This window comes from Streptomyces parvus (assembly GCF_032121415.1).
GTDB lineage: Bacteria > Actinomycetota > Actinomycetes > Streptomycetales > Streptomycetaceae > Streptomyces > Streptomyces globisporus_A.
On record NZ_CP135079.1, the window covers coordinates 168,910 to 226,580 of the forward strand.

At 72.4% G+C, this 57,671-nt stretch carries 42 protein-coding genes (2 of these 42 only partly in view); 16 read left to right on the top strand and 26 right to left on the bottom strand.

Going from position 1 to position 57,671, the window contains the following annotated elements; genetic code table 11:
- On the top strand, positions 1–367 hold the 3' portion of the coding sequence (locus tag RNL97_RS01710; RefSeq protein ID WP_030586818.1) for a hypothetical protein. 215 nt of this gene lie to the left of the window's left edge; only the last 367 of its 582 coding nucleotides appear in the window; the start codon falls outside the window, past its left edge; it ends in the stop codon at positions 365–367.
- Positions 364–891 carry a hypothetical protein gene (locus tag RNL97_RS01715; RefSeq protein WP_030586819.1) on the top strand — a complete coding sequence of 176 codons (528 nt, stop codon included), beginning with the start codon at positions 364–366 and terminating at the stop codon, positions 889–891. The genes RNL97_RS01710 and RNL97_RS01715 overlap by 4 nt, the downstream gene beginning before the upstream one ends.
- 100 nt (positions 892–991) lie before the next feature.
- Here RNL97_RS01715 and RNL97_RS01720 read toward each other — a convergent pair whose 3' ends face one another.
- Both RNL97_RS01720 and RNL97_RS01725 read right to left on the bottom strand, forming a co-directional pair.
- Positions 992–1,789, bottom strand: a complete 798-nt coding sequence (locus RNL97_RS01720) for a tyrosine-protein phosphatase (RefSeq protein WP_030586821.1) — start codon at positions 1,787–1,789, stop codon at positions 992–994.
- 64 nt (positions 1,790–1,853) lie between these two features.
- Positions 1,854–2,372 (bottom strand): SHOCT domain-containing protein, encoded by a 519-nt coding sequence (locus RNL97_RS01725; protein WP_030586824.1) that lies wholly within the window; start codon positions 2,370–2,372, stop codon positions 1,854–1,856.
- Positions 2,373–2,642: 270 nt separating this feature from the next.
- Between RNL97_RS01725 and RNL97_RS01730 the strand changes: the two genes are divergently transcribed.
- The 4 genes from RNL97_RS01730 to RNL97_RS01745 all read left to right on the top strand — a co-directional run bounded on the left by RNL97_RS01730 (position 2,643) and on the right by RNL97_RS01745 (position 9,215).
- Positions 2,643–4,505: a methylmalonyl-CoA mutase family protein gene (locus RNL97_RS01730; RefSeq protein WP_313750282.1), complete on the top strand. Its 1,863-nt coding sequence runs from the start codon at positions 2,643–2,645 to the stop codon at positions 4,503–4,505.
- Positions 4,505–6,727: a methylmalonyl-CoA mutase gene (scpA, locus tag RNL97_RS01735; protein WP_030586827.1), complete on the top strand. Its 2,223-nt coding sequence runs from the start codon at positions 4,505–4,507 to the stop codon at positions 6,725–6,727. The genes RNL97_RS01730 and scpA overlap by 1 nt, the downstream gene beginning before the upstream one ends.
- A 12-nt stretch (positions 6,728–6,739) precedes the next feature.
- On the top strand, positions 6,740–7,780 hold the full coding sequence (gene meaB, locus RNL97_RS01740) for a methylmalonyl Co-A mutase-associated GTPase MeaB (protein WP_030586829.1): 1,041 nt from the start codon (positions 6,740–6,742) through the stop codon (positions 7,778–7,780).
- A gap of 157 nt (positions 7,781–7,937) precedes the next feature.
- Positions 7,938–9,215, top strand: a complete 1,278-nt coding sequence (locus tag RNL97_RS01745) for a DUF6357 family protein (RefSeq protein WP_030586831.1) — start codon at positions 7,938–7,940, stop codon at positions 9,213–9,215.
- Here the strand turns inward: RNL97_RS01745 and pgm are convergent.
- The 3 genes from pgm to RNL97_RS01760 all read right to left on the bottom strand — a co-directional run bounded on the left by pgm (position 9,212) and on the right by RNL97_RS01760 (position 12,838).
- Positions 9,212–10,855: a phosphoglucomutase (alpha-D-glucose-1,6-bisphosphate-dependent) gene (gene pgm / locus RNL97_RS01750; protein ID WP_313750283.1), complete on the bottom strand. Its 1,644-nt coding sequence runs from the start codon at positions 10,853–10,855 to the stop codon at positions 9,212–9,214. The genes RNL97_RS01745 and pgm overlap by 4 nt on opposite strands.
- A 214-nt stretch (positions 10,856–11,069) precedes the next feature.
- Positions 11,070–12,137: a chitinase gene (locus RNL97_RS01755; protein ID WP_313750284.1), complete on the bottom strand. Its 1,068-nt coding sequence runs from the start codon at positions 12,135–12,137 to the stop codon at positions 11,070–11,072.
- A 257-nt stretch (positions 12,138–12,394) separates the two neighbouring features.
- Positions 12,395–12,838 (bottom strand): hypothetical protein, encoded by a 444-nt coding sequence (locus RNL97_RS01760; RefSeq protein WP_030586838.1) that lies wholly within the window; start codon positions 12,836–12,838, stop codon positions 12,395–12,397.
- Positions 12,839–13,103: 265 nt separating this feature from the next.
- On the opposite strand from RNL97_RS01760, the gene RNL97_RS01765 reads away from it, so the two are divergent.
- A complete protein-coding gene (locus RNL97_RS01765) occupies positions 13,104–14,054 on the top strand; it encodes a DUF3048 domain-containing protein (RefSeq protein ID WP_313750285.1) in 951 nt (316 codons plus the stop codon).
- A 67-nt stretch (positions 14,055–14,121) separates the two neighbouring features.
- On the opposite strand, the gene RNL97_RS01770 is transcribed toward RNL97_RS01765, so the two are convergent.
- Positions 14,122–15,855, bottom strand: a complete 1,734-nt coding sequence (locus RNL97_RS01770; protein WP_030586842.1) for a discoidin domain-containing protein — start codon at positions 15,853–15,855, stop codon at positions 14,122–14,124.
- Positions 15,856–16,206: 351 nt separating this feature from the next.
- On the opposite strand from RNL97_RS01770, the gene RNL97_RS01775 reads away from it, so the two are divergent.
- The gene (locus tag RNL97_RS01775) at positions 16,207–18,399 is read left to right on the top strand and encodes a discoidin domain-containing protein (RefSeq protein ID WP_243313048.1); all 2,193 of its coding nucleotides are present in this window, start codon (positions 16,207–16,209) and stop codon (positions 18,397–18,399) included.
- Positions 18,400–18,582: 183 nt separating this feature from the next.
- Here RNL97_RS01775 and eno read toward each other — a convergent pair whose 3' ends face one another.
- Positions 18,583–19,884, bottom strand: a complete 1,302-nt coding sequence (gene eno / locus RNL97_RS01780) for a phosphopyruvate hydratase (RefSeq protein ID WP_030586847.1) — start codon at positions 19,882–19,884, stop codon at positions 18,583–18,585.
- A 208-nt stretch (positions 19,885–20,092) separates the two neighbouring features.
- Here eno and RNL97_RS01785 point away from each other — a divergent pair, with 208 nt between their 5' ends.
- Both RNL97_RS01785 and RNL97_RS01790 read left to right on the top strand, forming a co-directional pair.
- A complete protein-coding gene (locus RNL97_RS01785) occupies positions 20,093–20,515 on the top strand; it encodes a MarR family winged helix-turn-helix transcriptional regulator (RefSeq protein WP_030586850.1) in 423 nt (140 codons plus the stop codon).
- Between the two features lie 176 nt (positions 20,516–20,691).
- Complete coding sequence (locus tag RNL97_RS01790) at positions 20,692–21,783, top strand: alpha/beta hydrolase-fold protein (RefSeq protein WP_030586853.1); 1,092 nt, start codon at positions 20,692–20,694, stop codon at positions 21,781–21,783.
- 51 nt (positions 21,784–21,834) lie between these two features.
- Here the strand turns inward: RNL97_RS01790 and RNL97_RS01795 are convergent, their stop codons facing one another.
- The 8 genes from RNL97_RS01795 to RNL97_RS01830 form a co-directional block, all read right to left on the bottom strand.
- Positions 21,835–23,535 carry an ABC transporter ATP-binding protein gene (locus RNL97_RS01795; protein WP_313750286.1) on the bottom strand — a complete coding sequence of 567 codons (1,701 nt, stop codon included), beginning with the start codon at positions 23,533–23,535 and terminating at the stop codon, positions 21,835–21,837.
- A gap of 5 nt (positions 23,536–23,540) precedes the next feature.
- Positions 23,541–34,469 (bottom strand): non-ribosomal peptide synthetase, encoded by a 10,929-nt coding sequence (locus tag RNL97_RS01800; RefSeq protein ID WP_313750287.1) that lies wholly within the window; start codon positions 34,467–34,469, stop codon positions 23,541–23,543.
- A 59-nt stretch (positions 34,470–34,528) separates the two neighbouring features.
- On the bottom strand, positions 34,529–36,316 hold the full coding sequence (locus RNL97_RS01805) for an ABC transporter ATP-binding protein (protein WP_030586863.1): 1,788 nt from the start codon (positions 36,314–36,316) through the stop codon (positions 34,529–34,531).
- A gap of 46 nt (positions 36,317–36,362) precedes the next feature.
- Positions 36,363–37,412 (bottom strand): iron-siderophore ABC transporter substrate-binding protein, encoded by a 1,050-nt coding sequence (locus RNL97_RS01810; RefSeq protein ID WP_313750288.1) that lies wholly within the window; start codon positions 37,410–37,412, stop codon positions 36,363–36,365.
- 175 nt (positions 37,413–37,587) lie between these two features.
- Positions 37,588–38,430 carry an ABC transporter ATP-binding protein gene (locus tag RNL97_RS01815; protein WP_030586869.1) on the bottom strand — a complete coding sequence of 281 codons (843 nt, stop codon included), beginning with the start codon at positions 38,428–38,430 and terminating at the stop codon, positions 37,588–37,590.
- Between the two features lie 37 nt (positions 38,431–38,467).
- Positions 38,468–39,547: a FecCD family ABC transporter permease gene (locus tag RNL97_RS01820; RefSeq protein ID WP_030586872.1), complete on the bottom strand. Its 1,080-nt coding sequence runs from the start codon at positions 39,545–39,547 to the stop codon at positions 38,468–38,470.
- 17 nt (positions 39,548–39,564) lie between these two features.
- Complete coding sequence (locus RNL97_RS01825; RefSeq protein WP_313750289.1) at positions 39,565–40,623, bottom strand: FecCD family ABC transporter permease; 1,059 nt, start codon at positions 40,621–40,623, stop codon at positions 39,565–39,567.
- A gap of 112 nt (positions 40,624–40,735) precedes the next feature.
- A complete protein-coding gene (locus RNL97_RS01830; protein WP_030586877.1) occupies positions 40,736–42,091 on the bottom strand; it encodes a lysine N(6)-hydroxylase/L-ornithine N(5)-oxygenase family protein in 1,356 nt (451 codons plus the stop codon).
- A gap of 372 nt (positions 42,092–42,463) precedes the next feature.
- On the opposite strand from RNL97_RS01830, the gene RNL97_RS01835 reads away from it, so the two are divergent.
- Positions 42,464–43,582 carry an NAD-dependent epimerase/dehydratase family protein gene (locus RNL97_RS01835; RefSeq protein ID WP_030586880.1) on the top strand — a complete coding sequence of 373 codons (1,119 nt, stop codon included), beginning with the start codon at positions 42,464–42,466 and terminating at the stop codon, positions 43,580–43,582.
- Here RNL97_RS01835 and RNL97_RS01840 read toward each other — a convergent pair.
- On the bottom strand, positions 43,563–44,669 hold the full coding sequence (locus RNL97_RS01840) for a sensor histidine kinase (protein ID WP_313750290.1): 1,107 nt from the start codon (positions 44,667–44,669) through the stop codon (positions 43,563–43,565). The genes RNL97_RS01835 and RNL97_RS01840 overlap by 20 nt on opposite strands.
- Positions 44,666–45,505: a response regulator transcription factor gene (locus RNL97_RS01845; protein ID WP_078652096.1), complete on the bottom strand. Its 840-nt coding sequence runs from the start codon at positions 45,503–45,505 to the stop codon at positions 44,666–44,668. The genes RNL97_RS01840 and RNL97_RS01845 overlap by 4 nt, the downstream gene beginning before the upstream one ends.
- A 124-nt stretch (positions 45,506–45,629) precedes the next feature.
- Here RNL97_RS01845 and RNL97_RS01850 point away from each other — a divergent pair, with 124 nt between their 5' ends.
- From RNL97_RS01850 to RNL97_RS01860, 3 genes are read left to right on the top strand one after another with little or no spacing between them, the layout of a single operon-like run.
- Positions 45,630–46,391 (top strand): glycosyltransferase family 2 protein, encoded by a 762-nt coding sequence (locus RNL97_RS01850; protein WP_050500116.1) that lies wholly within the window; start codon positions 45,630–45,632, stop codon positions 46,389–46,391.
- A complete protein-coding gene (locus tag RNL97_RS01855; RefSeq protein ID WP_030586892.1) occupies positions 46,388–47,044 on the top strand; it encodes a TIGR04282 family arsenosugar biosynthesis glycosyltransferase in 657 nt (218 codons plus the stop codon). The genes RNL97_RS01850 and RNL97_RS01855 overlap by 4 nt, the downstream gene beginning before the upstream one ends.
- Positions 47,041–47,895 carry a class I SAM-dependent methyltransferase gene (locus tag RNL97_RS01860; protein ID WP_030586894.1) on the top strand — a complete coding sequence of 285 codons (855 nt, stop codon included), beginning with the start codon at positions 47,041–47,043 and terminating at the stop codon, positions 47,893–47,895. The genes RNL97_RS01855 and RNL97_RS01860 overlap by 4 nt, the downstream gene beginning before the upstream one ends.
- A gap of 394 nt (positions 47,896–48,289) precedes the next feature.
- Here the strand turns inward: RNL97_RS01860 and RNL97_RS01865 are convergent, their stop codons facing one another.
- On the bottom strand, positions 48,290–49,561 hold the full coding sequence (locus RNL97_RS01865; RefSeq protein ID WP_243313062.1) for a molybdopterin-dependent oxidoreductase: 1,272 nt from the start codon (positions 49,559–49,561) through the stop codon (positions 48,290–48,292).
- A gap of 185 nt (positions 49,562–49,746) precedes the next feature.
- Here RNL97_RS01865 and RNL97_RS01870 point away from each other — a divergent pair, with 185 nt between their 5' ends.
- Complete coding sequence (locus tag RNL97_RS01870) at positions 49,747–51,186, top strand: hypothetical protein (protein ID WP_243313064.1); 1,440 nt, start codon at positions 49,747–49,749, stop codon at positions 51,184–51,186.
- A gap of 24 nt (positions 51,187–51,210) precedes the next feature.
- On the opposite strand, the gene RNL97_RS01875 is transcribed toward RNL97_RS01870, so the two are convergent.
- Together RNL97_RS01875 and RNL97_RS01880 are read right to left on the bottom strand one after the other, a co-directional pair.
- A complete protein-coding gene (locus tag RNL97_RS01875) occupies positions 51,211–52,872 on the bottom strand; it encodes an ABC transporter permease (protein WP_030586903.1) in 1,662 nt (553 codons plus the stop codon).
- Positions 52,869–53,786, bottom strand: coding sequence for an ABC transporter ATP-binding protein (locus tag RNL97_RS01880; protein WP_030586906.1), 918 nt, complete (start codon positions 53,784–53,786; stop codon positions 52,869–52,871). Before RNL97_RS01880 ends, RNL97_RS01875 begins: the two co-directional genes overlap by 4 nt.
- A 123-nt stretch (positions 53,787–53,909) precedes the next feature.
- On the opposite strand from RNL97_RS01880, the gene RNL97_RS01885 reads away from it, so the two are divergent.
- Positions 53,910–54,419, top strand: coding sequence for a GbsR/MarR family transcriptional regulator (locus RNL97_RS01885; RefSeq protein WP_030586908.1), 510 nt, complete (start codon positions 53,910–53,912; stop codon positions 54,417–54,419).
- A 228-nt stretch (positions 54,420–54,647) separates the two neighbouring features.
- On the opposite strand, the gene RNL97_RS01890 is transcribed toward RNL97_RS01885, so the two are convergent.
- The 6 genes in view from RNL97_RS01890 to RNL97_RS01915 are tightly spaced (at most 55 nt apart) and all read right to left on the bottom strand, a layout consistent with a single transcriptional unit that may run on beyond the window.
- On the bottom strand, positions 54,648–55,127 hold the full coding sequence (locus RNL97_RS01890; protein ID WP_243313066.1) for a hypothetical protein: 480 nt from the start codon (positions 55,125–55,127) through the stop codon (positions 54,648–54,650).
- 49 nt (positions 55,128–55,176) lie between these two features.
- Positions 55,177–55,587 carry a gas vesicle protein K gene (locus RNL97_RS01895; RefSeq protein ID WP_030586912.1) on the bottom strand — a complete coding sequence of 137 codons (411 nt, stop codon included), beginning with the start codon at positions 55,585–55,587 and terminating at the stop codon, positions 55,177–55,179.
- A 55-nt stretch (positions 55,588–55,642) separates the two neighbouring features.
- Positions 55,643–55,855, bottom strand: coding sequence for a gas vesicle protein (locus tag RNL97_RS01900; protein ID WP_030586915.1), 213 nt, complete (start codon positions 55,853–55,855; stop codon positions 55,643–55,645).
- A complete protein-coding gene (locus tag RNL97_RS01905) occupies positions 55,852–56,700 on the bottom strand; it encodes a GvpL/GvpF family gas vesicle protein (RefSeq protein ID WP_030586918.1) in 849 nt (282 codons plus the stop codon). The genes RNL97_RS01900 and RNL97_RS01905 overlap by 4 nt, the downstream gene beginning before the upstream one ends.
- Positions 56,697–57,152: a gas vesicle protein gene (locus RNL97_RS01910; RefSeq protein WP_030586922.1), complete on the bottom strand. Its 456-nt coding sequence runs from the start codon at positions 57,150–57,152 to the stop codon at positions 56,697–56,699. The genes RNL97_RS01905 and RNL97_RS01910 overlap by 4 nt, the downstream gene beginning before the upstream one ends.
- Before the next feature lie 53 nt (positions 57,153–57,205).
- A protein-coding gene (locus RNL97_RS01915; RefSeq protein WP_030586923.1) for an SRPBCC family protein crosses the window boundary here: on the bottom strand, positions 57,206–57,671 show its final stretch. 740 nt of this gene lie beyond the right edge of the window; only the last 466 of its 1,206 coding nucleotides appear in the window; its start codon lies off the right edge, out of view — the gene reads right to left on this strand; it ends in the stop codon at positions 57,206–57,208.

The window sequence follows — 57,671 nt, forward strand, 5'->3', positions numbered from 1 at the left end:
CCCGCTGACCGAGGAGGCCCGCGCGCGGTACGCCGCCCGCTGGGCGGGCGCCCAGGAAATGTTCGTCGAATCGCCGGAGCGCTCCCTCACCGAGGCCGACGCGCTGCTGTCCGATCTGTCGCGCGAGCGCGGCTTCCCGGACGGCGACGACTTCGAGGACCGTACGGACGCGCTCTCCGTCCACCACGCCGCGCACGTCGACGGCTACCGCCGGGTGCACACCGCGCGACGCGGGGACGCGGGCACCGAGGAGATGCGTGAGGCCCTCATCGAGGCCCGCAGGCTCTTCGACTCCCTCCTCGCGGGCGGTCCGTCGGGGCGTGAACACAGCAACCGGCATCTGGTGAAGGGACGCGGCACATCATGACGCGGATACCGAACGACAGGACGAACCCGACCCCCGGCGCCGGGCTTCCGGAGGGTGCCGGCCCCATCGACACGGGTACGCCCGTCCGACGCCCGGGCACGCCCGACCAGGCCACGAGGACGGTCACGGGCAAGGAGGCGGAAGCGGTCGGGCAGCCCGCCGACCCTCGCGCCACTTCCGGCCGTACGGTCCCCGAAGCCGGTCCGGCCACCGCGGGGACGCCGGTCGAGGACGGCCCGCACCCCGGGAGCCCGCTCTTCGCCCCGGCGCAACAGGATGCCTTCGCCGCCCGGATCCAGCAGGCGGTGACCGGATTCGTGGAGGACCCGCACCGGGCGGTTCGGGACGCCGACGCCACGTTCGAGGAGGTCGTCGCGGAGCTCGGAGCCGCCTTGGCGGAACGCGGGCGACGGCTGCGGTCCGGGAAGGACGGTAGCGGCGCGGCCGCCGGTGCGGACACCGAGGATCTCAGGATCGCCCTTCAGCACTACCGCGATCTGACGGAGCGGCTCGTACGCCTGTGACGGGGCCTGGTACGACCGTGTGAAATGGGGCCGGTCCGGCCGAGAAGCTCTCGGCCGGACCGGCCCCATTTCACACGTGGCGACGCCCCGGTCGTCCGCTTCAGCCTCGGACCACCAGGCCGTCGCGCAGCCGTTCCAGTACGGCCTCGGGCACGCGCAGACCGTTGCGGACGTAGCCGTCGAGGCCGCCCCACCGCTCGTCCATGGCGTCGAGCGCCGTGTCGAGATAGCGGGGGCGGACCTCGATGATCGCCGCGGCGACGTCGGGGTCGCCGCCGCCGTCGAGGAACTTCGTCACCTGCGGGGCGAAGGCGGCCCGTACGGCGGGGTTGACCGCGAGGAAGTCCGAGCGCACCGTCGCCCGGGGCGCTCCGAGGATCATCAGCAGGACGGCCGCCGCCCAGCCGGTACGGTCCTTGCCCGCCGTGCAGTGGAAGAGCACCGGGCGTGCGGCGGGGTCGGCCGCCGTCTCCAGGAAGGCCCGGTAGGCGGCCGCGGCGCCCGGTGAGAGGACCATCTTGCGGTAGGTCTCGGCGAAGAGTTCCTCGGCCCGCCCGCCCCCGAGTGTCCGCTCGGCCTCGGCCGGGTCGGCGAGCAGGGAGCGCAGCCGGGCGGGCGCCACGCCCGGATGGTCGCCCAGCACGTCGGCGACGAAGAGCCGGGCCCGGTCCGGCAGGCGGTCCGGGGCCCATAGGCGCTCGTCGGCGGTGCGCAGATCCACGACGGTGCGGACGCCGAGCGCGGCCACCGCGCGGTCGCGTGCCGGGTCGAGTTCGCTCAACTGACCCGAGCGGAACAGGACACCCTGCCGCACCCGGCGGTCACGCCCGAGGGCGATGCCCCCCAGGTCGCGCAGATTGACGACGGTGGCGGCCGGAACGGTCCGGGCGGTCTGCACGATGAACTGCCTCTTTCCCCGCTGAATTCCAAGAATGCGCCGTACAAGAGCGACGTCGTACGCGTCAGTCCGACAGGAGCCGGGTCTTCTGCTCCACGAACTCGGCGTCGGTGAGGATCTCGCGCTTCCGGAGGTCGGCGAGGCGCTCCAGCCGGTTGATGATGTCGTCGCCCGCGGCCTCGTCCGTCCCCGCCCCCTCGGCACCGAGGCGCTCGTGCGCGACGAACGTACCGCCCGCCTCACGGGCCGTACGGGCGAGCTCCGTGGTCCACAGGTCCTCCCGGACGACGATCGCGACGACATCTCCCGCCGGTAGGCCCTGGTGGAGCCGGTCGATGTCCTCTGCCCTCAGCACCGGCGCCGCCCCGCCCTCCGCCGTATCGGCGGGAACCACTCCCTCGGGGTCCAGCTCCCGCAGGTCCACGGGGGCCGGCGCACCGCCTTCGGTCCGCCGGACGAAGGCCAGGTCACCGGCGCGCACGGCGCCGGACGACACGGCGTGGGCGAGGGCGGGGGCGACCGCCCCGGTGAAGCGACTGCCGGGGAAGGCGATGACGAGGTATTCCACAGGTCCGACGGCCACGGTCGCGTCCTCTCCGTATCCCGGCGGCCGCAGGGGCACCGGGATGGATACGGCATTCCAGGGATGACATAAGAGATCAGGGAACTTCGCACATAATATGCATCAGTGCCCCGATTCATCCCGATGTCGGGGACCGTCGTGTTGCCCCGGCCGCAGGTCCGCCGAGCCGGTTACGCGACCGTATGCACTGGATCAAGTGCATACCTGAGAGGGCAAGGTCACAGCACGTTCCCCTGCTCCTCGTTCCGCGCGCTGGCCTAGCATCTGACCATGACGGTCCAGCCTGCTGACGGGCTCTCTCCAACCGCCGCGTTCCCCGACCCTTCCCATGACCAGTGGCAGAGCCTCGTCGAAGGCGTACTGCGCAAGTCGGGCAAGGAAGTCTCGGGCTCGGCCGCCGAGGAAGCGCTGTCCACCACTTTGGAGGACGGGCTCACCACCCGCCCCCTCTACACCGCGAACGACGAGTCGCCGGACACCGGCTTCCCCGGTTTCGCCCCCTTCACCCGGGGCAGCAGGGCCGAGGGGAACGCGGCGGGCGGCTGGGACGTACGCCAGCGCCACGCCCTGACCGACCCCGCCCGGCTCAACGAGGCGCTGCTCGGCGATCTGGAGAACGGGGTCACCTCGCTCTGGCTCACGGTGGGCGGCCCGGCGGGCGTCCCCGTCGACGGGCTCGCGCGGGCGCTGGAGGGCGTGTACCTCGACCTCGCGCCCGTCGCGCTCGACGCCCCGGCCGACCTGGACGCCGCCGCGACGGAGCTGCTGCGCCTGTACGAGGAGCGCGGCGTCGCCAGGAGCGAGGCGCGCGGCACGCTGGGCGCCGATCCGTTCGGCCACGAGGCCCGGACGGGCGTCGAGGCGGATCTCGCCCCCGCCGTGCGCTGGGCCGGGCGGTGCGACGCCGAGTACCCGGGGCTGCGCGCGATCGTCGTGGACGGATTGCCGTACCACGAGGCGGGCGGTTCGGCCGGCGAGGAGCTGGGGCTCTCCCTGGCCACCGGCGTCGCCTATCTGCGGGCCCTGACCGCTGCCGGGATGAGCGTGGAGGCGGCCTGCGGGCAGCTGGAGTTCCGGTACGCCGCCACCGCCGACCAGTTCCTGACCATCGCCAAGCTGCGCGCTGCGCGCCGGCTGTGGGCGCGGGTCGCCGAGGCGTCCGGCGCTCCCGCCGCCGGCGCGCAGCGGCAGCACGCCGTCACCTCGCCGGTGATGATGACGCGCCGCGACCCGTGGGTGAACATGCTGCGCACCACGCTCGCCACACTGGGCGCGGGGGTGGGCGGCGCGGACTCCGTGACCGTGCTGCCGTTCGATCACGCGCTGGGCCTGCCCGACGCGTTCGCGCGGCGGATCGCCCGCAACACCTCGACGATCCTGATGGAGGAGTCGCACCTGGCGCGGGTCATCGACCCGGCGGGCGGCTCCTGGTACGTGGAGCGGCTCACCGAGGAACTCGCCTCGGCCGCCTGGGCGTTCTTCCAGGAGACCGAGCGGGCGGGCGGCCTGCCCGCCGCCCTGCGCTCGGGGACGGTCGCGGAGCGGCTGGCCGCCACGTGGGCGGCGCGGAGCGCGAAGCTGGCGCGTCGCAAGGAGCCGATCACCGGCGTCAGTGAGTTCCCGATGCCCGGCGAGCGCCCGGTGGAGCGCGAGCCCGCCCCCGACGCCTACGCCGGTGCTCCGGGCGGTCTGCCCCGGGTCCGGCGCGACGAGGCGTTCGAGGCGCTGCGTGCCCGGTCGGACGCGCACCTCGCGGCGACCGGAAGCCGGCCGAAGGTGTTCGTCGCGGCGCTCGGCCCGGCCGCCGCGCACACCGCGCGGGTGTCCTTCGCCGTCAACCTCTTCGGGGCGGGCGGGATCGAGGCGGTGCACGACCCGGTGTCGGTCGACGCGGATACGGCCGCCGGTGCGCTGGCCGCCTCCGGCGCTTCGGTCGCCGTGCTGTGCTCCTCGGACGCGCTCTACGCCGAGCAGGCGAAGCAGGTCGCCGGTGCGCTGAGGTCGGCGGGCGCGGCACAGGTGTTCCTCGCGGGGCGCCCCGGCGAGCACGCCGATGTCGACGCCCATGTCTTCGCGGGCTGCGACGCGGTCGCCGTTCTCACCTCCGTTCTCGACCGCATGGGAGTGGCGTGATGCCCACCTCGCCCACGGACCGCAAAGCCTCCGTTCCCGACTTCTCCGACGTCCCGCTCACATCCACCCAGCCCGCCGCCTCGGCCGGGGAGTGGCAGGCGGCCGTCGCCAAGGCGGCCGACGGCGCCGAGGCCCCGCTCTGGGAGACGCCCGAGGGGATCGCGGTCAAGCCGCTCTACACCGGTGAGGACCTGGAGGGCCTGGACGCGCTGCACAGCTACCCGGGCATCGCCCCGTATCTGCGCGGCCCCTACCCGACGATGTACGTCAACCAGCCCTGGACGATCCGTCAGTACGCCGGGTTCTCCACGGCGGAGGAGTCCAACGCCTTCTACCGGCGCAACCTCGCGGCCGGGCAGAAGGGGCTGTCGGTCGCCTTCGACCTGCCGACCCACCGGGGTTACGACAGCGACCATCCCCGGGTGACGGGTGACGTCGGCATGGCCGGGGTGGCGATCGACTCGATCTACGACATGCGCCAGTTGTTCGACGGAATTCCGCTGGACCGGATGTCGGTGTCGATGACGATGAACGGCGCGGTGCTTCCCGTGCTGGCGCTGTACATCGTGGCCGCCGAGGAGCAGGGCGTACCGCCGGAGAAGTTGGCCGGGACCATTCAGAACGACATTCTGAAGGAGTTCATGGTCCGCAACACCTACATCTATCCGCCGTCGCCGTCGATGCGGATCATCTCCGACATCTTCGCGTTCACCTCCCAGAAGATGCCGCGCTACAACTCCATCTCGATCTCCGGCTATCACATCCAGGAGGCCGGGGCGACGGCCGATCTGGAGCTGGCGTACACGCTCGCCGACGGCGTGGAGTACCTGCGCGCCGGGCAGGAAGCGGGCCTGGACGTCGACGCGTTCGCGCCGCGCCTGTCGTTCTTCTGGGCGATCGGGATGAACTTCTTCATGGAGGTCGCCAAGTTGCGGGCGGCCCGGCTCCTGTGGGCGCGCCTGGTGAAGCAGTTCGACCCGAAGAATCCCAAGTCGCTTTCGCTGCGCACCCATTCGCAGACCTCGGGGTGGTCGCTGACCGCGCAGGACGTGTTCAACAATGTGACGCGTACGTGCGTGGAGGCGATGGCCGCGACGCAGGGGCACACCCAGTCGCTGCACACCAACGCTCTCGACGAGGCATTGGCTCTGCCCACCGACTTCTCGGCGCGGATCGCCCGCAACACGCAACTCCTGCTCCAGCAGGAGTCCGGCACCTGCCGGGTCATCGACCCGTGGGGCGGCAGCGCGTACGTGGAGAAGCTGACGCGGGACCTCGCGGAGAGGGCCTGGCAGCACATCGAGGAGGTCGAGGCGGCCGGCGGGATGGCGAAGGCCATCGACGCGGGCATCCCCAAGCTCCGGGTGGAGGAGGCGGCCGCGCGGACGCAGGCGCGGATCGACTCCGGGCGGCAGCCGGTGATCGGCGTGAACAAGTACCGGGTGGAGACCGACGAGCAGATCGACGTGCTCAAGGTCGACAACTCCTCGGTGCGCACCCAGCAGATCGAGAAGCTGCGCCGGCTGCGCGAGGAGCGCGACGAGGCGGCGTGCCAGAAGGCGCTGCGGGCGCTGACGGCCGCGGCCGAGCGCGACCCGGGTCCGGCCCTTGAGGGCAATCTGCTGGCGCTGGCGGTCGACGCGGCGCGCGCGATGGCCACGGTCGGGGAGATCTCGGACGCGCTGGAGAAGGTGTACGGCAGGCACGCCGGGCAGATCCGTACGATCTCCGGTGTGTACCGCAAAGAGGCAGGAGAGTCCCCTTCCGTGGACCGGACCCGTGCGCTGGTCGACGCGTTCGAGGAGGCGGAGGGCCGTCGGCCGCGCATCCTGGTCGCCAAGATGGGCCAGGACGGCCACGACCGGGGGCAGAAGGTGATCGCCACGGCCTTCGCCGACCTGGGCTTCGACGTGGACGTCGGTCCGCTGTTCCAGACGCCGGGCGAGGTGGCGCGGCAGGCCGTCGAGGCCGACGTGCACATCGTGGGCGTCTCCTCGCTGGCGGCGGGGCACCTGACTCTGGTGCCCGCGCTGCGCGAGGAGCTGGCCGCCGAGGGCCGCGAGGACATCATGATCGTGGTGGGCGGGGTCATTCCGCCGCAGGACGTGGAGGCCCTGCACGAGGCGGGCGCGGCCTCGGTCTTCCCGCCGGGGACGGTGATCCCGGACGCGGCCCACGACCTGGTGACGCGGCTCGGCGCCGCGCTCGGCCACGAGCTGTGAGCCGCTGACCGGATGGCTGCGAAGATCGACATCGACGGATATGTGCAGGGAGTGCTCGACGGGAAGCGGGCGTTCGTGGCGCGCGCGATCACGCTCGTCGAGTCGACGCGGGCCGAACACCGGGTGCTGGCCCAGGAGTTGCTGAGCCGACTGCTGCCGCACGCGGGGGCGGCCCGGCGGATCGGGATCAGCGGGGTGCCGGGCGTGGGCAAGTCCACGTTCATCGACGCGCTCGGCACGATGCTCACCGGGCTCGGCCACCGGGTGGCGGTGCTCGCGGTCGACCCGTCCTCCAGCCGTACGGGCGGTTCCATCCTGGGCGACAAGACCAGGATGGAGCGGCTCGCGGTGGACCCGGCCGCTTTCGTCCGCCCCTCCCCCACGGCGGGCACGCTGGGCGGGGTGGCCAAGGCGACCCGCGAGTCCATCGTGGTGATGGAGGCGGCCGGGTACGACGTGGTGCTGGTGGAGACGGTGGGGGTCGGGCAGTCGGAGACGGCGGTGGCCAACATGGTCGACACGTTCCTGCTGCTGACCCTGGCCCGTACCGGCGACCAGTTGCAGGGCATCAAGAAGGGCGTCCTGGAGCTGGCGGACGCCATCGCGGTGAACAAGGCCGACGGCCCGCACGAGCGTGACGCCCGCTCGGCGGCGCGCGAACTGGCGGGCGCGCTCCGGCTGATGCATCCGGCGGACGCGGCCTGGACTCCCCCGGTGCTCACGTGCAGCGCGCGCGAGTCGACCGGGCTCGACACGCTGTGGGACCGGCTGGAGCAGCACCGTACGGTCCTGGAGTCCACCGGCAGGCTGGCGGCGAAGCGCCGCGACCAGCAGGTGGACTGGACCTGGGCCATGGTCCGCGACGAGCTGCTGGGCAGCCTGTACGGCCATCCGGCGGTGCGGAGGATCGCACCGGAGCTCGAACAGCGGGTCCGGGAGGGCACGTTGACGGCGACGCTGGCGGCGGAGGAGATCCTCGGCGCGTTCCGCGGCGGCGCGTTCCCCGGGAGCGGGTCGTCGCCTCGCGAGGGCGAGACGGGAACATCTGGCTGAACGTGTCGGTGCAGGACGCGGTGCGGGCCGAGGGACCCCCGGGCGGAGGGGCCCGGCGGGGGGCTCCTGGGCGAGGGCCCAGGCGAGCCGGCGGCGTTTGGCGCCGGCCGCCGGGGGCCCGGGCCGGCGGTTCCGTCCGATGGGAAAGACTGGAACCATGAGAGACATCGTTTTCACGCGCGCGAGCGGCTGGATCCCGAACGTGATCCGCGAGGACGGCGAGCTGAAACTGATGCTCGGTGCGGGGGCGGACGCCAACCACTCGCCCCGTGAGTTCACGTTCCCGATCGGGGAAGCCCATCTCGCGGTGGTCCGGGAGGACCTGGGCCGGCACCTGCTGCTGTGGAGCGCGGTCCTTCCCCTGTGCGATGCCGCCGGAACGCGGGGACGCCTCGACGAGGACGCCGCCGTCGCGCTCCTGGATCCGGTTCTCCTCGGCACGCCCGCCGACGTCGACGCGCTCCTGCGACGCGTCCCGTGGGACAGGGGCCGGCTCATCGCCCACGGAGCCGACATCGATCTGCTGGAGCGCGGTCAGGTCTGCGCGGCGATGCGCGGGGCGACGGAGACGTCTGACGGAAGGCGGGCCCAGGAGTACCGCGCGAACCGGCGGCGGGCCGAGCGCGGCGTGATCCTGGGTCCGCTCGATACCGCGCTTCTGAAGTACACGGGACAGTTCGTGCACGGCGCGACGATTCCGAGGCGGGTACCGGACGCCGTCGACCCCGCGCTGCTGCCCGAGGTCATGCGGGTGCTCGCCACCGCTGAGCAGGCGTGCGCCGGAATGCGGATCGGCCGCGACCCACGACGGGGCAGGCGCGCCACCGACAAGCGCGACTGGAAACGGATGGAGACGGCCGTGGACGCCGCCGTGCGCCGCGCGCACCCGGATCTCGCCGACGACGCCGTGCGCACCGTGAGCTTCCTGATGTGCTCGGAGGCCGCCGCCCGCTCCAGGAACAAGCCTCTGGAGGATGACGAGGAGACCACCGGCGACCGCCTCGGCCTCGGCGAGGACCCGAGGAAGAGGAAGAAGGCTCTGTCCTTCACCGACGACAAGGGCGTCGAGAAGAAGTGGCGCGCGGACAGCGGCCGGACCGCCTCGGCGGAGTTCTGGGAGTTCGTCGGCGATCGCTCCGCCGCGGACAACGAGGTCTTCACCGTCGAGGACGAGGAGCTGGGCGAGGGGATCCAGCTCCACTTCTACGCCGACTCCGCCGCGCGGGTCATGACGGTGCGGAAGGGCCGGGGCGGGTCGGATCCGGAGTACCGGGTCGAGTACAGCCTGATCGACGGGATCGGCGGCTACCGGACCTTGGTGAGCGCCTACGTCCGCGGAGGCTGGGCCGGACTGGACCGGCACGGCTCCTGGCTGCCGGACGCCGCCGGGCTGGAACACGCCCGGCGGCGGCGCGACACCCGCCCAGCCCCCTAGGCTCCGCCCAGCGCTTCGGACACCAGCGCCCGGGCCTCCTCCTGGACCTGGGCGAGATGGCCGGGGCCCTGGAAGCTCTCCGCGTACACCTTGTAGACGTCCTCGGTGCCCGAGGGGCGGGCGGCGAACCATGCGCTGTCGGTGCAGACCTTGAGGCCGCCGATCGGGGCCCCGTTGCCGGGGGCCTCGGTGAGGACTGCGGTGACGGGCTCCCCGGCCAGGGTGTCGGCCTCGACCTGCTGCGGGGAGAGCTTCGCCAGGACGGCCTTCTCCTCGCGGGTGGCGGGTGCGTCGATACGGGCGTACGCCGGGTCGCCGAAGCGGTCGGTGAGGCGGGCGTAGTGCTCGGAGGGGGTGGAGCCGGTGACGGCGGTGATCTCGGAGGCGAGGAGGGCCAGCAGGATGCCGTCCTTGTCCGTCGTCCAGACCCGGCCGTCGCGGCGCAGGAAGGAGGCCCCGGCGGACTCCTCGCCGCCGAAGCCGAGGGTGCCGTCGTAGAGGCCGTCGACGAACCACTTGAAGCCGACCGGGACCTCCACCAGGGTCCGGCCGAGGTCGTGGGCGACCCGGTCGATCATGGAGGATGAGACCAGGGTCTTGCCGATGCCGGTCCCGGCGGCCCAGTTCTCGCGGTGGGTGTAGAGGTAGTCGATGGCGACGGCCAGGTAGTGGTTGGGGTTCATCAGCCCGCCGTCGGGGGTGACGATGCCGTGCCGGTCGGCGTCCGCGTCGTTTCCGGTGGCGATGGCGTACGCGTCGCGCTGCTCGATGAGCGAGGCCATGGCGTGCGGGGACGAGCAGTCCATGCGGATCTTGCCGTCCCAGTCCAGCGTCATGAACCGCCAGGTGGGATCGGCCAGCGGGTTGACGACCGTGAGGTCGATCCGGTGGCGCTCGGCGATCCGCCCCCAGTAGGCGACGGACGCGCCGCCGAGCGGGTCGGCACCGATCCGGATGCCCGCGTCCCGTACGGCGTCGAGGTCGAGGACGGACGGCAGGTCGTCGACGTACGCGGTCAGGAAGTCGTGGCGGCGGGTGGTGCCGGCGGCCAGGGCGCGGGCGTACGGGATCCGGCGGACCTCCCCGAGTCCGGCCTCGATCAGGGCGTTCGCCCGGTCCTGGATCCAGGAGGTGGCGTCGGAGGCGGCCGGTCCCCCGTTCGGCGGGTTGTACTTGAAGCCGCCGTCCGCGGGCGGGTTGTGCGACGGGGTGACCACGATGCCGTCGGCCAGGTGCCCGGTGCGCCCCTGGTTGTACGTGAGGATGGCGTGCGAGACGGCCGGGGTCGGGGTGTAGCCGTCCTCGCTGTCGATGAGGACGGTGGCCCCGTTGGCCGCGAGCACCTCCAGGGCGGTCACCCGGGCGGGTTCGGAGAGCGCGTGGGTGTCCGCGCCGAGGAACAGGGGGCCGTCGGTGCCCTGCCGGGTGCGGTAGTCGCAGATCGCCTGGGTGGTGGCGGCGATGTGGTCCTCGTTGAACGCGGCGGCGAACGCGGAGCCCCGGTGGCCCGAGGTTCCGAAGGCGACGCGCTGCGCGGGTTCGGCCGGGTCGGGGTGGAGGGCGTAGTAGGCCGTCACCAGCCGTGCCACGTCGACCAGGTCTGCGGACTGTGCCGGGTGACCGGCCCGTTCGTGCACCATCGGGTCTCCTCGTACGTCTTCGTCGTCGGCCGGCCCGCGGGGAGACGGGCCCGTCGCACCGGGAAACGATCACCCCGGTCCGTACCCGATTCTGCTCTCTCGACCGCCCCGGCGTGCGACCGGTTCACGCCTTCCTCGTGTCGCCCCTGCCCGGAGCAGTGCCGCGCCCCCGGTCATCGGCGGACCGGGGGCGCGGAGGTTGTACGGGCAGGGGTCAACGGCGCTGGAGAGCCTTCACGTTGTCGCCGAAGGTCCAGCCCTTCGAGCCGTCCCAGTTCAGCGACCAGGTCATCAGCCCCTTGAGTGAGCCGTTGTAGTGGTTCCAGGCCTGCGAGACGAGTCCGGTGGACATGTGGCCGCCGCCGGCGCCGGGCTGCGCGGGCAGTCCGGGGACCTGCTTGTCGTAGGGCACCTTGATGGTGGTGCCCTGGATGACGAGTCCCCTGTTCAGGCAGTCGGTCTGGGCGGTGAAGCCCGCGACGGTGCCGGCCGAGTAGGAGTCGCCGGAGCAGCCGTACATGCTGCCGTTGTAGTACTGCATGTTCAGCCACCACAGGCGGCCGTTGTCGGCGTACTTCTTGATGACCGGGAGGTACGCGCCCCAGACCGAGCCGTAGACGACGCTGCCGCCGGTGACGTACGCCGTCTCGGGGGCCATGGTGAGGCCGAAGTTCGGCGGCATGGCGGCGAGGACGCCGTCGATGATGCGGATGAGGTTGGTCTGCGAGGGGGACGGCTGGTTGATGTTTCCGCTGCCCACGAGACCGGTCTCGATGTCGATGTCGATGCCGTCGAAGTTGTACTTCTTCAGGATCGGGACGATCGTCTCGACGAACCGGTCGGCCACCGGGCGGGAGCTGAGGTCGATCCCGGCCGTGGCTCCGCCGATCGACATGAGGACGGTCAGGCCGGATGCCTTGGCCTGGCACATCTCGGCGGGGGTGGCGACCTTGACGGTGCTGTCCATGCCGTCCTCCCAGAGGACGGTGCCGTCGGAGCGGATGACGGGGAAGGCCGCGTTGACGACGTTGTAGCCGTGCTGGGTGATGCGGGCGTCGGTGATCGGGATCCAGCCGAGCGGCGGATGCACGCCGTTGGCCGCGCCGTCCCAGTTCTCCCAGTACCCCTGGAGCACCTTGCCCGCGGGCTTCGACTTGACCGCACAGGTCTCGGCGGCCGCCCCGGTCGTCGCCGCGGACTTCGGCGGTGCGGCTCCGACCAGCATCGGTACGACGAGCGCCGCGGCCAGGCCGATGCCCAGCAGTCGTGATGTACGCCCCATGGTCCGGATGTCCTTCCTGCCCGGGTCGGCCGCCGTCGGCGCGAAGGGTTCGCCCCGACCCGCCCTGTGTCGTGACCCCGTCAAAACTTAGAATGGTCCAGACCTTCGGTCAAGAGGTCTGGACCAGGCCTCCGCCAGGACCCGCCCGTCCGGAGCCGTGCGGCCGGAGTGGGGCCCGGGACGGCGGGAGCGGTGTCCGGTGTGCCGGGACGGGCTCACGACGGGAGCGTGAGGGCCCTCGCCCCGGCTCCGGGGGCCTACGCGGTGCCCGGCCCCCGCGGGGCCGTGGAGGGCGCCCCGTCGTTGACCCACTGGGCCATGATCACCGGGGCGTTGTAGTGGCCGCCGCTGATGGTGTTGTGGTTGATCGCCACGGCGGGGCCCGCCGCCCGCTGCGGCGCCAGCTCGTCGAGAATGGCCCGCAGCTCCTGCTCGGCCCCGGGGTTGTCGCGCAGAGCCCGGCGGATCCTGATCCGCCACTCGGCCGCGACGTCCGCGGCACCGTCCTCGTCGCCGTTGCGGCGTGCGGCGATCAGCTCCTCGCGGGACTCCTCCAACTCGGCGTCGATCACCTCGTCGTCCTCGCCCCTGCCCAGGAACCGGGCCAGCCGCCCCCGCACCTGCGTCCACGCCTCCGTCGCCATCAGCCCCACGAAGGTCGTCGCACCCGATGCCGCCAGTGCCGTCAACTCGGCTTCCACCGAACCCCCTCTGTCTCGCCTGCCGCCTCGTGCGGTACGCGAACCCGTCACTGGTGCAACCGTAGAGAGCGAACAGCGCCTCCGGAAGGCGCATCGGGGCGCGGCGCAGAGCAGTTCCGGCCATGTCGGGAGCGTCCTGGCCGGGCGCGGCCCCCCGGGCGAGCACGGGCGCACCGGACAGGTGATGGTGGATGATGGACGAGGGGCCGCGACAGGGCGACGTTCAGCGGATGTCGTCGGCCGGCGCCCGGGAAAGGCGGTCGTCATGTCCGCAGCCGGAGTGAAGAACCGGGCCGCGGTGCTGTTCGCCGTGCTCGTGCTGGCCGTGACCGCCGCGTGCACGGGCGGCGACGGTTCGTCGCCCTCCCCCAGCACTTCCCCCTCCCGTGCGGGCGGGGCCTCCGACGTACTCGCCGTGAAGATCGACAATGTGGCGCCCGCACGCCCCCACACCGGGCTGGAACAGGCCGACATCGTCTACGTCGAGCAGGTGGAGGCGGGCCTGAGCCGGATCCTCGCCGTGTACTCCTCCGAGCTGCCGCCGGTCATCGGCCCGGTGCGCAGCGCCCGGGAGACCGATCTGGAGCTGCTGCGGCAGTTCGACCGGCCGACGCTGGCCTTCTCTGGGGCCCAGAGCAGGCTGCTGCCGGCCATCGACCGCGCGCCGCTGGCCCCCGTACCGCCCTCGAAGGCGCCCCAGGCGTACTTCCGGGGCCCGGACCGGCCCGCGCCGCACAACCTGTACCTGCGGCCGGAGCGGATCCCGTTCACGGCCTCCGGTGCGGATGCCGTGGCGGAGCTCGGGCTCCGGGTCGGCGCACCGCCGTCCGGCGGGGAGCCGGAGGACAGCCGTACGGTCCGCTATCCGTCCGCGTCGGTGACGTTCACCTGGTCCGCCGAGGGCGAGCGGTGGCTCGTCTCGCTGGACGGCGCCCCTGCCCGTACGTCCGAAGGCGAGCGGATCGGGGCCGGTACGGTCGTCGTCCAGGACGTTGACGTACGGGAGTCGGACTTCCGCGACCGGTCGGGGAACAACACGCCGTTCACCGAGACCGTGGGTGCGGGAAACGCGGTCGTCCTGCGGGACGGCCGGGCGTACGGCGCCCGGTGGGCCCGGAGCTCCGCCGACGCGGACACGGTGTTCAGCACCCCTGACGGGCGCCGCGTCGATCTCGCCGAGGGACCGCTGTGGATCCTGTACACGCCGCGCGGCTGAAGCCCGGAAAGGGTGCCCGGACGGTGGGAGGACCACACCGCCCGGACACCCGGGACCTGCGGGTTTCCTACTGCCAGACCTTGATGTAGTCGATGCTCATCTTCTGCGGGAAGCGGGTGGTGGCGTCGGGCGGGCCGGGCCAGTCACCGCCGACCGCGTTGTTGAGGATGAGGAAGAAGTCGTGGTCGAACACCCAGGGCCCGCGGGTGCTCTCCAGCTCCTCCTTGTCGACCGTGTGCGTGACGTTGCCGTCGACCCGGAACGTCATGCCCTCGCTGTTCCAGTCCACGGCGAAGGTGTGGAAGCCGTCGGCGAAGTTCGCGCCGCCCGGCAGGGAGTACGGGGCTCCGTAGCCGGCAGCACCGTTGTACGCGGGTGCGTGCAGGGTGGAGTACGTGGTGTTCGGCTCCTTGCCGACGTGCTCCATGATGTCGATCTCACCGGTGTAGGGCCACGGGCGCCCCTTGTCGAAGTAGTCCGCGCCCAGCATCCAGAACGCGGGCCAGAGCCCCTGCGTACCGGAGACCTTGATGCGGGCCTCGACCCGGCCGTAGGTGAACCGGAACTTCCCGTAGGTGTTGAGCCGCGCCGAGGTGTACTGGCAGGTGGTGCTGCCGCTCAGCGGGTCGGGCGGGCAGGCGGAACCGGGGGTCGCCTCGCGGCGGGCCTCCAGGACGAGACTGCCGTTGCCGTCCTGGGCGGCGTTCTTGTTGTTGGTGTAGTACTCCAGCTCGTTGTTGGGACCGGTGCCGGTCTCCGGGACCCACTTGGCCGGGTCGGGCGCGGCGCCGGCGGGGCCGTTGAACTCGTCGCTGAACACCAGCCGGTCGTACGTGGGGTCCGCGGGCAGCGGCGGCGCGGGGATCGGCGCCCCGCCGGTGCCCCAGACCTGGAACTCCCAGAGCGAGTAGCCGTATTCACCGCTGCGCCGGGTGGCGTACAGGCGTACGTGCCGACCGGTGCCGCTGACGTCGAGCGTCTCCTTGAAGCCGGTGCCGGTGGTGGTGGAGTGGATCGTCCTCCAGTCGGTCCCGTTGTCGGAGACCTCGATGCGGTAGGCCCTCGCGTACGCCGGGTCCCACTGGAGGACCACCCGGTCGATCTCCGCGCGGGCGCCGAGATCGACCGCGATCCAGCCCGGGTCGGTCCAGCCGCCCTCGGGGCTGGTGGCCCAGCGGCTGGCGGGGTCGCGGTCGAACGCCTTGTCCGGGGAGCACTCCCAGCAGGTGCCGTCGTGCTGGGAGGTCGAGGCCGATCCGGTCTTGCCGTAGGAGAGCAGGACACCGTCGCCGGGGGCGGTGGAGCCGGTGGTGGAGTAGACCTGGAACTCGTGGAGGGAGTAGCCCCAGGGGGTGGCGCGCTCGGTGCCGTGCATCCGTATGTAGCGGCCGGCCCCGGAGACCGTCAGGGTCTCGACGCCCCCGGTGCCGGTGGTGGTGGAGTGGATCGTCGTCCAGGCGCTTCCGTCGCCGGAGACCTCCAGGCGGTAGCCCTTGGCGTACGCGGTCTCCCAGTTGAGGACGACCTGTCCGATCGAGGTGCTCGCGCCGAGGTCGATACGGATCCACTCGTCGTCGGTGAAGGCACTGGACCAGCGGGTGGAGGTGTCGCCGTCGACGGCGGACGGGGCAGTGAAGGGGGCTTCCGTGCTGGAGGCCGTGGCCGGCTTTCCCTGGGAGACGAGAACGGCCGCGGCGGCGGCGCGTTCCGGGGCGACGGCCACCGAGAGGGTGAACAGGAGGGCCACGGCGGCCATGACCGCCGAAGCACCGCGCAACCGTGGTGTTCCACGGGCTTCCATGCGAACTCCTTGCTCTGTGAGGGGATGGGGCCGAGAGAGCGCTCCCCCGCAGAGGGGAGCGTGGCCGGAGCGGAGTGAACCGTCAAGGGTCTCGGCCGAGTTGATTCCGGTTACCGCGGAATTGGCGTCCGAAGTGCCGTGCTGATGCCCGGTCAACCGGCCTTGAGCTTTCAGGAGATGAAACATCGGCTCTGCCGGAGGAGCCGAAGCGTCAATCCTGTGCACAACTCTTGACGCGACGGAAACACGGGAGAATCATTCGGCTACCGAGAGAGCGCTCTCTCTCCCTCTGGGGAGCACGCGCCCGCAGCTGAACCACCCCCGCCCACCTGACCTTTCAGGAGATCAGACATGTCCGTTGCCCTCGTCAGACCCCCGCGGCCTCCCGCGGCCGCATCCCGTCGACGGCGCACGCTGGCCCTCGCGGTCATCACCACCCTGGTCGCCACGCTGCTCGCGGCCGTGCAGGCGGCTCCGGCACAGGCCGCGCCGGTGCTGCTCTCCCAGGGCAGCACGGTGACCGCCTCCAGCCAGGAGAACGGCGGCACCGCGGCGGGCAACGCCGTCGACGGCGACGGCGGGACCCGCTGGTCCAGCGCGTTCGCCGACCCCCAGTGGATCCGCATCGACCTCGGTACGCCGGCCGCGCTCAGCCGGGTCGAACTCGCCTGGGAAGCCGCGCACGCCAAGAGCTACCGCATCGAGCTCTCGGCCAACGGCAACGACTGGACGACGGCCTACAGCACCACCACGTCGGCGGGCGGCAACGAGACCCTGAACGTCTCCGGCGACGCCCGTTACGTGCGGCTGACCGGCACCGAGCGGGCCACCGGCTACGGCTACTCGCTCTGGGAGTTCAAGGTCTTCGGTACGCGTGACGGCGGTGGCGGACCGGAGATCCCGGGCGGCGGGGACCTCGGTCCGAACGTCCATGTCTTCGACCCCTCCACGCCGAACATCCAGGGCAAGGTCGACGAGATCTTCAGGAAGCAGGAGTCCGCGCAGTTCGGCAGCGGCCGGCACGCGCTCCTCTTCAAGCCGGGCACGTACGACAACATCAACGCGCAGATCGGCTTCTACACGCAGATCGCGGGTCTCGGCCTCCACCCGAACGCCACCACGTTCAACGGCGATGTGACCGTGGACGCGGGCTGGTTCAACGGGAACGCGACGCAGAACTTCTGGCGTTCGGCCGAGAACCTGACCCTCAACCCGGTCAACGGGACCAACCGCTGGGCGGTCTCCCAAGCAGCCCCGTTCCGCCGGATGCACGTCAAGGGCGGGCTGAACCTCGCCCCCGACGGTTACGGCTGGGCCAGCGGCGGCTACATCGCCGACTCCAAGATCGACGGCACGGTCGGCCCCTACTCCCAGCAGCAGTGGTACACCCGGGACAGCTCCGTCGGCGGCTGGACCAACGCCGTGTGGAACATGACGTTCTCCGGTGTCCAGGGCGCCCCCGCGGCGAGCTACCCGACCCCGCCGTACACCACGCTGGACACCACTCCGATCTCGCGCGAGAAGCCCTTCCTCTACCTCGACGGCAACGAGTACAAGGTCTTCGTCCCCGCGAAGCGCGTCAACGCGCGCGGCGTCTCGTGGGGCGGCGGAAGCCAGCCGGGCGAGTCCATCCCGCTGAACCGCTTCTACGTCGTCAAGCAGGGCGCCACCGCCGCGACGATCAACGCCGCGCTCGCGCAGGGCCTCCACCTGCTGTTCACGCCCGGGGTCTACCACATCGACCAGACCGTCAACGTGAACCGGGCGAACACCGTCGTCCTCGGGCTCGGCCTGGCCACCATCATCCCGGACAACGGGGTGACGGCCATGAAGGTCGCCGATGTCGACGGAGTGAAGCTGGCGGGCTTCCTCATCGACGCGGGCCCGGTCAACTCGCAGACGCTGCTGGAGGTCGGGCCGCAGGGCGCGTCCGCCGACCACTCGGCGAACCCGACGTCGCTGCAGGACGTGTTCGTGCGGATCGGCGGCGCCGGTCCCGGCAAGGCGACCACGAGCATCGTCGTCAACAGCGACGACACGATCATCGACCACACCTGGGTGTGGCGGGCGGACCACGGGGAGGGCTGGGGCTGGGAGACCAACCGGGCCGACTACGGGGTCCGCGTGAACGGCGACGACGTCCTGGCGACCGGGCTGTTCGTGGAGCACTTCAACAAGTACGACGTGGAGTGGTACGGCGAGCGCGGCCGCACGATCTTCTTCCAGAACGAGAAGGCGTACGACGCACCCAACCAGGCCGCCATCCAGAACGGGAACACGAAGGGCTACGCGGCCTACCGGGTCGACGACTCGGTCCAGCAGCACGAGGGCTGGGGCATGGGCAGCTACTGCTACTACAACGTCGACCCGACCATCGTCCAGGAACACGGCTTCAAGGCACCGGTGAAGCCCGGCGTCAAGTTCCACAACCTGCTCGTCGTCTCGCTCGGCGGCAACGGCCAGTACCAGCACGTCATCAACAACATCGGCTCCCCGACATCGGGAACGTCGACGATTCCGTCGACCGTCACCAACTTCCCCTAGACCCGGGCCTCTTCCGCCCGGACCCGGTGACCCGGGAGCGGTGAGCAGGTCCGGTGTCCGGCGGCCCGGACCGGCCCGCCGCGAACGGGGGGCGGCCTCCGGTGGGCGTTACCGTCCGCCGGGGGCCGCCCGTTCGAGCATTGCCAGGGCCGGGCGCACCCGGAGGGGGTGCCCGGCCCGCGGTCAGGAGCGGGACAGCAGCGCCCCGCCGGCGTACTGCGCCGACTCGCCCAACTCCTCCTCGATCCGGATCAGCTGGTTGTACTTGGCCGTGCGGTCGGAGCGGGACAGCGAGCCGGTCTTGATCTGGCCACAGCCCGTCGCCACCGCCAGGTCGGCGATCGTGGTGTCCTCCGTCTCGCCGGAGCGGTGGGACATCACGGCGCTCCAGCCCGCACGCCGGGCCGTGGCGACCGTGGCGAGGGCTTCGGTCAGGGTGCCGATCTGGTTGACCTTGACCAGGACCGAGTTGCCGACGCCGGTCCGGATGCCCTCACGCACCTGCGCTTCGTCGGTGCAGAAGACGTCGTCGCCGGTGAGCTGGCAGCGGTGGCCGACGCGGGCGGTCAGCTCGCGCCAGCCGTCCAGGTCGTCCTCGGCCATCGGGTCCTCGATGGAGACGACCGGGTACGCGTCGATCAGCTTGGCCAGGTAGTCCGCCTGTTCGGAGGGCGTGCGGCGGACCCCCTCGCCCGCGTACACGTACGCGCCGTCGCGGAAGAACTCCGACGACGCCGGGTCCATGATGAGGCCGATGTCCTCGCCGGGACGGTATCCGGTGCGTTCGACGGCGCTGAGGACGAAGTCGAGGGCCTCCTCGGCGGTGCGCAGCGCGGGGGCGAACCCGCCTTCGTCGCCGACGCCCGTGGCGTGACCGGCCGCCAGCAGGTCGCGGCGCAGGGTGTGGAAGATCTCGGAGCCCATGCGGACGGCTTCCGCGAAGGTCTGCGCGCCCACCGGGGCGATCATGAACTCCTGGAAGTCCAGCGGATTGTCGGCGTGGGCCCCGCCGTTGATGATGTTCATCATCGGCAGCGGGAGCAGTCGGGCGTCGGCGCCGCCGAGATAGCGGTAGAGCGGCTGGCGGTGGGCCGCCGCCGCGGCCTTCGCGGCGGCGAGCGAGACCCCGAGGACGGCGTTCGCCCCGAGCCGGGACTTGCCGGGAGTGCCGTCGAGCGCGACGAGCGCGGCGTCCAGGCCCGCCTGGTCGTCCGCGTCGCGGTCCACGACCGCGGCCGCGATCTCCCCGTTGACGTGGCCGACCGCACGGTCGACCCCCTTGCCGTGCCACTGCCCGGCGTCCCCGTCACGCAGTTCCACGGCCTCCCGCGCACCGGTGGAGGCGCCGGACGGGACGGCGGCGCGCCCGAGGGATCCGTCGGCGAGGCGGACGTCGACCTCGACGGTGGGGTTGCCCCGGCTGTCGATGATCCGGCGGGCGGTGACGGACCGGATGGCGGTGGGCTCAGCTGTCGTGCGGGACATGCGAGGTCCTTCCGTAGGTGCTTGTCGCGGCACTGGTGCGACAGCGCCGGCGCGAGCCGCGACAGCAAAACTCTACAGCAATGCTGTTCAGATTGGCTGTTTAGCTTGGCTGTACAGTTGTGCTGTGCAGTTGTGTGCCGGTCCTCCGCGCACCCCGTACGCCGACCACCTGGGCGGACGCGCCCACACCCGCGGGTTAAAGTGCCCTATGCCCTCCCCGGAACCCGCCACCGTCGCCGCCGATCTGCGCACCGCCATGGGCAAACTCGCGCGGCGGGTGAAGCATGAGGACCGGATTCCGCACGGCCAGGTCGCCGTGCTGGGCGTCCTGGACCGGGACGGGGCCATGACCACCAGCGACCTCGCCGCGGACCAGCGCGTACGCCCCCAGTCGATGGCCCGCGCGGTCGGCCTCCTGATGGAGCAGGGCCTCGTGGTCCGCCGGGCGCACCCGACGGACGGCCGCAAGTCGCTCGTCGATCTCTCCGAGGTCGGCCGGGCGGCGCTGAAGGCGGAGCGCGACCGGCGGGCCGACTGGCTGGCCCGGGCCATCGACCTCGAACTCAGCGCCGAGGAGCAGCAGCAGCTCGCGCACAGCGTGGTCCTGATGGAGCGGCTCGCCGCGTACTGAGCCCGGACGGGCCTGCCCCGGACGCCCAAGGCCGCGCCCCCGACGGACCCGGCCCGGGTCGCCTTGCAACGTCGCACCCCCAACAGCCGTCCAGGACCCTTGGGTTAGGCTCGCCTTACACAGGTGGAGCCCGCCTCGGCCTGCCTCTGCTCTTCCCTTCTCACGAGGAGACGTTCATGCCTCCGGTGGACGCCGAGAGCCCCTTCGCCGCCTTCGGTCTGCCCGGCCGCCCCGGCACCGACGCGTTCTGGGCGGCGGCGCGCACGCCCGCGCCGGTCCCCGCCGACGGCGGCTGGCAAACCCTCTTCCTGTGGCGCGGCTCCGACGCCGTGCTCGACTTCGAGAGCTGGTCGCCGCCCGTGCCGTTGCGGCGTTGGGAGGACACCGACTGCTGGTACGCGGAGGTGGCCATGCCCGCGCGGCTGCGGGTGACCTACCGCGTCCTCGTGGCGGGCGAGGCCCATGCCGATCCGTTCAATCCGGTCGGCGCGGGGGCCGACCGTTCCGTCGCCGCGACGCCGGACGCCCCGCCCCAGCCGCACTGGCCCGCCCTGGGCCCGGACGATGTGCCGCCCCTCCCCCGCACCCGGATCCGCTGGAGCAGCGACCGGCTCGGTGGGCGGCGTACCGTGCGGGTCCACCCGGTGGGCGGCGGCGGTCCGGTGGTGCTGTTGCTCGACGGGGACGACTGGCTGTATCTGCACCCGGCCGCGACCGCCTTCGACGCGGCCTTCGACGCGGGCGACCTGCCCCCGGTCACGCTGGTGTTCCTGCCGGCCAAGGACCGGGAGGCGGAGTTCGTCTGCCGCCCGGAGCTGTGGGAGGGGGTCCGGGACGAACTGCTGCCGCTGGTGGGCGACTGCGGTGTGCCGGCCGACCTGGACCGGCTGGTGGTGGCCGGGCAGAGCCTGGGCGGGCTGAGCGCGCTCTACGCGGCGCTGGAGTTCCCCGATCTGGTCTCGCGGGTCGCCTGCCAGTCGGGGTCCTTCTGGTGGGCGCCGGGGGCCGTGGACCGGGCGGATCCGCTGGGCGGGGCGGTCGGCGGCGCCGTCGCCGAGCGGCTGCGCCGGGGGGCGGACCTGTCGCGGCTGCGGTGCGCGTTCGACGTCGGGGAGCACGAGACGCGGATGCTGCCCCATTGCGAGCTGACGGAGTCGCTCACCGAGCGGGCCGGTGCGACCGTGCGGGTCTCGCGGTCCGCATCGGACCACGACCGGGCCGGCTGGCGGCACGCCCTGCTCAGGGATGTCGCCTGGGTCCTGGGCTGAGCCCCGGGCAGGGGCGGGCGGGCGGCTGGGGCCCCCGCCCCTGCCGGTGGCTCACCGGGCCACGGCCAGGCAGTACGCCTCGTCCCCGGCGAGGAGGTTGCGGTGGGTGTCCTCGGCGGTGATGACGCCCCCGTCCAGGACGAGCACCCGGTCGGCCGCGTCCAGGAGCGCCGGGCTGCTGGTCAGCACGAGCGTGGTGCGGCCCCGGCGCAGCTTCGCGACGTTGCGCGCGATGAGCTGTTCGGTGACCGCGTCCACGGCCGTCGTGGGGTCGTGCAGGACGAGCACGTCGGTGTCGGCGGCCAGTGCGCGGGCCAGGGAGAGCCGCTGGCGCTGGCCGCCCGAGAGGTTCGCCCCCCGGTCCCGTACCACGTGGTCGAGTCCCTCACGGTGGAGGGCGACGACGTCGGTGAGCATGGACGCCTCCACGGCCTCGGCGATCTCCCGCCCGCTGCCCGACGGGTCGATGTTCGTCCGGAGGGTGCCGGCGAAGATCTCCCCGTCGTACGGGTTCACCAGCAGGTGTTCGCGGACCGCCTCGACCGACAGGTCACCGATCTCCCGGCCGCCGACCCGGACCACTCCCCCGTACGCCTGGGGGGCCACGTTCACCGCGAGGACGGCGGCGAGGTCGGCCGCCGCGCGCGACTGGTAGGCGGCGATCGCCACGAACTCCCCGGCGGCGACAGTGAACTTGACCCCCTGGAGCGTGCCGTGGTGGACGCCGTCGACCTCCAGGGCCCCGCCGGGCTCCGGGCGTTCGGGGCCCGGTGCCGTCACCGGGGGCGCGTTCAGGACGAGGGCCATGCGCTCGGCCGAGGCGCGGGCCATCATCACGTACTTGGGCATCTCGGAGAACATCTTGAGCGGTTCCATGATGAACTGCGCGAGCCCCACCGCCATGACGAGTTCGCCGATGGTGATCCGGCCCTCGAACGCCAGCCAGCCGGCGGTCAGCGAGACGGCCGTGGCGAGAGCCGCGTTGAGGGCGAGCGCGGTGCCCGCGTAGGTGCCGTTCACCCGGGCGACGGTGATCGCCTGGCGCTTCGCGTCCGTGCTGACCCTGCGGTAGGCCCCGAACGCCGCATGGTTGCCGCCGAAGCCGTGCAGCGGGCGCAGCCCGATGATCAGGTCGGCGACCTTGGCGCCCGCCCGGGCGACCCGGGCCTGCTGTTCCTGCGTACTGGCCCCGATCCGCTTGGACATCACGGCGAGGACCGACAGGATCGCGACGGTGCCCGCCATCACCAGCAGGCCCAGCCGGAGGTCGGCGAGGCTCAGCGCGACCGCCGCGACCACGATGGCGACCAGCGAGCTGATCAGCAGCGGCACCACCTCGATGATGTCGGCGGTCTGGTCGGCGTCCTCGGTGGCGATGGTCAGGATCTCGCCGGACTTGAGGTCCACGTCCCTGGCCACCGGCTGGAGCCCGCAGGCGGCCACCTGGACCCGCCAGCGGTGTGCTTCGGTCGTGTTGGCCTTCTGCAGCACGCGCATGCCGAACCGCCACGACAGGGACACCGTCGTGATGATCACGGCGAGCGAGCCGATCGAGATACCGAGGGAGCCGAGGCTGCGGTCCTGCATCGTGTGCTCGACGATGAGTCCGAGCGCGATGGGGAACGCGGTCTCCGCCGCCTGGTACAGGCCCATCAGGACGGTGCCCGCGATCATGGCGCCGACGTTGCGGCGCAGCGCCGTGCGCAGGATGGCGGCCCCCGGGCGGGGCCGCGCGGAGTCAGGAGTCTTCATCAGGGTCAGGAGTTCTCATCGAGGTGGCGGGCAATCGCTTCGGGGGTTCGCAGGGTGAACAGATCGCGGATGGTGATGACAGGACCGTACTCGCGGCGGAGCAGGCCGATCAGCCGCACCGCCAGCATGGAGTGCCCTCCGAGCGACACGAAGTCGCTGACCGCGCTGACCTCGTCGTCGTCGAGGTCGAGCGCCTCGGCGTAGAACCCGCAGACGACGCTCTCCGTCCCGGTCTCCGGGCCGCGCTCCCCCGCGGTGGTGAGGGCGCCCAGCGGCCTGGCCTCCGGCAGCGCCTCGGTGTCGGCCTTGCCGTTCACGGTGAGCGGGATGCTGTCGACCTGGGCGTAGTGCGTCGGGCGCAGGAAGTCCGGCAGCCCGGCGCCCACCTCGTGTGCGACCTGCGCGAGGTCGGCGGGGCCCGTGAGGACGAGATAGGCGGCCAGCCGGTACGCGCCGTCGACCCCCGGGTCGGGCTGGGCGACGGCGGCGGCGAAGCGCACCGCCGGGTGCGCGGCGAACACGGCCTCGACCTCGCCGAGTTCGACCCGGTGACCGCGGATCTTGACCTGCTGGTCGGTGCGGCCGAGATAGGCGATGTTCCCGTCGGGCCGGCGGATCACCAGGTCTCCGGTGCGGTACATGCGCTCCCCGGGCGCGCCGAAGGGGCAGGCGACGAAACGGTGCGCGGTCTGGGCGCTGCGGCCCAGGTAGCCGCGGGCGATGCCGATGCCGGACACGTACAGCTCGCCGGGGACGCCGTCGGGCAGCGGTCGCAGCCAGGGGTCGAGGACGTACACCTCGGTGTTGTCGATGGCCACACCGACGACCGGGTCCTCGCACTCGAAGGTGCCGACGCCGAGGGTGTTGATGGTGTACTCCGTGGGCCCGTACAGGTTGTAGCCGACGGTGCCCTCGGTCTCCGCGAGGCGCTGCCACAGCGTCGGGGTGACGGCCTCGCCGCCCAGCAGGACGAGCGCGGGACGCCGCTCCGGATCCTCCAGCAGCCCTTCGGCGACCAACTGCTGGGCATAGGTGGGCGTCACGTTGATGACGTCGATGCCGTGCCGCAGGCAGTACTCGACGAGCCGGGGTGCGTCGCGGCGCAACTCCTCGTCGCAGATGTGGACCTCATGGCCGTCCGCGAGCCACAGCAGCTCCTCCCACGACATGTCGAACGCGAACGACACGGTGTGCGCGATGCGGAAGGTCCGCTGCCCGTGCTCGGCGAGGACCGGCTCGAAGATCCGGCGCTGATGGTTGATCAGCATGTTGGTGAGACCGGCGTATTCGGTCACCACACCCTTGGGCTTCCCGGTCGATCCGGAGGTGTAGATGGTGTACGCGGGGTGGCGCAGCCGGTCCGGGTCGTCGGGCGCGAACGTCGTGTACGGCTCGGCCTCCGGCAACGGGCCGTCCAGTTCGATGAGTTCGCCGGTCAGCCGGGGCGACACCGCGCTCACGGTGAGGATCACCTCGGGCCGGGCGTCCTCGACGATCGCGGCGATCCGCTCGTCGGGGTGGTCCAGCTCCAGCGGTACGTACGCGGCCCCGACGCGCAACACCGCGAACAGGGCTGCGATCCAGTCGGGGGAGCGCGGGATCGCCAGGCCCACCGTCGTCTCGGGCCCGATGCCGCGTGCGGCGAGGACACCCGCCACGGCCCGGCTGCGCTCCTGGAGTTCGGCGAAGGTCAGCCTCGTCCCGTCGGCGACGAGGGCGATCCGGTCCGGACCGCGGTCGGCCGCGAGGTCGAAGCGGTCGACGACGGTGTCGGTGCCGACCTCGGTGCGCGCGGCGGGTAGGGGGTCCGGGCCGAGTCCGGGCAGCGCGCCCATCGGGCCGGTGGCCCTGGCCAGGTCCTCCAGGACGCGCAGGTAGTCGTCGAGGAGGCGGCGGGCGCTGTCGGCGTCGCCGTGGCGGTGCTCCAGCTTGACCGTGAGCCGGTCCCCGGGCGTGACGACCCAGGTGTAGGGGTAGTGCGTGGAGTCGTCGGCCTGGACCGAGGTGATGCCGTGGCGGGCGTTCATCTCGGCGAACGCGTCCAGGTCCAGGAAGTTCTGGAGCACGAACAGGTTGTCGAACAGGGTGTCGTGTCCGGCGGCCCGCTGGATCTCACCGAGGCCCAGGTGTTCGTGGTCCATCGCCGCCACGCGCGCCGCCTGTACGGATGCCAGGTACGCGTCGACCGAGTCGTCGGCCCTCGCCCGCGTCCACAGGGGGACGGTGTTGAGCAGGACTCCGACGATGTCGCCGTGCCCTTCGCCCTCGCGCCCCGAGACGGTGACGCCGAACACGGCGTCGCTGCGGCCCGTTCGGGCTGCGAGCAGGAGACCGAAGGCTCCGGTCAGCACCGAGTTGAGCGTGACGCCCCGGGCCCGGGCCGCCTGCCGCAGCAGCTCCGACAGCTCGGCGGAGAGGGTGTGCACGATCGGCAGCGGCAGCTCCTCGGACAGGGCCGGGGCCGGTCCGGCGAGCAGCGTCGGCCCCGGCAGACCCGCCAGATGCTCCGCCCAGAAGCGTTCCGCCACGGCCGGGTCCTTGGCGGCGAGCTCCCGGGCGTACTCCTCGAAGCCGGGCACGGCGGGCGAGGCGTCCCAGGGGTCGCCGGCGACGACGGCCTCGTACGCGTCGAACAGGTCGCGCAGCAGGATCTCGCGGGACCAGCCGTCCCAGAGCAGCAGGTGGTAGCTGAGCAGCAGGCCGTCGCGGCCGTCGGGCAGCCGGAACACGGTCATCCGGACGAGCGGCGGCTCCCCCGGGTCGAAGCCCTGCTCGCGGTCCCGGGTGCGCAGTGCCTCGGCGTCGGCGTCGGTGGCCGGGTCGACGGTGCGGACGGGGACCCGCCGGCCCGCCGTGAGGAGCTGGACCGGGTTTCCGCCCGCGTCGGTGGTGAAGCCCGCGCCGACCACGGGATGGCGGCCGATGACATACGCCATCGCCTCGGCCAGCGCGTCGGTGTCGAGGCGCCGGTCGAAGGTGAACCAGCTCTGCGCGACATAGTGCCCGGCCGTGCCCGCCGCCGCCGTGCCCGCCAGCTGAGCCTGGAAGAACAGGCCGCGCTGGAGCGGGGTGACGGGTGCGGTGCGCTCGGCCGTCGCGGACGCGCCCGCGATCTGCTCCAGGGCGGTCAGCCAGTGGTCGGTGATCGCGTCGGGGACGGAGTCGGTGAGGGTGAAGGCGGCATGGAGGGAGCCGGTGGTCTCGTCGGTCCAGGCGTTGACCTCGACGGCGTAGGGGCTGTCGCCCTGGTCGTCGCCGGTGATCCGCAGGGCTTCCGATTCGCTGCCCCGGCCGAGGTAGTTGAAGAGAACCTGCGGCCGGGCGGCCAGCAGCGGGGCCGTCTGTGGATTGAGGTAGCGGAGCAGGCCGTAGGCGGTGTGTCCGTCCTCGTCCGGCTGGCGTTCGGCGATCTCGCGGGCCGCGGCGACGGGGTCGGTGTGGGCGGTCAGGCGGACGGGGGCGATGGAGGTGAACCAGCCGACGGTCCGGGAGTAGTCATGGTCGTCCCGTGCCGGGACGCGCCCGTGCCGCTCCAGGTCGACGGCGAGGTCCGTGGGCTCGGTCTGGATCCGGGTCAGCGCGGTGCGCAGGGCTCCGCAGAGCAGCTCGGTGAGTCCGAGGCCGAGCGCGCCGGGCGCGTTGCGGGTCACCCGGTCACTCGCGGCGGGCGGCAGGACGACGGTGGTCTCCCGGACGCCTCGGACGGCGGGCACCAGCGCCGGGGCCTCCAGGGTGGTGATCCAGTGGTCGAGACCGTCGGCCGTCCCGGCGGCCCGCAGGGCCAGCGCCTCCGCGTACGCGGCGTAGGAGGTGGTCGGCGGCGGCAGGGCGGCCCCGCTGCTCAGGGCGGTGGTCAGGTCGTCGAGGAGGATGAGCCAGGACACCGCGTCCACGGCGATGTGGTGGACGGTGACGACCAGGGTGCGGCTCGCGGCGAGCCAGGAGAACGCGACGGTGTCCCCGGTGACGGGGTCGAGCCGCCCCGCGGCCTGGTTCGCGGCGGCGGTCGCGTCGGCGGTGTCCTCGGTGACGACGGTGGTCTCGCGGGGCGGCTCGGTGCGCAGGGACCAGACGCCGTGCTCGACGCGCAGCCGCAGCCGCAGGGCCGGGTGCGCGGCCACGACGGCGTCGGCCGCCCGCCGGATGTCCGCGAGGCCGGTGCCTGCGGGGACGGTGAGGGCCCTGGCCTGGGCGAACCGGGCGAGCGAGCCGCCCAGTTCGCGTTGGCGCAGGATGATCGGCGTGAGGGGCAGGGAGCCGTCCTCCCGGCGGGAGGATGCCGACGGCGCGGGAGCCGGGGCGCGCGTCGCGAGGTGGCCGGCGAGGGCGCGCGGCGTCTTGAACAGGAACACGTCCCGGGGTGCGATCGGCAGGCCGAGTGCCCGGGCGCGGTTGACCACGGCGATGGCGACGATGCTGTCGCCTCCGGCGCCGAAGAAGTCGGTGTCGGGGTCGACGGTGGCCCCGGGCAGGGTCTCGGCGAAGATGCCGGTCAGGGCGGTGAGTGCCGAGTCGTCCGGGCGCGGCGAGGTCTCGTGCCGGGTGACGTCCTGCTGCGCGGCCCGCTCGGCCAGTGCCTTGCGGTCCAGCTTCCCGTTGACCGTCAGCGGCAGCGCGTCGATCGGCAGGACCCGGCCCGGCACCATGTACGCGGGAAGCCGGGCGGCGAGCAGGGTGTTGAGGTCGGCGGGCGGCTCCCCGACGACATGGGCGACGAGGTGGTCGCCGCTGTCCGCCACGGTGACGGCCACATCGACGACACCCTCCAACTCCCGTACGACGTTTTCCACTTCGCCCAGTTCGACACGGAAGCCCTTGAGCTGCACCTGGTCGTCGGCGCGGCCCGCGAACTCCAGCTCGCCGTCCAGCGTGCGGCGGGCGAGGTCGCCCGTGTGGTACATCCGGGAGCCGTCGGCGGCGAACGGGTCCGCCACGAAACGCCCGGCGGTGAGCCCGGGGCGGCCCAGATAGCCGAGGGACACCTGGTCGCCCGCGACGTAGATCGCGCCCACCCGGCCCGGTGGCACCGGCCGCAGCCGGTCGTCGAGCAGATGGACGGTCAGGCGCGGGATCGGACCGCCGATGGGGCTGGCGGCGTCGCCACGGGTGAAGTCCTCGTCGGTGAGCACCCGGTGGGTGACATGGACGGTGGTCTCGGTGATTCCGTACATGTTGACCAGCTCGGGCGTGCGGGTGCCGTGCCGCTCGACCCAGCCGCGCAGCCGCCCGAGGTCGAGTGCCTCGCCGCCGAAGACGATGCGGCGCAGCGCCGTGACCGGCTCGTCGGCGTGCAGGTCGGCCTCGATGAACTGGTAGAAGGCGGACGGCGTCTGGTTGAGCACGGTGACGCCGCGTTCACGGACCAGCCGGTGGAAGTCGACCGGTGAGCGGGTCAGCCCGTACTCCGGTACGAGCAGTTCGCCCCCGTGGACCAGCGCGCCCCACAGCTCCCAGACGGCGAAGTCGAAGGAGAAGGAGTGGAACTGGACCCAGACGTCGGCGGGGCCGAAGCCCATGTCCGGGCGGGTGTTGGCGAGGAGCGTCGTCACCGCGGAGTGCGGGACGACGACGCCCTTGGGCCGGCCGGTCGAGCCCGAGGTGTAGATGACGTACGCCGGGTCTCCCGGGCGGACGTCGGGCGCGGCGGATCCGGCGGGCCGCGGAAGGTCCTCGCCCTGGACGAGCAGGCGGGCCTTCACCCCGGCCCTCTCCAGCAGACCGGTGAAGCGGCCCTGCTGCTCCCGGTCCACGAGAACGACCTGCGGGGCGGCGTCGGCGAGGATGTACTCCAGCCGCTCGTCCGGGTAAGCCAGGTCCAGCGGTACGTACGCGCCTCCGGCGGTGACGACCGCGACCAGGGCGACGACCTGTTCCAGGGAGCGCGGGACGGCGACGGCGACCTGCTGCCCGGGGCCCACCCCGGCCGCGCGCAGGGCGGAGGCCAACGCGTCCTTCTCCCCTGCCAGCTCACCGTAGGCGAGGGAGCGGGTGGTGCCGTCCAGCGCGCACTGGGTGACGGCGGTGGCCGCCGGGTCGCGGTGCGCGGCGGCGTCGAACAGCTCGCCCAGGGTGGACGGGGCCTCCTGCGCCGGGGCCCTGCCCGGGGTGGGGAGCAGCGCGTCGACCGGCGTGTCCGGACGGCCGAGCAGTTCGGTGAGGGTGCGGATGAACGTGTCGAGGATCGCCTCGGCGGTTGCGGGGCGCAGGAGTTCGCCGTCGTGGATGAGGTTGAAGCGCGTCCGCCCGTTCGGTGCGCGCTCGACGACGAGGGTCAACGGGTAGTGCGGCGCCCCCTCGTTGACGATGCCGGTGATGGCGAGGGTGTCGTCGGGTCCGCGCAGGGCGGTCACGTCGGTGGCGACGTCGAAGACGACCAGGGTGTCGAAGAGGGTGCCCGTTCCGCTCTGCCGGCCGATCCGGGCCAGGGAGACGTGCTGGTGCGGCAGGACCGCGCCCTGGTGTCGCCTCACGGCGTCCAGCAGGTCGTACGCCGTGTCGGTGGCTGACCAACGGGCGCGCACCGGGATGGTGTTGATGAAGAGGCCCACCATGTCACGGATACCGGGGACATCGGCGTCGCGTCCGGAGACGGTGGAGCCGAAGACGACGTCCCTGCTGTGCAGCAGCCCGCCCAGGGTCGCCGCCCAGGCGCTGTGCACGGCCACGCTCAGGGAGACTCCGGCGGAGCGTGCGGCGACATCGATGTCCTCGTCGGGCTCCGCCGTGACGTCGGCGAACCGGTCGGAGGGGGTGTGGCCCTCGGCGACCAGGGACGGGCCGGGCAGCCCCGCGAGCTCCTCGCGCCATACCCGGTCGCTCTCGTCCTGGTCGCGGGCGGCGAGCCAGCCCACGTAGTCGCGGTAGCCGCCGCGTGCGTACACCGATCCCGGTGCGTGGTACTCGGCCAGCAGGGTGCGGAGCATCGGCGGCACCGACCAGCCGTCCGCGATGATGTGGTGCACGGTCTGGACGAGGACCCAGTGGCCCGCGTCGGAGCGGATGAGCGTGTAGCGCATCAGAGGGCCGGTGGCGAGGTCGAAACCGGCCCGGCGGTCCCGCTCGGCGAGGTCGCGGATCTCCTCGTCGGTGCGGGCGGGGCCGCCCAGGGTGGTGAAGGGCGCGCGCCTGCCGTGCTCGACGACGGAGACGACCCGTCCGTCCGCGAGGGCCGTGAAGCGGGCGGCCAGATTGGGGTGGAGGGTGAGCAGCCGGGTGGCCGCCGCCGCGAGCCGGTCGGCGTCCACGTCGCCGTCCAGCGTCATCACCTGCTGCTCGACATAGCTGCCCGTGGTGTCGCCGTCGAAGACGGAGTGGAAGTAGAGACCCTCCTGCAACGGGGTCAGCGGCAGGATGTCGTGCAGTGCCGGGCCGTCCAGGGCGTCGACGTCGGCCTGGGTCAGCGGCACGAGCGGGAAGTCGCTGGGCGTGTGGCCGCCGTCTTCGAGCGCGGCGAGCGCGGTGAGCGCCGAGTGGAGATAGTCGCCGAGGGTGGTGATGTCGTCCTCGGTGAACATGCCTTCGGGCCAGGAGACGGTGGTGACCAGTGCGTACGCGCCGCTCGCGTCGGGTTCGGCGATCGCGTTGAACTCCAGGGCGCGCGGCAGCCGCATACGGGGGTCGCGCTTCTCGCCCAACTGCCCGGTCGTTCCCGCCAGCTGCCAGTCGCCCGGGCCGTCCGCGTCGAAGCGGCCCAGGTAGTTGAAGAGCACCTGGGGCGCGGGGGCTCCGGTCGGTCCGTCGCCGGTCAGATAGCGCAGGGCCCCGTAGGAGAGGCCGCCCGCCGGTACGCGGGCGAGGTCTTCCTTGACCGCTTTCAGGGCGGCGGCCAGGTAGGCCGGTGCGGTGGGGTCGCCCGCCGGTCCGGGGTCCACGACGACCGGGAAGAGGGTGGTGAACCAGCCGACCGTACGAGAGAGTTCGGGCTCGAAGCCGGCCGTGGGCGCGACGAAGCGGCCCTCGCGGCCGTGTCCTTCCAGTTCGATGTGGGCGAAGGTCTGGTCCTGCCCCCGGTCCCGCCGCCAACGGGCGAGGGCGACGGCGAGGGCGGTCAGCAGGACGTCGTTGACGCCCGCGTGGAACTTGGCGGGGACGTCGCCGAGCAGTGCGGCCGTGGCCGTGGGGTCGACGGAGATGGTCCGGGTCCGTTCGCGGGCCACGGTGTCGGCCGCGGTGAGGGCCCGCCTGCCGATCGGCGCGTCGGCGGCGGGCAGTGCGGTGGCGTGTTGCGCACGGTCCGCGTCGAACGGGGTACGGGCCAGGAGCTGGGTCCAGCGCCTGAACGAGGTTCCGACCGGCGGCAGTTCGACGGGCATGCCCGAGGAGTGCTGTCGCCAGGCGGTGGCGAGGTCGTCCATCAGGATGCGCCAGGACACGCCGTCGATGACCACGTGGTGGGCGACCAGGACGAGTTGGCGTGCCGCCCGGCGCCAGACGGCGCGCAGCATGACGCCGTGGTCCGGATCGAGCGCGGCGGTCGCGAGGGCGACGCAGTCGTCGACCGGGGCGTCGCTCTGCTCCCAGCAGCGGTCGGTCGCACCGGCCTCGGGGATGTCGAAGCCCCAGCGCTCGCCGCGTACCAGCTTGGCGCGGAGCATGTCGTGCCGGGTGAGCACGGCGGTGAGGAGGCCGTCGAGGGCGTCGGGGGTCAGTCCGGCCGGGGTGGTGAGGACGACCGACTGCACGAACCCGTCGATGGCGTCGGTCGTCTCACCGAGCCACTGCACGATGGGGGATCCTACGACGGTGCCGGTGGCGACGTCGCCGTGGTCCACGGCAGCGACGGACTCCCGGCTCGCCACCGCCGCCAGTGCTCCCACGACGGTGTGGGCGAAGATCTGGCGTGCGCTGACATGGAGACCGACCTCGCGCAGGGCGCTGAGCAGGGAGATCGCCAGGATGCTGTCGCCGCCGAGCTGGAAGAAGTCCTGGTCCACGCCGACGGCGTCCAGGCGCAGCACCGCCGCGACGGCCTCGCACACCAGCCGTTCGTTCTCGGTGGCGGGCGCCTGGAGGGCTCCGGTGTCCGCGGCGGGCTCGGGCAGCGCGTTCCGGTCGACCTTGCCGTTCGCGGTGAGCGGGAACTCCGGCAGGACGACTATGTGGGTGGGCACCATGTACTCCACCATGTTCGCCGCGGCCCACGCCTTGACGTCGTCGGGGCCCAGGTCCTCGCTGCCGCCTGCGGGGATGACGTAGCCGACCAGGTAGGTGCCGCCCGCCGTGTTCTTCTTCGCGACGACACAGGTGTGCCGTGCGCCGGGGTGCTCGGCGAGACCGGCCTCGACGTCCTCCAGCTCCAGTCGCATGCCCCGGATCTTGATCTGGTTGTCGGCGCGGCCGAGGAAGTCCAGTGATCCGTCCGGGGCGTACCGCGCCAGGTCGCCGGTGCGGTAGAGCCGGGAGCCGTCGGCGGCGAAGGGGTTGGCGACGAAGCGGGATGCGGTGAGGCCGGGCGCGCCCACGTAACCCCGCCCCAACAGGAGCCCTCCGACGTACAGTTCACCGCCGACCCCGACCGGGACGGGGCGCAGTTCGTCGTCGAGGACGTAGAGCTGGGTGTTGGGGTTGGCCTTGCCGATCGACGTCGACAGACGTGTCGCGGCCCCCCGGTAGATGACGTGGGAGACGCCGATGGTCGTCTCGGCGGGGCCGTAGCCGTGGTACAGCGGGATGTCGAGGCGCGTACGGAAGCGCTCGTACAGCTCCGGGGTGAGGACCTCGCCGCCGCACCAGACGTGCCGCAGGCTGTCGAGGCGGCCGGAGTCGCCCACGATCTCCAGGAGAACGTCCAGCATGGAGGAGACCAGGTAGGTGAAGGTGACGCGCTGTTCGGCGATGACGCCGAGAAGGTGGTGCGGGTCGCGTTCGCCGCCGGGCCGCAGCACGACGAGCCGGCCGCCGGTGGTCAGGGGCAGGAAGATCTCGTTGACGGAGATGTCGAACGAGAGCGGGGCCTTGAAGAGCGAGGCGTCGTCGTGGCCGAACCGCAGGATCTCGCGGGACTGCCAGAGCAGGCGCTCGCTGATCGCCTCGTGCCGGATCATGGCGCCCTTGGGCCGTCCGGTCGAACCGGACGTGAAGATGACGTAGGCCAGCGAGTCCCCGGGGACGGTCGCGTCGGGCGCGTCCGTCGGGTGGGCGCCGTACTTCCAGTCGCCGAGGCCGACGGCGACGGCGTCCGGTTCCCCGGCGTCGGCCTTGCCCGTGGCGTTGAGCTGGAGGACGATCCTGGCGTCCTCGGCGACGACGGACCGGCGGGCGGCGGGCCACCCGGGGTCGAGGGGGACGAACGCGCCCTTGGCCTGGAGGACGGCGAGGAGGCCGACGACCATCTCGGCGGAACGGCCGAGGGAGATGCCGACGACCTGCTCGGGTGCCAGACCGCGCTCGATCAGGTGGTGGGCCAACTGGGCTGACAGCTGGGCTGTTTCGCGGTACGTCAGGGAGCGGTGCTCGTCGATGATCGCGACGGCGTCCGGCCGCAGGCGTGCCTGCTCGGCGAACAGCTCCATGAGGGTCGGACGGGCCCGGTCGGCCCGGGTGTCGTTCCACCCGGCCAGTTCCTCGGCGCGTGTCCGGGGGTCGGACGGGCCGATGGTGCCGAGGGGCCGGTCCGGGAAGTCGGCGAGGTCGTCCAGAGCCCGCTGTGCGTCGGACCGGTCGACGCCGGGCGGCACGGTGATGCCGAGGGTCTGGGCGTCGGTCTCCCACCCTTCGGCGCGGATCGTGCCGTTGTCGACCCGGGCGAGGACGTCGGGGAAGGCGGTGGTGGGGGTGAGGTCCATGCCGTCGGGGCCGGTGCCGGTCGCCCAGTACGCGAGTCCGACGGCGCACGCATCGACGACGGTCCGATCGCCGTAGTCGCCGGTCCGCCGACGCACGGCGGCCAGCCGAGTGGGGGAAAGCAGTATGCGAGAAGCGCCCGGTTCCGACATCGAAGTCTCAGCATCCTTTCGAGGCGTGCGAGTTGAACGACCGTTGGCCTGGTTTTCTGCTAACTGCCCTCGCGCCAGGCGCGCCACAGCCGGGCGTACTGACCTCCCAGCTCGACCAGTTCGCTGTGTGTGCCCTCCTCCACCACGCGTCCCGCCGAGAGCACGGCGATCCGGTCCGCGGCCATCGCCTGGGTCAGCCGGTGGGCCACGAACAGGGTGGTCCGGCCGGAGCAGGCGGCCAGCACGGCGCGTTCCAGTTCGGCGGCGCCCTCGCTTCCCGCCTCGGCGGTCGACTCGTCGAGCACGACCACCGGCGACCGGGCGAGGACCAGTCTGGCCAGGGCCAGTTGGGCGACCTTGGTGACGTCCAGGCGTTCGCCGCCCTCGCCGACCGGGGTGTTCAGGCCGTCGGGGAGGGAGCCGGCCCATTCCCCGGCGCCGACCGTGCGCAGTGCGTCCATCAGGTCGTCGTCCCCCGCGAGGGGTGCGGCGAGCCGCAGGTCGTCGGCGAGGGGTCCGGAGAACACGTGGGTCTCCTGGGTCAGGATGCTGACCAGGGCGCGGGCCCCGGCCTCGTCCATGCCCGCGAGATCGTGCGTCCCGATGTGCACCGACCCGGCCTGTGGTCTGCCGATGCCGGCGATGAGTGCGGCCAGGGTCGACTTGCCCGCGCCGGTCGCCCCGACGAGGGCGAGCGAGCCGCCGGCCGGGATGGACAGGGAGACGTCCCGCAGCACCGGGTCCTCGGTCCCGGGGTAGGTGAACGTCAGGTCCCGGACCGTGACCGGGTAGGGCGCGACGGCGGCGGTGGCGACCGAGGCGTCGCCCACCAGGCGCTCCTCGGAGGGCTCCGAGAAGACGCCGACCAGGCGGGTGAGGCTCGCGCCGGACTTCTGGGCCTCGTCGAAGGTGAACATGATGGCGCCCAGTGGGGTGAACAGGCGGTGGAACATCAGCGGGGCCGCCGACACCTCGCCGAGGGTTGCGGCATCCGCCTCCAGCAGGGCGTACCCGACGACCAGGATCAGCACGAGTCCGATGAACTCGGCCCGGTTCTCGCGGCCGACGAACCGGCCGAAGAAGCGGAACACCTCGATGCCGAGGTTGCGCACCCGCCAGGACTCGTCCGTGACCTTCTCGCGTACGGCGTCCTCCAGGCGGTAGGCCCGGACCGTGTCGATTCCGTTGAGTCCGCTGATCAGGGCTTGGGCGCGGTCGGCCTGGGCCGCCCGCTGCTTGCGGTAGAGGGGCGCGGAGCGGGGCAGGTACCAGCGCAGTGCCAGCGCGTACGCGGGCAGGGCGCAGGCTCCCGCCAGACCGAGCCGCCAGTCGAGGCCGAACATGCCGATCGTCGCGATGACGACCAGGACGCCCGCCGAGAAGACGGTGGGGACGGCCGTCCGGATGCCCTTGGAGATGACGGCCACGTCGTCGCCGACGCGGGAGAGCACGTCCCCCCGGCCGACCTCCTCGACGCGTGCGCTGGGCATGCCGAGCACGGCGCGTACGGCTTCCTCGCGGAGCCGGGCGAGCAGTTCGGCCCCGAGCTTCCCGATCAGGAAGGTGGAGGCCGCGGTGGCCGCCGCGCCGAACAGGGCGGCGGCCACCATCAGGATGCCGACGGTGAGGAGTATCGAGCGTGGCTCGCCGCCGACGACGCCGTCGACGACCTGGCCGAGCAGCAGCACCGGGAGCACTTGGAGCGCGGCCCCGGCCACCGTGGTGAGGACGGTGAAGGCCGTCAGCCAGGGGGCCTGGCGGCAGTGCCGGGCCACCCAGCGGGCGGCTTCTCCCCCCGTCGCGGTGCGCAGGGTCGTGGGGGCGACAGGGGTGTCGGTGACAGTCACACGGAGACCGATTCTCGCCGGGGGCCGGGCCGTCGGGTCGCCATCGCTACTTGGCCGACTCGACGAGCTCGTCGATCGCGTACGGCAGGGAGAGCAGGGTGCCCTGGGACATCGCGGCGCCGACCGCGGGGCCTTCGCTGTCCAGGAGGTAGGAGACCTTGCCGTTCTTGACGGCCGGCAGGTTGGCGAACAGCTCGAACTTCTTGAGCGCTTCCGTGTCGGCCTTGTCGTTGACGACGAAGATGCGGTCGACGTCGATCAGGTCGATGCGCTCGGGCGAGAGCTCGGTGGAGAAGCCGCCGTCGGCGATCTTGTCGATCTCGGTCTGGTAGGTGAATCCGGTGCCCGTCACGAGCCGGCCGCGTACGTCGGTGGAGGTGAAGGCCGAGATGGAGTCCTTGTACCAGGACAGGGCGACGGCCTTCTGCTCGCCGAAGCCGGGGTTGGCCTTCTCGGCGGCGTCCAGCTTGGTCTGGATGCCCTTGATCAGCTCGGCGCCCTCCTTCTCCTTGCCGAGCGCCTTGGCGATGTGCGCCGCGTTGTCCTGCCAGGGAGCGCTGAAGAGCTCCTTCTCGCCCTTGGTGCGGCCGACGGTCGGGGCGATCTTGGAGAGCTTCTCGTAGGCCGCTTTGTCGACCTCGGAGTAGACCGCGATGATCAGGTCGGGGCGCAGCGAGGCGATCTTCTCGAAGTTGGGGCCGGCGTCCCCGTTCTTCATGACGACCTCGGGGCGGGCGTCACCCCACTTGTCCTTCACCCAGGGCCACTGGGTGTTGATGTCGGGGGTCTGACCGGCCGGGTTCGGGTACTGGTCGACCATGCCGACCGGCTTGATGCCGAACGCCAGGACGGCCTGGTCGTCGGTGTAGCCGACGGTGACGACCCGCTGGGGGGCCTTCTTGACCTCGGTGGACCCGAACGCGTGCTCCACGGTGACCGGGAAGGCGCCCTCGGCCGCCGCCGGGGAGTCCTTCTTCTTCTCGTCCGCCGAGTCGTTGCCGCATCCGGCGAGGAGGCCGACGCCGAGGGTGGCAGCGGACACCGCCGCGGCCAGTCTCCGCCACGGCTTCTGGGGTGTCGTTCGATGGAGAAGCATCGTCAAATCCCTTGCTTTCGCGCTGTCCACTGCGCCCCGGTATGTGGGCAGCCAGACTGTACCCCGAGCAAGTGAGGCCAGCCTAGCCTAACCGAATAACTTTCCACTGATCAGGATGAGTTGGAGTCGATGGCCCGTCAGAGCTCTTGACCAGGGCCGTCGTTCGATTCCCGGGCTACGATTCGGTCCGCACATGGGCCCGGCCGATCGGAACGATCAGCGGCCGGTCTCCCACCGGGTCGTCGATCACCTGGGCCCGCAGTCCGAACGCCTCGTGCAGCAGCTCCGCGGTGATCACGTCCCGGGGGTGCCCCTGGGCCAGGACGGCTCCCCCGCGCATGACGACGAGGTTGTCGCTGTAGCGCGTGGCAAGGTTGAGGTCGTGCAGCACCATGACGACGGTGCAGCCCGACTCGTGCAGATCGTCGACCAGGTCGAGTACGTCGATGGCGTGGGCCAGGTCCAGATAGGTGGTGGGTTCGTCCAGCAGCAGCAGATCGGTGCCCTGGGCGAGCGTCATCGATATCCATACCCGCTGACGCTGGCCGCCCGACAGGGAGTCCACGGTCCGGTCTGCGAGGTCCGCCACCCCGGTCATGGCCAGGGCGCGCCGCACCACGGCGGCGTCGTCCGACGACCACTGCCGCAGCCAGCTCTGGTGCGGGTGCCGTCCCCGGGCGACCAGGTCGGCGACGGTGAGTCCTTCCGGGGCGACCGGCGCCTGCGGCAGCAGTCCGAGCTTCTTCGCCACGTCCTTGGTCCGGAGCGTGCCGATGTCCTCGCCGTCCAGGACGACGGTGCCGCCGGCCGGTTTGAGCAGCCGGGTCAGGGTGCGCAACAGGGTGGACTTCCCACAGCCGTTGGGGCCGATGATCGTGGTGATCACCCCGGACGGGATGGCCACGTCGAGCTGGTCGATGACCGTCCGGTCGCCGTACCCGACGGTGACGCCCCTGGCGGCCAGCCGCGGGACGTCCTTGACGCCGGCATCGGTCCGGGCGGTGAACTGAGCGACCACGAGCCCCCCTTGTTGAGGTCAGCCTTACTTCTACCATCTACCGGAGGTTCGCCCGTACCAGCAGGTAGACGAGGAACGGGCCGCCGACCACCGCGGTGACCACGCCCACCGGCAGACCGATCGGCAGCGCCGCGCGGGCGATCAGATCGGAGCCGATCAGCAGCAGTGCGCCCACCGTGCCGGAGGCGATCAACGGCGGCGTGGGCCACCGCGCCAGGCGCATCGCCACCTGCGGGGCCACCAGCGCGACGAACGGGACCGGCCCCGCCGCGCTCACCCCGACGGCGGCCAGCAGGACCGCACAGAGCAGCAGGACGGCCCGCACCCGGCCGAACCGGACGCCCAGCCCGGCGGCGACGTCGTCGCCGAGGTGCATCGGTTTGAACGGGAAGGCCACGGCGGCCACGGCGGCCAGCAGGACGAGCGTGGCCCAGAACGCCACCCGGACCTCGTCCCAGGACCGGTTGTCCAGCGAGCCGACCAGCCATACCTGGGCGCGCGCCACGTCCCGGATGTCGGCCGAGACCAGCAGCCAGGTCGTGATCGCCTGCATCACGGCGGTCACCGAGATCCCGATGAGGATGAGCCGGAAGCCGTCGACGCCGCGCCGCCAGGCGAGGAAGTAGACCAGCAGCCCTGTGCCGAGACCGCCGAGCAGGGCGGCGGCGGGCAGCCCGACCGAGCCGGTGATCGCCGCGGCGGCCCCGCCCGTGGCCGTCACCAGGAACACCGCGACGGCGCCGGCTCCGGCGGTGATCCCGAGGATGTCCGGGCTGGCGAGCGGGTTGCGCGCCACGGACTGGGTGATCGCCCCGGAGACGCCCAGGGCGACGCCCACGACGAGGCCGGCCAGGGCCCGGGGCATGCGGAGGTCCATGACGACGAACTCGTCGACCGGTTCGCCCCGGCCGAGGATGGTGGCGATCACCCGCGAGAGGCCGATGGGGAAGTCGCCGACGCTGATGGAGAGGCAGAAGACCAGGAAGGCCGCCGCCGCGAGCACCAGGGTGACCAGCACGAGCCAGGGCCGCCAGACGAACGACACCCATCCGAGCCGCACCCCGGGCGGCATCGACGCCTTGGCTTCGGCCCCACCGGCCACTTCGGATCCGTTCATGCGCTCCTGAACTCTCCTCATGCGCTCTTGAACTTCCCTCGCCACACCAGGACCGCGAAGAAGGGGGCCCCCAGGAGGGCGACCACGACACCCGCTTCCAGCTCGCCCGGCCGGACGACCACCCGGCCCACGATGTCGCAGACCAGCAGGACACCGGCCCCGAGGAGACCGGCGTACGGCACCAGCCAGCGGTAGTCGGGGCCGGTCAGATAGCGGGCCACATGGGCCACCATGAGCCCGAGGAAGGCGATGGGGCCGCAGGCGGCGGTGGCGGCCCCGGCCAGCAGGGTGACGGCGACGATGCCGAGGGTCCGGCTCGCCGCGATGTTCACCCCCAGCGCCCGCGCGACGTCGTCGCCCAGGTTGAGCAGGTTGAGCGCGGGGAGGGTGATCAGCGCCAGAACCAGTCCGACGGCGATGAACCCGGTCACCGGCCAGATGACGTCGAAGCGGACCCCGGCGACGGAGCCCGCGTTCCAGAACCGCAGCGCGTTCAGCGACTCCTTGTCGGAGAGCGCCACGGCCGTGGTCATCGCCGCGAGGAACACGGTGACACCCTGCCCGGCCAGCGCGAGGGTCAGCGGATTGCCCGCGCCCCGGCCGATGCTGGCCAGGCCGAAGACGACGACACCGGCGAGACCCGCGCCGACGAAGGCGAACCAGACGTACTGGAACGGGTCGGTGAACCCGAACACGGCGATGACCGCCACCACGGCGAAGGAGGCCCCGGCGTTCACCCCCAGCAGTCCGGTGTCGGCGATGGGGTTGCGGGTGTACCCCTGGATCAGCGCCCCGCCCACCCCCAGGGCCAGACCCGCCACGATCGCGAGAACCGTCCGGGGCACGCGCACGGTCTGGACGATGAGACGGATCTCGGTGAGCTTCTGGTCGGGCTCGGGCTCCGCGAACAGCCCGTGCCAGACCTCGGCGGGGCTCAACGCGCGCGCCCCGACGGCCAGGGACACCGTCGCCGCGACCAGCAGGGCCACCGTGAGGACGGCCAGCCCCACGGCCCTGCGCCGGCGGGTGTCCTTCCCCCCGTCCGGCACGGAGCGGTCCACTGCGGTGTTGATCATGACGACGAACGATATCCCTTTGATCGGAGCGGTCGCGCTCGGCCCGCCCGACGGGTCACCGGGCGGGCCGAGCGCTGAACTCGCGGTGTTCCGGCGGTTGCTGCGGCCGTGCCTAGCCGCCTGCGCCCTCGGCGACCTCGACCACGGGCCGGGACTCGTCGGAGGTGGATTTGACCCGCCGGTCGAGCAGCGAGTCCAGGATCTCGCCGACCCGTATCGCGGTGTTGGAGAGCAGCGACGTGGTGATGCCGTGCGTGTGCTCCGTACCGCCCTGGAGGTAGATGCCGCAGCGCAGGGCGGGTTCGGTCGAGATCCGGTAGTCGCGCTGCACGCGTACGCGGCCCGCCTCGTCGCGCAGACAGTGCTCGCCGACCTGACCGAGGAGGCCGAGCGGATCGGCGGGGCTGTAGCCGGTGGCGAACACCACGACATCCGCGTCGAGTTCTGACTCCTCGTCGGTCACCAGGGATCTCACGGTGGCGCGGACGCCCTCGGGCTTCTCCACCACCCCGGTGACCCGGGAGACGTTGAGGAAGCGCAGCCGTTCGGTGCCGAGGACCTTCTCCCGGTACATCTGCCGGTAGAGGTCGTCGATCAGGTCGATGTCCACCACGGAGTAGTTGGTGTTGCCGTGGTAGGCCATCAGCCGGTTCTTGACCTCCTCGGGGGCGGCGAAGAAGTCGTCGACCGCGTCGGGGTCGAAGATCCGGTTGGCGAAGCTGCTGTCGTCGGCGGGGCTGTAGCCGTAGCGGGAGAAGACCGCGCAGACCTCGGCGTCGGGGAACCTGCGGTGCAGGTAGGCGACGTTCTCGGCGGCGCTCTGTCCGGCACCGACGACGACGAACCGGGAGGGCGAGTCGCCTTCCAGCCCCTCGACCTTGCGCAGCAGATCGGAGTTGTGCCAGACCCGGTCGCCGCGTTCCACACCGTCCGGCATGAGGGGACGCAGGCCGGTTCCGATGACGAGGTTGCGGGCGCGGTGGACCGAGAGCCCTTCCGCGGACCGGACGGTCACGTCCAGGTACTCCACGGTCCCGTCGTGCACGAACGGGGTGACCGCGACGACTTCGTGTCCGTAGGAGACGAGGTCGTCGACCTTGGCAGCGGCCCACTCGAAGTAGTCGTGGAACTCCACCCGCAGCGGGAAGAGGTTCTTGTGGTTGATGAAGTCGATCAGCCGGCCCCGGCTCTGCAGATAGCAGAGGAAACTGAATTCGCTGGCCGGGTTCCGGAGCGTCACCAGATCCTTGAGGAAGGAGACCTGCATGGTGGCGTCGTCGATGAGCATGCCGCGGTGCCAGCCGAAGCTCGACTGCTGCTCGAAGAAGTGGGCGGTGACCGAATCCTGCCTGCCGACTTTGCTGTTGTGCTCGCTCAGCGCGATCGCCATGGCCACATTGGACGGGCCGAAGCCGATGCCGATGAGGTCGTGGACCAGTGGTGTGTCGCCAGGAAGAACCTGTGACATGTCACTCCCATCATCCGGGAAATCCGCCTGTCAGGCGCGGGGGAAGGTCTCTGGGTGCGGGCACGCCGACGGAGGTCGCACGCCCAAACTTAGGTGAGCCTAAGCTCATCAACTCGCCTTGTCGATAGGGCACATGGGGAGCGAGTTCGCTGATTAACTGTCGATTTTGGCTCGAAATCGGCGGTCTAACCGCCTCATTCGAGCCCCTCCGGGGCTCCTCGCACCGTGGGGAGACGAACGCCCAGGGCCGACCACGGTCGGAGTACGGCCGAATTTCGCACCGGCGACCCGGACCCCCGACGTCCTTACGGACTCGTGACGTGTGCGCGCCGCACCCGGTCCGCGGGCCCGCCCGGCCCTAGCGTGGCCGTCATGCGCGTACTGGTCACCGGCGGAGCCGGGTTCATCGGGTCACATGTCGTCGCCGCCCTCGCCGCGGCCGGGCACGAGAGCGTGGTGCTGGATGCCCTGCTGCCCTCGGCCCATCCCGGTGGCACGCCGCCCCGGCTGCCGGGCGACCGGCCTGCCGTCGGCGACGTCCGGGACCGGGAGGCGGTGGCGGACGCGCTGGCCGGGGTGGACGCGGTGTGCCACCAGGCGGCCATGGTCGGCCTCGGCAAGGACTTCGCGGACGCGCCGCTGTACGTGGGGTGCAACGACCTCGGCACGGCGGTGCTGCTGGCGGAGATGGCCGCGGCCGGGGTCCGGGACCTGGTGCTGGCCGGATCGATGGTGGTCTACGGCGAGGGGCGCTACGACTGCCCCCGGCACGGCACGGTCCGCCCCGGGCCGCGCGCGGAGGCCGATCTGCGAGCGGGTGACTTCGAGCCCCGCTGCCCGCACTGCGGCGCGGAACTGACGCCCGGCCTGGTGGCCGAGGACGCGCCGGCGGACCCGCGCAATGTGTACGCGTCGACCAAGCTGGCCCAGGAGCACCTGGCCGCCGCGTGGGCGCGAGCCACCGGCGGCCGGGCGGTGTCCCTGCGCTACCACAACGTGTACGGGCCGGGGATGCCGCGCGACACCCCGTACGCCGGTGTCGCCTCGTTCTTCCGCTCGGCCCTGGCGCGGGGTGAAGCCCCCCGGGTCTTCGAGGACGGGGGCCAGCGGCGCGACTTCATCCATGTCCACGATGTGGCGGCGGCCAACGCGGTGGCCCTGGAGGCGGTGCGGGAACGCGAGCCCGCGTCCTTCGCCGCGTACAACACCGGGAGCGGCGAACCGCACACCATCGGCGAGATGGCCGCCGTGCTGGCCGGCGCGCACGGTGGTCCCGACCCGGTGGTGACCGGGGAGTACCGCCTCGGCGACGTACGTCATGTCACGGCGGACTCGCAGGCACTGCGCGAGGAGCTGGGCTGGCGGCCCCGGGTGTCCTTCGCCGAGGGGATGGAGGACTTCGCCGCGGCCCCGCTGCGCGATGCGCGGGGCGGGGGGCGGGAGAGCCGCAGCCGCCGCGAGGAGAGCGCCGTCACGCTGTCGGGAGCGTGACCGAGAAGCAGCAGCCGCCCTGGACGTTGCGGACCTCGGCCCGTCCGGCGTGGGCCTCGACGATGCCGCGCACGATGGCGAGCCCGAGGCCGGCCCCGGCGGGCGGGGTGCGGGCATGGCTGCCGCGCCAGCCGGTGTCGAAGACCCGGGGCAGGTCCTCCTCCGGGATGCCGCCGCAGCTGTCGGTCACCGACAGCACGACACCCCTGTCCGAGCGGTGCGCGGCGACGGCCACGGTGCCGTCGGGCGGGGTGCGGCGGATGGCGTTGACCAGGAGGTTGCCGAGGACCCGGCTCATCTCCTTGCCGTCGACCTCCACCGGTACCTCGTCGACCCGGTCGCCGACCAGCCGCACCCCGTGCTCCCGGGCGAGCGGGTCGGCCCCGGCCAGCGCGTCGCCGACCAGGTCGTAGAGGGAGATCCGGGCCGGTGCCAGGGTGAGTGAGCCGGCCTGGATCCGGGAGAGTTCGAAGAGGTCGCCGACCATGGAGTTCATCCGCTCGACCTCGGTCCTCATCTGCCGCAGGTAGCGTCCGGAGTCGGCGGCCATGCCGTCCTCCAGCGCCTCGGCCATCGCGCGGAGTCCGGCGAGCGGGGTACGCAGATCGTGCGAGATCCACGCGACGAGTTCGCGTCGCGAGGTCTCCAGCGCGCGTTCCCGCTCCCGCGAGCTGTCGAGTTTCGCGCTCGTGGCGGCCAGTTCACGGGCGAGCGCGGCCAGCTCGGCGGTGGGCTGTCCGGCGGGCGCGGCGAAGGTGCCGCGGTCGCCGAACGACCGGGTGGCCAGCGTGAGTTCACGGCTCTGGGCGGCCACCCAGCGGCCCAGCAGGACCGCGGTGGCCAGGGAGATGAGGGCGGCCATCGCGACAACGGTCGTGACGACGTAGAGGTCGTGGGGCGAGAGGAACATCGCCCAGGCGACCGACAGCGTCCCGGCGAGCATCGCCGCCACGGCCACCCCCGCGACGACGCTCAGCGAGACCACCAGCGAACGGTGCCGCAGGAGGCGCAGGGCACCTGCGCCGAGGAGCCCGGCGGCCGCCGCTCCGAGGAAGGCGAAGAGCGCCATGAGCAGGAGGTCGGTCACAGCGACCCGCCTCCGGTCGGGGGCGTGCCGCGGACGGCGGCCGGGCCGGGTCCCGTACGGCCCGGGTCCGCTCCGCCGTGGTGCCCCCCGGCCCGGGTCCCTTCGACCTCCGCCGCCACTTCCGCACCCTCCGCGTCCAGGTCCAGGCGGTACCCGACGCCCCACACCGTGCGGATCAGCCGGGGGCGGGCCGGGTCCTGCTCGACCTTGCCGCGCAGCCTGCGGATGTGGACGGTGACCGTCGAGAGGTCGCCGAAGTCCCACCCCCAGACCTCCCGCATCAGCTCCTCCCGCGCGAACGCCTTTCCGGGGTGCCGGAGAAGGAAGGCGAGCAGGTCGAACTCCCTCAGCGTCAGGGGGAGTACGTGCCCGTCGCGGTAGGCCCGCCGGGCCGCGGGGTCGAGGCGCAGACCGCCGCCCGACAGCACACCGGCCTCGTCCGCCGGTAGGGCCGCCCGGGCGCGGCGCAGCACGGAGTCGACCCGCAGGACCAGCTCGCGCGGACTGAACGGCTTGGTGACGTAGTCGTCGGCGCCGGTCTCCAGGCCCAGGATGCGGTCCTCCTCGTCTCCGCGGGCGGTGAGCATGATGACGGGGACCGGCCCGTGCTCCCGCATCCGGCGGCAGACCTCGAATCCGTCCAGGGCGGGGAGCATCAGGTCCAGGACGACGAGGTCGGGCCGGACTGCCGCGAACCGCCCCAGAGCGGCGGGCCCGTCGGCGGCCCGCTCGACGGCGTAACCGGCACGGTGCAGATAGCCGACGACGACTTCGGCGACGGTCGGGTCGTCCTCCACGACGAGGATCCGACCGCGGGCCGGCGGGGTGTTCTCCATGGCCTCCACTGTGGCACCCCGCTCGTGGCACACCGGGGTCCGCTCACACCCATCCGGCCGATGTCCATGTTTCGTAAGAACCTGATGCCCTGAATGCCCGAGTTGCGTCCGTAGGGTGAGGCGGGTGACTGATTCCTCTGCCACCCCTCCATGTCCGTCCGCCCCGCATACCGGTCTCCCGGAGGCCGACATCGTTCTGCCCTGCCTCGACGAGGCCGCCGCTCTGCCCTGGGTCCTCGATCGCGTCCCCGACGGCTGGCGCGCGATCGTGGTCGACAACGGCTCGATCGACGGTTCGGCCGAGCTCGCCCGGTCCCTGGGCGCGAAGGTCGTCACGGAGGACCGGCGAGGGTTCGGTGCGGCCGCTCACGCCGGGCTGCTCGCCGCCGAGGCCGAGTTCGTCTGCTTCTGCGACTGCGACGGCTCGCTGGATCCCGCGCTGCTGGCCGGCTTCGTGCGGCGGATCGCGGACGGCGAATGCGACCTGCTGCTCGGCCGCCGCCGGCCCGAGGGGCGGGGCGCCTGGCCGCCGCACGCGCGCGCCGGCAATATGGCGCTGTCCCGGATGCTGCGTCGCCGCACCGGCCTGCGCCTGTCCGACCTCGGCCCGCTCCGTGCGGCCCGCCGGGCCGATCTGCTGGCCCTGGACCTCACCGACCGGCGCAGCGGCTACCCGCTCCAGATGGTGGTCCGGGCCTCGGATGCCGGGCTGCGGGTCGCCGAGAGCGATGTCCCCTACCGGCTGCGGACCGGGAAGTCGAAGGTGACCGGCACCTGGCGCGGGACCTGGCACGCGGTGCGCGACATGCGGGGGGTCCTGCGCGAGCCCCCGGCGGACCGCGCGCCCGTCCGGGCCGCGCGCGCGGGGGCAGGGGCCGGGCGATGAGCGTGTACGGGCCCGTCGGGCCGACGGAATTGCTGGTCATCGCGAAGGAGCCGGTGGCCGGACGGGTCAAGACCCGGCTCTGCCCGCCCTTCTCCCCCGCCGAAGCCGCCCAGCTGGCCGCCGCGGCCCTCGCGGACACGCTGGAGACCCTGCTCACCCTTCCCGCCCGGCGGCGGGTCCTGGTGCTCGACGGGCGGCCCGGCCCCTGGGCGCCCCCGGGGTTCGAGGTGGTGCCGCAGAGCGCGGGCGGTCTGGACGAACGCCTGGCGGCGGCCTTCGGCGGGTGTACCGGGCCTGCCCTCCTGGTCGGTATGGACACCCCGCAGCTGACGGCCGGTCTGCTCGCCCCCGCTCTCGTGCCGGAGGCCTGGGACGGCTGCGGGGCCTGGTTCGGTCCGGCCGAGGACGGTGGGTTCTGGGCCCTGGGTCTGGCGGAGCCCGACCCGGCGCTGCTGCGCGGGGTGCCGATGTCCCTCCCGGAGACCGGTGCGGTGCAGCGGCGCAGGCTGGTGGAGGCCGGGCTCGTCGTGCGCGATCTGCCGGTACTGGTCGATGTGGACACCGCGGCCGACGCCCACCGGGTCGCGTCCGCCGCGCCGGGCGGCCGGTTCGCCGCGGTGCTGGACCGGCTGACCGGGGCGGGGGTGCGATGAGTACGACCGTGCCCTCGTCCAAAGCCGGCGCCCCGGCCTCCACGGAGCCTCCCGAGGCGGTGGCTTCCGTCGGCACCGGGACGGGTCCGGCCCCGCCCCGCACCGCCCCTTGGGCCGCCGACCCGTACGCCAACGCCCTGCGCACCGGCCGCGGCCCCCTGTTCCTGCGCCGCAGCGACGGCTGGCTGCTGCCCCTGGAAGTGGAGCGCTGGTGCTCCGACGCGGGCTCCGCCGACCTGTCGGCGCTGCACCGGTGCGAGGGGCCCGTGCTGGACATCGGCTGCGGGCCGGGGCGGCTGGTCGCCGAGCTGGCCTCGCTCGGGCACCGGGCACTGGGCATCGACGTCAGCGAAACGGCGGTGGCCCGTACGCGCGGTCTCGGCGGTGCGGCTCTGCTCCGCAGCGTCTTCGACCCGCTGCCCGGGGAGGGCCGTTGGGGCACGCTTCTGCTCCTCGACGGCAACATCGGCATCGGCGGCGACCCGGCCGCGCTGCTGGACCGGGCGGCCGATCTCCTCGGCGCCGACGGGCTGCTGATCGCCGAGACCGCCCCCGTCGACGTGGACGAACGGGTCCGGGTCCGGCTCGACGACGGCCGGGGCGGACCGGAGACAAGTACCGCCGCCCGCGAGGCCGCCCCCGAGCCGTTTCCCTGGGCGCGTATCGGAACAGCGGCCCTGCTGCGGCACGCCGGCGCGGGCGGCTGGCGTACGGCCGATCAGTGGGGCGCGGAGGGGCGGACGTTCGTGTCGCTGCGCCGTCCCGTACGGGAGCGGAGCGCCCGGACCAGCAGCCAGAGCGCGGAGAGCGCGAACAGCGCGCCGGTGATCAGCAGCCAGTTGCCGAAGTAGACGTCCGGGGTGGTACCGGCGGCGGCCACGTACCGCCGTTCGGTCCGCCGGGTGATCAGCGGGAACCAGATCAGCAGGAGCAGCCCGGAGAGGACCGCCGGTACCCGGACGAAGTTGACCAGCGCCGCCCGGGTGCCGAGCGCGGCGCGCAGCGCTCGGTCGGCCCCGGCGTACACCGGCAGCAGCACCAGGTCATGCAGGACGGCCGAACCCGCGAACCAGAGCAGCACCCCGGCGGTGTCCCCGTCCAGCAGCCGTACGCCCGCGTAGCCGGCCAGGCTGAACGTGGCGGCGAGCAGGATCAGGTGGAGCGGGCCCTCGCCGTACAGGCGGCGCGGCGAGTATCGCGGGCGGCGGGGTGCGGCGGAGCACGGCGGCACGGCTCGGGTGGACATCACAGCTCTCCGAACGTCAGGGTCTCGACCCACTTGGTGTTCAGCACCCCGGGCGCGGCAGGGACGATGATCCGGGCCGGGTAGCCGTGGTCGGGCGACAGCGGGGCACCGTTAACCTCCAGCGCGAGCAGCGAGCGGCCGTCACGGACCTGGTTGTCGCGCAGCGCGGCCTTGCGGAAGGAACCGCTGCGCTGGAGCGACTCGACGAACACGCCCGGCGGCCGGTCCGGGTACCCGGCGAGCGCCGCCAGATCGGCGAGCCGCACCCCGCGCCACTGCTGGTCGGAGGTCGACCAGCCCTCCACGCAGGCGATCGGGAGCGCCGCGGTGTGCTGGTCCATGGCCAGCAGTTCGGCCCGGGAGAAGCGGAACTCCCCGGCCGGCCCTCGTACCGTCAGCCGCCAGCGCTCCCCGGTGTCGGCGGGCGTGATCCGTACGGCGGCGGCGGTCTTGTTGATCTGGAAGGCGTTCGGCCCCGGGCCCGGGTCGGTGCCGCCGCGCGGGGTGAGAAGCGCGATGCGGCGCAACGGCCCGTCGAAGCTCCGGCCCGCCGAGGTGATCAGCAGCAGGAGCGAACCGGCCCCCACCATGGCCAGCGCGCCGCGCCGGGACAGGGTCGCGGGGAGCGGGTCGGGGGCGGCGAGGGTGTCCCGCTCGCCGCGCGGGACACCGTTGCGCAACACCCGTACGGCCTGGGGAGCCTTGAGAGCCGTATGGGTGACGAACCCGGCCAGGAAGACCCAGGCGCCGTAGAAGTGCAGGGTGTAGAAGGACCCGGGGAAGAGGTAGTCCAGCTGGATGTTGAGCAGTCCGGTGAGGAACTGGAACAGCGCCCCGCCCACGAGCAGCAGCAGCGAGATCCGTTCCAGGGCGTGGCCCACGGAACGGGCGGGCGGCAGTGCGAAGAGCCGGGGCACCACCGACCAGAGCTTCGCGAGCAGGACGGGCACGAGCACGATACCGACGGTGACGTGCAGCCCCTGGGTCAGCCGGTAGAGCCAGTGCGGGCCGGTCGGCCACGAGAACAGGTAGAAGCCCAGCAGGCCCCTGCCCGGTGTCTTGTCGTTGACCCGGTTCAGGTCCGGGTTGTAAGCGGCGTACGAGAGCAGACCGGTGACGAACAGCAGGGTCAGGCCGACGAGCAGGACGACGCCGAGCACGGCGGTGAAGCGCGCCCCTCGGACGGGGCTGCGCCAGAATCCCGGATCGGCGGGCGTACGCAGGGCGCGAAGAGAACCGGGCAGGGAGCGGGTTCGGCGGCGTTCGGGCATGGACCGACGCTAAGTGCGGAACCCGGTCCACGGGCGGGTACGACTCCTGACGGAATTCTGACGTCGCGGCCGGACGACGCGACGGACGTCACCTCGGGAAGGAGCGGCAGGAGCGGATCTGACGGTTCGGTGACGCGGCCCCGCCGGACCGCCCGATCACCGCCCGATGTGCATAGCGTGCCAGCGTGAAGACCGAGAACGTCACCCCGACGGACAACGCCGACGGCACGGGGCACGGCCCGCCCGCATCGCCGGACCGCATCGACGGTCGCGCCCGGCGCGCGGGGCGGGCCGACCTGGCCGCCGCCGCCGCGGGGGTGCTGCTGGTCACCGCCGCCGTGCTCATCGGCCGGGTCCTCCAGGACCGGGACGGGACCCTGTTCGCGCAGTGGCCGCCCTTCCTCGCCTCCTGGGACCCCCACCTGGGCCCGGGCACCCCCGCCGCGCTGACCATGGCCGTCCTGGTCGTCGGGTACGGCCCGTCGCTCGCCGCCCGGCTGCCCTGGCGCGGGCTCCTCGCGGCGGCCTGGGCCGGGTCCATGGCCTGGGTGTTCTCGATGGCGCTGATCGACGGCCTGTACCGGGGTGTCGAACGTCGGCTCACCACCAAGCACGAGTACCTACAGGTCATCGACCGCTTCGCGGACATCCCCGCCACGCTGCGCGGCTTCACCGACCACATCCTGTTCGACGCGCCCGGCAACTGGCCCGCTCATGTCGCCGGGCACCCGCCGGGCGCGACGCTCACCTTCGTCTGGCTGGACCGCATCGGGCTCGGCGGCGGCGCCTGGGCGGCGATCTGGTGCGTCGTGGTGGGCAGTTCGGCGGTGCCGGCCGTCCTGATCACCGTCCGGGTGCTGGCCGCCGAGCGCCTGGCGCGGCGTGCCGCGCCCTTCCTCGTCCTCGCCCCGGCCGCCGTCTGGGCGGGCGTCTCGGCCGACGGATACTTCACGGCCGTCGCCGCCTGGTCGGTGGCCCTGCTCGCCCTGGCCGCCACCCGCCGGGTCCGCTTCCCCGCCGTGGCGGCGTCCGGCGGGGGTCTGCTGTTCGGGTGGACCTGCTACCTGAGTTACGGGCTGGGGCTGATGGCCGCCGTCCTGGTCGCGGTCCTGGTGCTCGCCGGGACCGCCCGCCCGGTGCCGGTGTTCCTGCTCGGCGCGCTCGTGGTCCCGGTGGCCTTCACCCTCGCCGGGTTCAACTGGTGGACCGCCTACCACCTGTTGGTCGAGCGCTACTACCAGGGTGCGGGCGGCGTCCGCCCGTACGGCTACTGGGTCTGGGCCAACCTGGCCTGCGCGACCGTCGCGGCCGGGCTGGCCGCCGTCGCCGGGCTGCGCCGGAGCGCGGTGGCCGCGCCCCTCGCGGTACGGGCTCTGCGGGGCGGTCCCGCGGCGGTCCGCCCGGAAGGGCGGCTGGCGTTGCTCGTCCTGGCGGCGCTGGTGGCGCTGCTCGCCGCGGACCTCTCCGGGATGAGCAAGGCGGAGACGGAGCGCATCTGGCAGCCGTTCCTGCTGTGGCTGCTGCCCGCGGCGGCGCTGCTGTCCCGCCGGGGCGAGCGGTGGTGGCTGGTCGCTTCGGCGGTTCCGGCCCTGCTCGTCAACCACCTGCTGTGGACGGGGTGGTGAGGTCGGGTCCGTGGTGAGCGGCGCTCACTTCGTGTCCAGATCCCGGCGGCGGAAGCCCGCCAGTCCCAGTGCGATCAGTCCGGCCGCGACGGCGGTCAGGGCGAGCAAGGGGGTCCAGGCCAGGGGGGCGGCCGGGAGCTGGGGCACATGGCCGAAGGGCGACAGGTTCGTCAGCCGGTCCGGGAGCTGGAGGATGGGCCCCAGGTATCCGACGAGGAACGCGTACACGGGCACGATCCAGGCCGCCGCCCCCGCCCGCGGGAACCAGCCGAAGAGCAGGACGGCCACGCCGACGGTGACCCACAGGGCCGGGGCGTACGCGGCCGCCGCCCCGGTCAGTTCGAGGACCAGGCTCCCGTCCCCTGCCGACGCCGCGCCCGAGGCGCCGAAGCACAGCCCGGCCAGGACCAGCACTGCCGTGCCGCCGGCCAGAGCGACGGCGATATGGCTGCCGAGCCAGCGGTTCCGGGAGAGGCCGGTGGCCAGGAGCGGTTCGGCGCGGCCGGCGTTCTCCTCGGCACGCGGTCGCAGCGCGGCCATCACCACGTACACGGCGGCGGCGACCGCGACGACGACCATCACCATGGACGCGAACGACTCGGCCACGGTGGCGCCGCCGAGGCTCTCCAGCACCTCCTGGAGCTGCTCGACGTTCTTCACCATGTCGGCGGCCTCGCCGAGGATCGAGCCGTACATGACGCCCATCAGACACAGCCCGGCGGCGAAGCCGAGCAGGGTCGCCCGGTGCAGTCGCAGGGCGAAGCCGAAGGGCCGGGCGAGTGCGTCGGACGCCGTACGCCGGCCGAGCCGCGCGGGGCGCAGGCCCGCGCCGACATCGCGCCGGGTGCTCAGGACGAAGCCGTAGGAGGCGGTCGCGGCAGCGAGGAGGAGGCAGAGGGCGAGCGGCCACCACCGGTCATCGACGAAGACGTGGGTGCGCTGGACCCAGCCGATCGGGCTCAGCCAGGACAGGGCGTCGTTGCCCACGTCGCCGGAGGCCCGCAGCACGTAGGCCACGCCGATCGCCGCGAGCGCCAGGCCCGAGGCGCCCCGGGTGTGCGCCGTGAGCTGCGCGGTGATCGCGGCGACACCGGCGAAGACGAGCCCGATCGCGGCGTGCGCGAGGCCGTACAGCAGCGCCCCGCCCGGGCCGATGTCGTCGATGCCCGTCGCGGTGAGGCCCAGGGCCAGCAGCAGGGCGAGGCCGAGGTTGGCCACGACGGCGACCGCCAGGGCGGCGGCGAGGTGGGCGTGGTGGCCGACGACGGTGGAGCGCAGCAGTTCGGCGCGGCCGGTCTCTTCCTCGTCGCGGGTGTGCCGGGTGACGATCAGGACGCTCATCAGTCCGACCAGGACGGCCATGAAGCCGAGCATCTGGTGGCCGAGCATCGCGCCCGCGGTGTAGTCCGAGAGATAGGAGCGGGGGCCGGTCATGGCGAGCGCGGCGGGGCTGTCCATGGAGCTGACGGCCGCGGCGCGCTCCTCGGGGGTGGAGTACAGCGTCCTGTACTCGGCCGCCGTGGCCAGGGTGCCCAGGGCGAGGGCGAGCAGCCATACGGACATGCGGACGCGGTCGCGCCGCAGGTTGAACCGGAGAAGGGTCCCGGTGCCGGTGAGGGCGGCGGCCTGGATCCTGGCGGACGTGGACCTTCCGGAGGTGTCGAGGGGTGTGGCGACACCGGTCATCGGGCAACGCCTCCCGAGGCGGACGAGGCGAGTTCGTCGCCGTAATGGCGCAGCATCAGCTCTTCGAGCGTCGGCGGGTGGCTGGTCAGACTCCGGATGCCGAACTCGCCGAGCCTGCGGATCGCCGCGTCGAGGTGGGCTCCGTCCACGGCGAAGTGCACCCTCGGGCCCGTCGCCCTCAGTCCGTGGACACCGGGCAGGGCGTCGAGTCCGGTGACCGGACGTTCGGTCTCGGCCTCGACGGTCGTCCGCGTGAGGTGGCGCATCTCGCCGAGCGTGCCCGACTGCACGGTGCGGCCTTGGCGGACGATGCTGACACGGTCGCACAGCTTTTCGACCTGGGCCAGGATGTGGCTGGAGAGCAGCACGGTCTTCCCCGCCGCTTTCGCCTGGAGGATGACGTCCTGGAAGACGACCTCCATCAGGGGGTCGAGGCCCGCCGTGGGCTCGTCGAGGAGGAGCAGTTCGGCGTCGGAGGCGAGCGCGGCGACGATGGCGACCTTCTGCCGGTTGCCCTTGGAGTAGGCGCGGCCCTTCTTGAGCGGGTCGAGGTCGAACCGGTCGATGAGTTCGTCGCGCCGCCGCCGGTCGAGTCCGCCGCGCAGCTTCGCCAGCAGATCGATGGCCTCGCCTCCGGTGAGGCCCGGCCACAGCTCTACGTCCCCGGGGACGTAGGCGAGCCGCCGGTGCAGTTCGACCGCGTCCTTCCACGGGTCCTTGCCGAGGAGCTGGATGCCTCCGGAGTCGGCGCGCAGCAGCCCCAGCAGGACGCGGATCGTGGTGGATTTGCCCGCCCCGTTGGGTCCGAGGAAGCCGTGGACCTCGCCGGCCTGCACGTCGAGGTCGAGGCCGGTGAGGGCGTGTGTCGGGCCGAACGACTTGCGGAGTCCGGAGACGGCGATGGCCTTCTTCATGGTGCGAAGCTACGCTTTCTTCATAAATGTGTGAAGTTAAAGAAGCGTATGAATCACTCGTAGACCGGCCGGTGGCGCGGTCGGCACGCGAGCGCCGGGAACCACGGGGACCGGGGTCGGAACATGGATGAACGCCGGGCGGACAACGGCACGGACGGCGACGACGAGGCGGCGGCCGTCTCCCGGTTCGTGGAGCGGTTCGCCGCCCAGCTGGTCCAGGCGGGTATGAGCCGCATGCCGGCCAGGGTCTTCGCCGCCCTGCTCTCCTCGGAACAGGGCGCGCTCACCTCCGCCGAACTGAGCGAGCAGCTGAAGGTCAGCCCGGCAGCCGTGTCGGGAGCCGTCCGCTACCTGGCCCAGGTCAACCTGGTCAGCCGCGAGCGGGAGCCGGGGTCCCGGCGTGAGCGCTACCACGTACAGGGCGACCAGTGGTACGACGCGCTGCTCCAACGGGACGCCTTCCTGAGGAAGTGGCAGACCACGATGCGGGAGGGCGTGGAGCAGTTCGGACTCGACACCCCGCAGGGCCGCCGGATCAACGACACCCTGGAGTTCTTCCGGTTCCTGGAGAAGGAGCTCGACTCGCTGATGCAGCGGTGGGCGGCCCACCGGGCGGAACACCTGGAAGGGTGAGGTCTCCAACGTGCGCCTTCGCTCCGCTTCTTCGGCGTCGAGGCCCGCTCGGCGGCCTGCTCGGCCAGTGCGGACGGGTGGCCGGCCCCGTACCGCAGCGAACAGCCGCTCGCCGAGGCAGGACGGACGGCAAAGACAGCGGGCCCGGACGTGGGGCGGGGCCGGAGAAGATCTTCTCCGGCCCCGCCCCACGTCCGGGCCCTGCCCGGCGTTCACCCGTTTCCGCTGTCAGATCCGCCCGCGCGCCAGTCGGGTCAGCGGGCCCGTCGGAGGCTTCGCGGTCGAACGGCCGATGGCGAACGCCGCTCCGGCGACACCGGCCACGCCCGCCGCGGCTCCGGCGGCGACCGCCTTCCGGTGCTTGACGACCGCCCAGGCCGTGGTGGCCGCACTCGCGGCCTTGGCCGCGTTGGCGGTCACCGCCTGCTGCCCGCTCTGGAGACCGGCGGCCGCGGCACGGCCGACACGCCGGGTGGTCTCACCGGCCGCCCGCGCGCTGTCCGATGCCGCATCCTTGGCGCCCTCGGCCGCGGACCGTGCCCCGGCAGCCGTCGTGTCGGCCTGCTTGCCTGCCTTCCCCGCGGTGGCTCCGGCCGTCTTGCGGGCCGAGGCCGCCGACTTGCGGGGCGAGGCGGCCGACTTGCGTGCGGTGGTGGTCCTCCCCTTGCTCGGGGTGGAGTTCTTCGCGTCCTTGTCGTCAGTAGTCATGGCCTCCTCCTTGCCTTGGGTCGTGTGATGAAACCTGGATCCGGCTCGCTCAGGCGCCGTTGTGCGGCAGCAGTGAGCCGAGCGGTCCGAGATCGAGATTGAGGTCGTCCATCGTCAGGTCGTAGCGGTCGCACAGCTCCGTCATGCGTTCGTGCAGGATCATCAGCGTCATCCCGATCCGCTCCTCCTGGAGCTCGCTCAGATCGCCCTGATCGACGCGGTGGATCGCGGTGCGCTCCATGAGCTGACGGAGCAGTTCCACGATGGTGAGCACCAGCTTGACGAGGTCCCGCTCCACGGTGTCGGGGTCGGTCTGCAGGCGCTGGGCCGCCCCCGAGGGGCGTGGGTCGTCCGGTTGCGCGGGGGCCAGTCCGAACGCCTGCGCCGCCGCTCGTGCCACCTCTTCGGCCGCCGCGGCGGGCATGCCCGCCGGGCTTCGTGCTCGGTCGTCCTCGGTCATCGGGTTCCTCTCCTCGCCGGGGTGCTTCGCTCGGGTGCGCAGCCGGTGAACGGCCTCACCACGGCCCCGGCTCCTCGCCGGTGATCGACCGGATCACCGCTCGCAGGTTGATGTGGACGAGATCCACGTCGGCGATGGACAGGACGAGGTCCCCGGTGAGGACGGCCCCGCCGTTCAGCAGGCGGTCCAGGAGATCGATCAGGGCGACGGGCGGGCCGCCCCGGGGCTCGCTCTCGCCGAGAACCCCGCCGATGACGTCCGTGCTCACCGTGGGCCACCGCCGTCCGCGCCCTCCGCCGTCACGGCGGTCGCGAACGAGTAGGGCGCCCACGGCCCTGTCACCTCGACCGCGACTCCGGGTACGTCCTCGGCGAGTGCGGAAAGCTCGCGGCGTAGCCGCTCCGTGTGCTCCCGGGGGACGAGATAGGCCTCGTTGGCGACGTTCACCCCCGGCCGGGAGGCGAGCTGCCCCTGTTGCGGACGGTGCACCGCCCGTGAGGCGGCCACCCCCTCCGCCAACCGCGCGGCACGGGCGGCCAGTTCGGATGCCGTCCGGTAGGCGTCCTGGCTGTCGCGCTGCTCCGCCTGACGCCGTCGCAGATAGGCGCGCCCCGCCCCGCCACCCGCCGGTGCCACCGTGGCCGGGGCCGGCGCGGCGGCCGTACGGGGATCGGCGTACACCTTCACCCCGAGCTCGACGTGACCCTCCAGGCGACCCAACAGCTCCCGGAATTCGCTGCGTTGCCTGACCAGCATGTCGGCCACCCGGGCATCGTCCAGATAGACCGTGGCCAGCCGCATCGGCAGCACGGAGGTCTCAGCGAACGCGGCGTCCACCACCGCATGGTGGGCCCGGGCCACGGATTCGAGCCGGTCCAGGTCCTCCATCTGCGCGGTGAGGCCCTGCTCGCTGAACGTGTCCGACGGTACACCGGAGACGAGCGCACACAGCCCGCCCCCGCCGACGGGACGCAGGGGCCGTCCGTCCACACCGGGCAGCCGGGCGGCGAGCCCGTCCAGGGCGGGGCCCTCGCGGCCGACCGCGTACACGTAACTCATCTCGCCGACGCCCTCGCCCGGCGCCCCGACGGGCGCGTTCGGTCCGGCGTTCATCCTCGCTCCTCCTCTTCGGCCCGGGCCGCCGGGGCGTCGGCCGCGGCGGGGCCCGGGATCCCGGCGGCCGAGCGCAGACGGGCCAGTTCGGCACGCAGTTGCTCGTTCTCCTCGGCCAGCGCGTCCCTGCCGGTCCCGGCCTCGGTCTCCCGCGCGGGGCGGTTCCCGGTCTCCGCCGCGGGGCGGGCCCGTGAGGAGAGCGAGGGGTCGTGCTCCCACCAGTCGATGCCCATCTCCTTGGCCTTGTCGACGGAGGCGACGAGCAGGCGGAGCTTGATGGTGAGCAGTTCGATGTCGAGCAGATTGATCTGGATGTCACCGGCGATGACGATGCCCTTGTCCAGCACCCTCTCCAGGATGTCGGCGAGGTTGGCCGACGAGCCCTGCTGCCCGTATGCCGGGCCGCCCCCCCGGGGCGGGGCCGGCATACGGCCGGCGAGTGATTCGGACACGGTGTCTCACGCCTTTCCGTGGGGTGTCGGTGCGGGTCTGTCTGCGAGCCCGGTCACCGGTCGGCGGCGGCCGCACGGCGGCGGGAGCGGCGGGCCGGCCGAGGCTCCTCCTCCGTCTCGTCGGCTGCCGCCTCGTCGTCGTACTGTTCCTCGGCGTCCTCGTCCGTGGACTCCTCCGCCGGTTCCTCCAGCTCGTCCGTGGACTCCTCCGCCGGTTCCTCCAACTCGTCCGCCGGCTCGGCGTCCTCGTCGTCCTCGTCGACGAACTCCTCGTCCTGCGGCTCTTCGTCGTCGTACGCGAGATCGTCGTCCTCGGAAGCCTCGTCCTCGGAACCGTCACCCTCGGCGCGGAGCTGCTCGTCCTCGTACGCGTCGTCGGGCGAGCCGTCATCGGTCTCGGTGCCCTCGTCGTTCCGCGCCTCTTCCTCCTCGAGCGCCTCGTCATGCCCGACGACGACTTCCCCGTCGCGGATCTCGCCCCGCCAGCTGTCGGTCGCCTCACCGCGCATCATGATGAAC

Excerpts from the sequence above, each read along its gene's own strand:
- RNL97_RS01715 (WP_030586819.1), top strand. The coding sequence starts at position 364 with ATGACGCGGATACCGAACGACAGGACGAACCCGACCCCCGGCGCCGGG.
- RNL97_RS01730 (WP_313750282.1), top strand. The coding sequence starts at position 2,643 with ATGACGGTCCAGCCTGCTGACGGGCTCTCTCCAACCGCCGCGTTCCCC.
- scpA (WP_030586827.1), top strand. The coding sequence starts at position 4,505 with ATGCCCACCTCGCCCACGGACCGCAAAGCCTCCGTTCCCGACTTCTCC.
- meaB (WP_030586829.1), top strand. The coding sequence starts at position 6,740 with ATGGCTGCGAAGATCGACATCGACGGATATGTGCAGGGAGTGCTCGAC.
- RNL97_RS01745 (WP_030586831.1), top strand. The coding sequence starts at position 7,938 with ATGAGAGACATCGTTTTCACGCGCGCGAGCGGCTGGATCCCGAACGTG.
- pgm (WP_313750283.1), bottom strand. The coding sequence starts at position 10,855 with ATGGTGCACGAACGGGCCGGTCACCCGGCACAGTCCGCAGACCTGGTC.
- RNL97_RS01755 (WP_313750284.1), bottom strand. The coding sequence starts at position 12,137 with ATGGGGCGTACATCACGACTGCTGGGCATCGGCCTGGCCGCGGCGCTC.
- RNL97_RS01765 (WP_313750285.1), top strand. The coding sequence starts at position 13,104 with ATGTCCGCAGCCGGAGTGAAGAACCGGGCCGCGGTGCTGTTCGCCGTG.
- RNL97_RS01770 (WP_030586842.1), bottom strand. The coding sequence starts at position 15,855 with ATGGAAGCCCGTGGAACACCACGGTTGCGCGGTGCTTCGGCGGTCATG.
- RNL97_RS01775 (WP_243313048.1), top strand. The coding sequence starts at position 16,207 with ATGTCCGTTGCCCTCGTCAGACCCCCGCGGCCTCCCGCGGCCGCATCC.
- eno (WP_030586847.1), bottom strand. The coding sequence starts at position 19,884 with ATGTCCCGCACGACAGCTGAGCCCACCGCCATCCGGTCCGTCACCGCC.
- RNL97_RS01785 (WP_030586850.1), top strand. The coding sequence starts at position 20,093 with ATGCCCTCCCCGGAACCCGCCACCGTCGCCGCCGATCTGCGCACCGCC.
- RNL97_RS01790 (WP_030586853.1), top strand. The coding sequence starts at position 20,692 with ATGCCTCCGGTGGACGCCGAGAGCCCCTTCGCCGCCTTCGGTCTGCCC.
- RNL97_RS01795 (WP_313750286.1), bottom strand. The coding sequence starts at position 23,535 with ATGAAGACTCCTGACTCCGCGCGGCCCCGCCCGGGGGCCGCCATCCTG.
- RNL97_RS01800 (WP_313750287.1), bottom strand. The coding sequence starts at position 34,469 with ATGTCGGAACCGGGCGCTTCTCGCATACTGCTTTCCCCCACTCGGCTG.
- RNL97_RS01810 (WP_313750288.1), bottom strand. The coding sequence starts at position 37,412 with ATGCTTCTCCATCGAACGACACCCCAGAAGCCGTGGCGGAGACTGGCC.
- RNL97_RS01820 (WP_030586872.1), bottom strand. The coding sequence starts at position 39,547 with ATGAACGGATCCGAAGTGGCCGGTGGGGCCGAAGCCAAGGCGTCGATG.
- RNL97_RS01825 (WP_313750289.1), bottom strand. The coding sequence starts at position 40,623 with ATGATCAACACCGCAGTGGACCGCTCCGTGCCGGACGGGGGGAAGGAC.
- RNL97_RS01830 (WP_030586877.1), bottom strand. The coding sequence starts at position 42,091 with ATGTCACAGGTTCTTCCTGGCGACACACCACTGGTCCACGACCTCATC.
- RNL97_RS01835 (WP_030586880.1), top strand. The coding sequence starts at position 42,464 with ATGCGCGTACTGGTCACCGGCGGAGCCGGGTTCATCGGGTCACATGTC.
- RNL97_RS01845 (WP_078652096.1), bottom strand. The coding sequence starts at position 45,505 with ATGGAGAACACCCCGCCGGCCCGCGGTCGGATCCTCGTCGTGGAGGAC.
- RNL97_RS01855 (WP_030586892.1), top strand. The coding sequence starts at position 46,388 with ATGAGCGTGTACGGGCCCGTCGGGCCGACGGAATTGCTGGTCATCGCG.
- RNL97_RS01860 (WP_030586894.1), top strand. The coding sequence starts at position 47,041 with ATGAGTACGACCGTGCCCTCGTCCAAAGCCGGCGCCCCGGCCTCCACG.
- RNL97_RS01865 (WP_243313062.1), bottom strand. The coding sequence starts at position 49,561 with ATGCCCGAACGCCGCCGAACCCGCTCCCTGCCCGGTTCTCTTCGCGCC.
- RNL97_RS01875 (WP_030586903.1), bottom strand. The coding sequence starts at position 52,872 with ATGACCGGTGTCGCCACACCCCTCGACACCTCCGGAAGGTCCACGTCC.
- RNL97_RS01880 (WP_030586906.1), bottom strand. The coding sequence starts at position 53,786 with ATGAAGAAGGCCATCGCCGTCTCCGGACTCCGCAAGTCGTTCGGCCCG.
- RNL97_RS01885 (WP_030586908.1), top strand. The coding sequence starts at position 53,910 with ATGGATGAACGCCGGGCGGACAACGGCACGGACGGCGACGACGAGGCG.
- RNL97_RS01890 (WP_243313066.1), bottom strand. The coding sequence starts at position 55,127 with ATGACTACTGACGACAAGGACGCGAAGAACTCCACCCCGAGCAAGGGG.
- RNL97_RS01895 (WP_030586912.1), bottom strand. The coding sequence starts at position 55,587 with ATGACCGAGGACGACCGAGCACGAAGCCCGGCGGGCATGCCCGCCGCG.
- RNL97_RS01905 (WP_030586918.1), bottom strand. The coding sequence starts at position 56,700 with ATGAACGCCGGACCGAACGCGCCCGTCGGGGCGCCGGGCGAGGGCGTC.